At 64.6% G+C, this 57671-nt stretch carries 47 protein-coding genes; 25 read left to right on the top strand and 22 right to left on the bottom strand.

Going from position 1 to position 57671, the window contains the following annotated elements; translation table 11 throughout:
* Window positions 1–202 precede the first annotated feature (202 nt).
* Window positions 203–1114, bottom strand: coding sequence for a LysR family transcriptional regulator (locus ACT17R_RS16880; protein WP_186401628.1), 912 nt, complete (start codon window positions 1112–1114; stop codon window positions 203–205).
* A gap of 96 nt (window positions 1115–1210) precedes the next feature.
* Here ACT17R_RS16880 and ACT17R_RS16875 point away from each other — a divergent pair, with 96 nt between their 5' ends.
* The 3 genes from ACT17R_RS16875 to ACT17R_RS16865 all read left to right on the top strand — a co-directional run bounded on the left by ACT17R_RS16875 (window position 1211) and on the right by ACT17R_RS16865 (window position 3038).
* Window positions 1211–1540: a nuclear transport factor 2 family protein gene (locus tag ACT17R_RS16875; protein ID WP_186401076.1), complete on the top strand. Its 330-nt coding sequence runs from the start codon at window positions 1211–1213 to the stop codon at window positions 1538–1540.
* A complete protein-coding gene (locus ACT17R_RS16870; protein ID WP_444809886.1) occupies window positions 1537–2325 on the top strand; it encodes an SDR family oxidoreductase in 789 nt (262 codons plus the stop codon). Before ACT17R_RS16875 ends, ACT17R_RS16870 begins: the two co-directional genes overlap by 4 nt.
* A 131-nt stretch (window positions 2326–2456) precedes the next feature.
* A complete protein-coding gene (locus tag ACT17R_RS16865; RefSeq protein ID WP_186401078.1) occupies window positions 2457–3038 on the top strand; it encodes a DNA-3-methyladenine glycosylase I in 582 nt (193 codons plus the stop codon).
* Window positions 3039–3354: 316 nt separating this feature from the next.
* Here ACT17R_RS16865 and ACT17R_RS16860 read toward each other — a convergent pair whose 3' ends face one another.
* The 12 genes from ACT17R_RS16860 to ACT17R_RS16805 all read right to left on the bottom strand — a co-directional run bounded on the left by ACT17R_RS16860 (window position 3355) and on the right by ACT17R_RS16805 (window position 17193).
* Window positions 3355–3675, bottom strand: coding sequence for a hypothetical protein (locus ACT17R_RS16860; RefSeq protein ID WP_186401079.1), 321 nt, complete (start codon window positions 3673–3675; stop codon window positions 3355–3357).
* Window positions 3676–3775: 100 nt separating this feature from the next.
* Window positions 3776–4570, bottom strand: coding sequence for a sulfite exporter TauE/SafE family protein (locus tag ACT17R_RS16855; RefSeq protein WP_254535809.1), 795 nt, complete (start codon window positions 4568–4570; stop codon window positions 3776–3778).
* Window positions 4567–6144: a TIGR01244 family sulfur transferase gene (locus ACT17R_RS16850; protein WP_444809885.1), complete on the bottom strand. Its 1578-nt coding sequence runs from the start codon at window positions 6142–6144 to the stop codon at window positions 4567–4569. Before ACT17R_RS16850 ends, ACT17R_RS16855 begins: the two co-directional genes overlap by 4 nt.
* A gap of 40 nt (window positions 6145–6184) precedes the next feature.
* Entirely contained in the window at window positions 6185–7114 is a 930-nt protein-coding gene (locus ACT17R_RS16845) for an MBL fold metallo-hydrolase (RefSeq protein WP_444809884.1), read from the bottom strand.
* Entirely contained in the window at window positions 7114–8001 is an 888-nt protein-coding gene (locus tag ACT17R_RS16840) for a creatininase family protein (protein ID WP_444809883.1), read from the bottom strand. Before ACT17R_RS16840 ends, ACT17R_RS16845 begins: the two co-directional genes overlap by 1 nt.
* Window positions 7988–10771 (bottom strand): M14 family metallopeptidase, encoded by a 2784-nt coding sequence (locus ACT17R_RS16835; RefSeq protein ID WP_444809882.1) that lies wholly within the window; start codon window positions 10769–10771, stop codon window positions 7988–7990. The genes ACT17R_RS16840 and ACT17R_RS16835 overlap by 14 nt, the downstream gene beginning before the upstream one ends.
* Window positions 10772–10802: 31 nt before the next feature.
* The gene (locus ACT17R_RS16830) at window positions 10803–12110 is read right to left on the bottom strand and encodes an MFS transporter (RefSeq protein ID WP_444809881.1); all 1308 of its coding nucleotides are present in this window, start codon (window positions 12108–12110) and stop codon (window positions 10803–10805) included.
* Window positions 12111–12150: 40 nt separating this feature from the next.
* Window positions 12151–13560, bottom strand: coding sequence for an amidohydrolase family protein (locus ACT17R_RS16825; protein ID WP_444809880.1), 1410 nt, complete (start codon window positions 13558–13560; stop codon window positions 12151–12153).
* A 158-nt stretch (window positions 13561–13718) separates the two neighbouring features.
* Window positions 13719–14642, bottom strand: a complete 924-nt coding sequence (locus ACT17R_RS16820) for a polysaccharide deacetylase family protein (protein WP_444809879.1) — start codon at window positions 14640–14642, stop codon at window positions 13719–13721.
* 13 nt (window positions 14643–14655) lie between these two features.
* Window positions 14656–15417, bottom strand: coding sequence for an SDR family NAD(P)-dependent oxidoreductase (locus ACT17R_RS16815; RefSeq protein WP_444809878.1), 762 nt, complete (start codon window positions 15415–15417; stop codon window positions 14656–14658).
* The gene (locus tag ACT17R_RS16810; protein ID WP_444809877.1) at window positions 15398–16429 is read right to left on the bottom strand and encodes a ketopantoate reductase family protein; all 1032 of its coding nucleotides are present in this window, start codon (window positions 16427–16429) and stop codon (window positions 15398–15400) included. Before ACT17R_RS16810 ends, ACT17R_RS16815 begins: the two co-directional genes overlap by 20 nt.
* Entirely contained in the window at window positions 16426–17193 is a 768-nt protein-coding gene (locus ACT17R_RS16805; protein ID WP_444809876.1) for an IclR family transcriptional regulator, read from the bottom strand. Before ACT17R_RS16805 ends, ACT17R_RS16810 begins: the two co-directional genes overlap by 4 nt.
* Window positions 17194–17294: 101 nt before the next feature.
* Here ACT17R_RS16805 and ACT17R_RS16800 point away from each other — a divergent pair, with 101 nt between their 5' ends.
* The gene (locus ACT17R_RS16800; RefSeq protein WP_444809875.1) at window positions 17295–18413 is read left to right on the top strand and encodes a M20 family metallopeptidase; all 1119 of its coding nucleotides are present in this window, start codon (window positions 17295–17297) and stop codon (window positions 18411–18413) included.
* A gap of 124 nt (window positions 18414–18537) precedes the next feature.
* Here the strand turns inward: ACT17R_RS16800 and ACT17R_RS16795 are convergent, their stop codons facing one another.
* Window positions 18538–20337 carry an amidohydrolase family protein gene (locus tag ACT17R_RS16795; RefSeq protein WP_444809874.1) on the bottom strand — a complete coding sequence of 600 codons (1800 nt, stop codon included), beginning with the start codon at window positions 20335–20337 and terminating at the stop codon, window positions 18538–18540.
* 202 nt (window positions 20338–20539) lie between these two features.
* Here ACT17R_RS16795 and ACT17R_RS16790 point away from each other — a divergent pair, with 202 nt between their 5' ends.
* From ACT17R_RS16790 to ACT17R_RS16770, 5 genes are all read left to right on the top strand, one after another.
* Entirely contained in the window at window positions 20540–21826 is a 1287-nt protein-coding gene (locus ACT17R_RS16790; protein ID WP_444809873.1) for a dicarboxylate/amino acid:cation symporter, read from the top strand.
* A 2-nt stretch (window positions 21827–21828) separates the two neighbouring features.
* Window positions 21829–22293, top strand: coding sequence for a RidA family protein (locus ACT17R_RS16785; RefSeq protein WP_444809872.1), 465 nt, complete (start codon window positions 21829–21831; stop codon window positions 22291–22293).
* A 195-nt stretch (window positions 22294–22488) separates the two neighbouring features.
* Window positions 22489–25581, top strand: a complete 3093-nt coding sequence (locus ACT17R_RS16780) for a TonB-dependent receptor plug domain-containing protein (RefSeq protein ID WP_444809871.1) — start codon at window positions 22489–22491, stop codon at window positions 25579–25581.
* Between the two features lie 99 nt (window positions 25582–25680).
* Window positions 25681–27132, top strand: coding sequence for an amidohydrolase (locus ACT17R_RS16775; protein ID WP_444809870.1), 1452 nt, complete (start codon window positions 25681–25683; stop codon window positions 27130–27132).
* Between the two features lies 1 nt (window position 27133).
* Complete coding sequence (locus tag ACT17R_RS16770) at window positions 27134–28381, top strand: amidohydrolase family protein (RefSeq protein ID WP_444809869.1); 1248 nt, start codon at window positions 27134–27136, stop codon at window positions 28379–28381.
* 30 nt (window positions 28382–28411) lie between these two features.
* Here the strand turns inward: ACT17R_RS16770 and ACT17R_RS16765 are convergent, their stop codons facing one another.
* Both ACT17R_RS16765 and ACT17R_RS16760 read right to left on the bottom strand, forming a co-directional pair.
* Window positions 28412–28891: an Lrp/AsnC family transcriptional regulator gene (locus ACT17R_RS16765; protein ID WP_186401095.1), complete on the bottom strand. Its 480-nt coding sequence runs from the start codon at window positions 28889–28891 to the stop codon at window positions 28412–28414.
* Window positions 28888–30228 (bottom strand): dicarboxylate/amino acid:cation symporter, encoded by a 1341-nt coding sequence (locus ACT17R_RS16760; protein ID WP_444809868.1) that lies wholly within the window; start codon window positions 30226–30228, stop codon window positions 28888–28890. Before ACT17R_RS16760 ends, ACT17R_RS16765 begins: the two co-directional genes overlap by 4 nt.
* Before the next feature lie 312 nt (window positions 30229–30540).
* Between ACT17R_RS16760 and ACT17R_RS16755 the strand changes: the two genes are divergently transcribed.
* From ACT17R_RS16755 to ACT17R_RS16735, 5 genes are all read left to right on the top strand, one after another.
* On the top strand, window positions 30541–31215 hold the full coding sequence (locus ACT17R_RS16755; RefSeq protein WP_444809867.1) for an RNA polymerase sigma factor: 675 nt from the start codon (window positions 30541–30543) through the stop codon (window positions 31213–31215).
* Window positions 31216–31229: 14 nt separating this feature from the next.
* On the top strand, window positions 31230–32432 hold the full coding sequence (gene metC, locus ACT17R_RS16750; RefSeq protein ID WP_444809866.1) for a cystathionine beta-lyase: 1203 nt from the start codon (window positions 31230–31232) through the stop codon (window positions 32430–32432).
* A 120-nt stretch (window positions 32433–32552) separates the two neighbouring features.
* Window positions 32553–34967, top strand: a complete 2415-nt coding sequence (locus ACT17R_RS16745) for a TonB-dependent receptor plug domain-containing protein (RefSeq protein WP_444809865.1) — start codon at window positions 32553–32555, stop codon at window positions 34965–34967.
* 27 nt (window positions 34968–34994) lie between these two features.
* The gene (locus ACT17R_RS16740; RefSeq protein WP_444809864.1) at window positions 34995–36485 is read left to right on the top strand and encodes a CRTAC1 family protein; all 1491 of its coding nucleotides are present in this window, start codon (window positions 34995–34997) and stop codon (window positions 36483–36485) included.
* 932 nt (window positions 36486–37417) lie between these two features.
* On the top strand, window positions 37418–38041 hold the full coding sequence (locus tag ACT17R_RS16735; RefSeq protein WP_444809863.1) for a PilZ domain-containing protein: 624 nt from the start codon (window positions 37418–37420) through the stop codon (window positions 38039–38041).
* A gap of 582 nt (window positions 38042–38623) precedes the next feature.
* Here ACT17R_RS16735 and ACT17R_RS16730 read toward each other — a convergent pair.
* Window positions 38624–40135 (bottom strand): PepSY-associated TM helix domain-containing protein, encoded by a 1512-nt coding sequence (locus ACT17R_RS16730; protein WP_444809862.1) that lies wholly within the window; start codon window positions 40133–40135, stop codon window positions 38624–38626.
* Window positions 40132–40707: a hypothetical protein gene (locus ACT17R_RS16725; RefSeq protein WP_217373212.1), complete on the bottom strand. Its 576-nt coding sequence runs from the start codon at window positions 40705–40707 to the stop codon at window positions 40132–40134. The genes ACT17R_RS16730 and ACT17R_RS16725 overlap by 4 nt, the downstream gene beginning before the upstream one ends.
* A gap of 90 nt (window positions 40708–40797) precedes the next feature.
* On the opposite strand from ACT17R_RS16725, the gene ACT17R_RS16720 reads away from it, so the two are divergent.
* The 5 genes from ACT17R_RS16720 to ACT17R_RS16700 all read left to right on the top strand — a co-directional run bounded on the left by ACT17R_RS16720 (window position 40798) and on the right by ACT17R_RS16700 (window position 47788).
* On the top strand, window positions 40798–43137 hold the full coding sequence (locus ACT17R_RS16720) for a TonB-dependent receptor (protein ID WP_444809861.1): 2340 nt from the start codon (window positions 40798–40800) through the stop codon (window positions 43135–43137).
* Window positions 43138–43405: 268 nt separating this feature from the next.
* Window positions 43406–44314 carry a tyrosine-type recombinase/integrase gene (locus tag ACT17R_RS16715; RefSeq protein WP_186401981.1) on the top strand — a complete coding sequence of 303 codons (909 nt, stop codon included), beginning with the start codon at window positions 43406–43408 and terminating at the stop codon, window positions 44312–44314.
* Window positions 44315–44319: 5 nt separating this feature from the next.
* Window positions 44320–45510 carry an IS91 family transposase gene (locus ACT17R_RS16710; RefSeq protein WP_444809860.1) on the top strand — a complete coding sequence of 397 codons (1191 nt, stop codon included), beginning with the start codon at window positions 44320–44322 and terminating at the stop codon, window positions 45508–45510.
* A gap of 487 nt (window positions 45511–45997) precedes the next feature.
* Window positions 45998–46417 (top strand): DUF983 domain-containing protein, encoded by a 420-nt coding sequence (locus tag ACT17R_RS16705; protein WP_217373210.1) that lies wholly within the window; start codon window positions 45998–46000, stop codon window positions 46415–46417.
* Between the two features lie 6 nt (window positions 46418–46423).
* Window positions 46424–47788, top strand: a complete 1365-nt coding sequence (locus ACT17R_RS16700) for an aminotransferase-like domain-containing protein (RefSeq protein ID WP_444809859.1) — start codon at window positions 46424–46426, stop codon at window positions 47786–47788.
* Window positions 47789–47870: 82 nt separating this feature from the next.
* On the opposite strand, the gene ACT17R_RS16695 is transcribed toward ACT17R_RS16700, so the two are convergent.
* Window positions 47871–48566 (bottom strand): anti-sigma factor family protein, encoded by a 696-nt coding sequence (locus ACT17R_RS16695; RefSeq protein WP_062900933.1) that lies wholly within the window; start codon window positions 48564–48566, stop codon window positions 47871–47873.
* The gene (locus tag ACT17R_RS16690; protein ID WP_062900934.1) at window positions 48563–49051 is read right to left on the bottom strand and encodes an RNA polymerase sigma factor; all 489 of its coding nucleotides are present in this window, start codon (window positions 49049–49051) and stop codon (window positions 48563–48565) included. Before ACT17R_RS16690 ends, ACT17R_RS16695 begins: the two co-directional genes overlap by 4 nt.
* Window positions 49052–49151: 100 nt before the next feature.
* Between ACT17R_RS16690 and ACT17R_RS16685 the strand changes: the two genes are divergently transcribed.
* A complete protein-coding gene (locus ACT17R_RS16685) occupies window positions 49152–50423 on the top strand; it encodes a S8 family serine peptidase (protein WP_444809858.1) in 1272 nt (423 codons plus the stop codon).
* 92 nt (window positions 50424–50515) lie between these two features.
* Window positions 50516–51442, top strand: a complete 927-nt coding sequence (locus tag ACT17R_RS16680; protein ID WP_444809857.1) for a hypothetical protein — start codon at window positions 50516–50518, stop codon at window positions 51440–51442.
* Between the two features lie 224 nt (window positions 51443–51666).
* On the opposite strand, the gene ACT17R_RS16675 is transcribed toward ACT17R_RS16680, so the two are convergent.
* Window positions 51667–52302 carry a TetR/AcrR family transcriptional regulator gene (locus tag ACT17R_RS16675; RefSeq protein ID WP_444809856.1) on the bottom strand — a complete coding sequence of 212 codons (636 nt, stop codon included), beginning with the start codon at window positions 52300–52302 and terminating at the stop codon, window positions 51667–51669.
* 78 nt (window positions 52303–52380) lie between these two features.
* Here ACT17R_RS16675 and ACT17R_RS16670 point away from each other — a divergent pair, with 78 nt between their 5' ends.
* The 4 genes from ACT17R_RS16670 to mhpA are packed head-to-tail and all read left to right on the top strand — an operon-like array spanning window position 52381 to window position 56774.
* The gene (locus ACT17R_RS16670; RefSeq protein ID WP_444809855.1) at window positions 52381–53400 is read left to right on the top strand and encodes a VOC family protein; all 1020 of its coding nucleotides are present in this window, start codon (window positions 52381–52383) and stop codon (window positions 53398–53400) included.
* On the top strand, window positions 53397–54236 hold the full coding sequence (locus tag ACT17R_RS16665; RefSeq protein ID WP_444809854.1) for a fumarylacetoacetate hydrolase family protein: 840 nt from the start codon (window positions 53397–53399) through the stop codon (window positions 54234–54236). Before ACT17R_RS16670 ends, ACT17R_RS16665 begins: the two co-directional genes overlap by 4 nt.
* Window positions 54237–54243: 7 nt before the next feature.
* Window positions 54244–55275, top strand: coding sequence for an MBL fold metallo-hydrolase (locus ACT17R_RS16660; RefSeq protein ID WP_444809853.1), 1032 nt, complete (start codon window positions 54244–54246; stop codon window positions 55273–55275).
* Between the two features lie 35 nt (window positions 55276–55310).
* Entirely contained in the window at window positions 55311–56774 is a 1464-nt protein-coding gene (gene mhpA / locus ACT17R_RS16655) for a bifunctional 3-(3-hydroxy-phenyl)propionate/3-hydroxycinnamic acid hydroxylase MhpA (protein ID WP_444809891.1), read from the top strand.
* A gap of 506 nt (window positions 56775–57280) precedes the next feature.
* Here the strand turns inward: mhpA and ACT17R_RS16650 are convergent.
* Entirely contained in the window at window positions 57281–57574 is a 294-nt protein-coding gene (locus ACT17R_RS16650) for a hypothetical protein (RefSeq protein ID WP_444809852.1), read from the bottom strand.
* Between the last annotated feature and the right edge of the window lie 97 nt (window positions 57575–57671).

The raw sequence follows: 57671 nt of genomic DNA, 5'->3' as shown, positions 1-57671 counted from the left end.
CCGCCCGCTTTCAGAGGCAGAAATTCGGAAACGGTCAGACCTGGCTGGAATGGTCCCGCCCGACTTCGGACAGACTGCTTCTCGGTCGGAATGAAGAGGAGCAGACATTCCAATCCGGCCAAGGAGCAAGCGGGCGCATGACTGTTTTGAGGTCAACTGGGAAATCACCGCGTGAGACAGCTTGCCGAGCGCGCGACCATTCTTAAAGCTGTGCGAGCCGTCCGGCTGCAAAGTCGCGCGCGAGCGCGATAAAGGCCTGGAAGGCGGCAGAGGAATTGCGCCGATTGGAATAATAGAGGCACAGCGGCGCAAGTGGCGGCGTCCAGTCTTCGAGAATGCGGATGAGCCGGCCCGCGGCGATGTCTTCCCGCACATCGGCTTCCATGAAATAACCGATTCCCACGCCGTTTATTACTGCGATCCGGGCAAGCGATGCTTCGTCCAAGGTGATCGGCCCCTCGACATCGAGCTGTAATTCTTCGCCGCCCTTCTCGAACCTCCATCGGAACAACGCGCTATTGGGAAGCCGGATGCGAACGCAGGGATAAGCAAGCAGCTCCTGCGGCACATTGGGGATCGCCCTGCCTTCGAAAAATGCGGGGGACGCGGCAACCGCCATGCGTCGCATCTGGCCCAGTGGAATGGCGATCGCATCGCTGGGCACCAGATCTTTGCTGCGCACGCCCAGATCGAAACCCGCTGCTACGACGTCGACAAGCCGCCCCTCGGTGACGAGGTCGATATGAACGTGCGGATAGCGTTGCAGATAGGTCAATATCAGCGGCGCCATGATTTCGCGCGCTGCGGTCGCGAAGGCATTGATGCGCAGTGTGCCGGACGGCATTTCCTGCTGGGAGCGCGCCGTATCCATCGCTTTTTGTATGCCCTCGAACGCTGGCTTGATCTGTGCAACGAAGATCCGTCCTGCATAGGTAAGCGAGACGCTGCGCGTTGTGCGATTGAACAACCGCACCGCAAGCTCCCGTTCGAGTTTGGCTACCGCATTGCTGATGGCGGTGGTCGACATGCCAAGCTCGAGCGCCGCTGCCCGAAACGAGCCACATCGAGCGATCGCGAGAACAGCTTCGAGCTCGATGAGCGAATGGCGAGTCATTATCCCGATTTCCGTAACACGATATAGCGATTTGTCTCGATTATCAGGCGGTAAGTCCATCGCTAAATTACACTCGTAACAATCGAGGAGATGATCATGTCATTCGAACTACCCAAGCCGATCGCCGACTTTATCGAGGCAAATGCGCGCCTCGATCTTGACGGCATGATGAAGCACTTCCTGCCTGACGCCGTTTTCACGGACAACGGCAAGGATTTCGTCGGGGAAGCCGAAATTCGCAGGCTGCTCAAGGACGAAGCGATCGCGGTCAAGGCGATCTTTGAGCCCGACACTTATCGGGAGGAAGGCGGCGATATCGTGCTCGAAGGTCCCGCTCATGGCGAATTCCCCGGCAGCCCGCTTCGTTTCACCTATCGCTTTAAGATGGAAGGTGACGCCATCAAAACTTTGGAGACGACGGTATGAGCATCAAGGCAGATCCGGCCGAGTTCGCCGGCAAGCGCGTCCTTGTCAGCGGCGGCACCAAGGGGCTTGGCCGTGCCACGGTCGAGCGCTTCCTTGCCGGCGGAGCCCGTGTCGTCACGGCCGCCCGCACGATCAAGGATCCCATCGACGGCGTCGAATATGTCCAAGCCGACCTGACGACCGCGGAGGGCGGCGAAGCGTTGGCCAGGACGGCACTCAAGCGGCTGGGCGGCATCGACATCCTCGCCCATGTCGTCGGCGGCTCGGCTTCGCCGGCGGGCGGGTTCGCCGCGCTGACGGACGATCACTGGCTCGCCGAGTTGAACCTCAACCTGCTGGCGACGGTCCGGCTCGACCGGCTGCTGATCCCGCAGATGCTTGAGCGGGGCAAGGGCACCGTGGTGCATGTCACCTCGATTCAGTCGGTCCTTCCGCTGCCCGAGTCCACAACCGGCTATGCCGCCGCCAAGGCGGCGCTGAGGACCTACAGCAAATCAATCTCGAAGGAGCTCGGCCCCAAGGGCGTGCGTGTCAATGTCGTCTCGCCGGGCTGGATCATGACGGAGGCCGTCGGGGATTTTCTCGAAATGCTGAGGTCAGCCAATGGCGGCACGATCGAGGACGCGCGTCAGTCCGTGCTCGATGCCCTGGACGGGATTTCGATCGGACGGGGTGTCGAGCCTGAGGAAGTGGCGGACCTTATCGCCTATCTCGCGTCCGACCGCGCTGCCGCGATCCACGGCGCGGAGTTTGTCATCGATGGCGGCACGATCAGTACGGTATAAGGATGGCCTACCGGCGTTCGCAGGGTCGCGGATGCCGGGAGTTGGCGGACTCTCGCAGATCGAAAAGGTGTCGCCCATGACCGCCACGGACTGGCGGCGACGGCCGACGACGTTTGAAAGAAAGGCCCCCCATGCCTGATTCTTCCTCCTGCGAGCGCTGCAGTTGGGCACAAAGCGATCCGCTGATGCGGGACTATCATGATGCCGAATGGGGCGTCCCTCAGCGTGATCCGCGGATGCTCTGGGAAATGCTGATGCTGGAGGGATTCCAGGCAGGCCTCGCCTGGATCATCATCCTGCGCAAGCGTGAGGCATTTCGGGCCGCCTTTGAGAATTTCGATCCGGTCAAGGTCGCTGCATTCGGCGCGCCGGACATCATTCGGTTGATGGCGGACCCGGGTATCGTGCGGGCCCGGGCCAAAATAGAAGCCACGATAAGAGGCGCGCAAATCTACTGCGAAATGCAAGCTCGCGGCGAGAATTTCTCGGAATTCTGTTGGTCCTTTACGAATGGCGTTCCGATCCTTGGTGACGGTCGGAGCTGGGCCCCGAGCACAGCGTTGTCCGAAATGATATCCAAGGAGCTGAAGCGGCGCGGCTTCAAGTTTGTCGGGCCGACCATCACCTACGCGTGGATGCAGGCGGTTGGCATCGTCGACGATCACTCTGTTGGGTGCTTTCGCCGTCAGATTGAGCCCCTGGCAAGACGTTAGGGTGGCTGTGCTTCATCAGGCGCCACCAGTATGCCGACGGGGCCAATTAGCTGGTTCGGGGAGGACAACCTCGAAAGCCGAAACGCAGCTAGGCTAGTGAATAAGCCCAGCTGGGGAACAGGCAAACCTCCGAATGGCCGAAATCAGTCGTTAAGGTTGCTCGCGTTGCTCAACTGAATCTGCGCCTATCCGCCACAACCCTTCGCTAATCCGGGACAGGCTGCTCCTCGCTGGCGTCCACATCAAAGGCGTATCCGCTTTCCCGAGACTTATTACACCGTTGGTCTTCGCCCTCTCGTAGTCGCAGATAACGGCGCTAACCTCGTCCTCCGGGCAGCGAACGTTGCGAATATAATAATTTTGATGCGGCCGATAATAGGGCTTCGATGCCGCCGAGATAGCCCGTCTCCGCGGCGCGGCGTCGGGGACGATCCGGGCGCAGCTTGCGAGCATCTATGCAAAGGCCGGTGTCCATTCGCAGGTCGGCCTGATGTCCACGATGGTGGAGGATCTGGTCAAAGCCCCCAATTAGCGCCGACCATCCTCCCGCATGATTCTCGCCGTTTTCGATCTGAACTAAAAACCTATCTTCTACGACGAGCATTGCCAAGGGTACGCCCATACCGAACTTTGCCACTGCCACTGCAATTCCGAGCAAAATTGGAAGACAGCGCGAACATCCGGCGGCGGGATGGCCACGGTCGACTGCATATACATCGGCATACACGCCGGAGTAATCAGGCGGCCGCGTCCAGAAGCGCACTCGCCGACCTAAAGAGCATGAAGGTCGCGACGGCGAAGATCAGGATCGCAAATACCGTCGTCAGCCCGCCGCGCGAAGAAAGGCCGCGCGCCGCACGAGTCCCCAGGGTACCGCCAAATATTCCGCCAGCGACGAAGGCGGCGGCGAGCGCCCAGTCGACCAGTCCCGACGCCGCGTAGCTGAGCGCGGTCGTCAACCCGAAGGCGGTGACGGCAACCAGACTTGTCCCCACCGCATTAAGGATCGGCATCCTGGTCGATGCGATCAGTCCGGGAACGATGAGGAACCCTCCCCCAATTCCGAAAAATCCCGAGAAACCGCCCGTCCCAAAGCCATAGCCGAGCACCTGCGGGGCATTGTGGCGATTGCACGCCTCGCCCTCCACGCCGCGACTGTTCCGCCCGCGCAGCATCAATATGCCTACGACGATCATCAGCAGCGCGAAGAGAAGCAGCAATTTCTGTCCGTCGACTGTCTTGCCCAGCGTCGCTCCGGCGAGGGCGCCGATGACACCGCTGCTCGCGTAGAGGAAGCCGCAGCGCCATTTGACGGTGCCCGCGCGCGCATGCTGCGCAAGCCCCGATGCCGCATTGGCGGCGACGGCGAGCGCGCTCGTCCCGATCGCGACGTGCGGATTGGGCACGCCGACCAGATATATCATCAGCGGCACCGCGAGGATCGAACCTCCCCCGCCGACCAGGCCAAGCGTGAAGCCGACAAGCCCCCCGGAACATGCACCGCTAATATATTGGGCGGTCTCGAGGCTCACCGCTGTGGATCGATCGCTGCGGGCGCGGCCAGCCATTCGCGTCCCTGAAGCATGGCGTGCCAGTAAAGGGGCGGCAAAAGCCTCTCCTTCAGCAGCCAGGAAAGGCGCGAGGGTCGGGTGCCGTCGATCAGCCATTTGGGAAAGGTCGGCATGAGCTTGCCGCCATAGCCGAATTCGGCGAGCACGATCCGCCCGGCCTCGACGGTCAGCGGACAGCTGCCATAGCCGGTATAGGCGGCGACCGGGGCGGCACCATCCAGCGCCGCGAGCGCATTGAGCGCCACCACCGGTGCCTGCTTGCGGGCCGCTGCAGCCGTTTTCGCATTGGTCGTCGCAGCGACATCGCCCAGCGCGAATATATTGGCATAGTCTTCATGGCGAAGCGTCATTTCGTCAACCGCGACAAAACCCGAAGGCGCGGCGAGCGGACTTGAAGCGATGAAATCGGGGGCCACCTGCGGGGGAACGACATGGATCATGTCGAAGCGTTCCTCGACGCGGCAGACGATATCCCCGCGCCGTTGCTCGAAAAGCGCGGTCTTCGTGGTGCCGTCGATCGAGACCAGGCGCGATTCCAGATGCAGATCGATTCCGTAACGCGCGATATAGGACTCGAGGGCGGGCACATAATCGGCGACGCCGAACAGCGTCGGGGTCGCGGTATGAAATTGCACCTCGGCCCCGCCCAGAACCCCCTCACTTTCCCAGCGGTGGCACGCGAGATACATCGCCTTTTGCGGCGCGCCGGCGCATTTGATTGGCATCCCGGGCTGTGTGAAAAGGGCCCGGCCGCCCCTGAAGCGGCGCACCAGCCGGTCCGTGTAGGGCGCCAGATCGTAGCGGTAATTGGAGGTTACGCCGTTGGCGCCCAACGCCGCGGCCAGCCCCGGGATCGCGTCCCAGTCGAGCTTCAGCCCGGGGCTGACCACGAGCACCCCATATGCGAGCACCCGGCCGTCGGCGAGCGTGACCTGGTTCGCGCCGGGTTCGAAAGAGGCGGCCGCTCCCCGGATCCAGACCGCCTGGGCGGGCACCAACTCTTCGACGCTGCGACGCGTGGCCTCGGCGTTGAAAATTCCGCCGCCGACCATTGTGAAGCCGGGCTGATAATAATGTGTTTCGCTGGGCTCGACGATCGCCAGCGAAACGTCGGGACGGCGGCGCAGGATGCTCGCGGCCGCCGCGATGCCGGCGCTGCCGCCGCCGATGACGACAATCTCGTATCGGGTGATCGCCCCTTCGCCGAGCGTGGCCGCCAGCTGCGCGACCTCGGCGGAACGGGCGCCCGAGCGGCAATAGGCCAGTACCGGCGCGGGGAGCGCGGCGAGCGCGCGCGCCATCGCGGCGGCGTCTCCTGCTCCGACCTGACCGGATACGACCGGCACATGCGCAAAATCGAGGCCGTGCGCCTTCGCAGCGGCGGCGATCTCTGCCGCCGCCGGCTGCCCCGTCTCCTCGCCATTGGGGCGATTGCAGATGATCGAACGCAGACCGGAGGCTACAATTTCTGCCATGTCTGCGGGATGGACTTGGGGCGACACGCTAAGCGCAGGGGTCAGGGCCTTGATATTCATTGGATCTCCGTTCGCAAGATTTGCGGGCGGTCGCGGCCGCTCAAAGCCGGTCCACCGGTATCTTGAGATAGGCAACGCCATTGGGTTCGGGTGGGGGCAAGCGACCAGCGCGCATGTTGACCTGCACGGCGGGCAGCAGCAGCGTGGGCATCGAAAGCCCGGAATCGCGCGCTCGGCGACGGGCGACGAAATCTTCCTCCAGAATGCCGTCACGCGCATGGACATTGCCCGCGCGCTGCTCGGCGACCGTCGATTGCCAGCGATGATCCGAGCGATTGGCCGTCAGATAATCGTGACACATGAAAAGCGGGGTTTCGCCAGGGAGATCGAGGATACGGCGGAGCGAACGGAAGAGCTGCGCCGCATCGCCGCCCGGAAAATCGGCGCGCGCCGAACCATAGTCGGGCATGAACATCGTATCGCCGACAAACACGACGTCGCCCACGACATAAGCAACGCACGCGGGCGTGTGCCCGGGAACATGCAGAACGGTCACCGGCAACTCGCCGATGGCGAAACGATCGCCATCGGCAAAGAGTCGCCCGAAGTCGGATCCATCGCGGCGGAATTCGTGACCGCAATTGAAGATGTCGCCGAAAACCGCCTGAACGTCGCGAATATGCTCTCCGATGGCGATGGTACCGCCCAGAATCTTGGCGAGCCACGGCGCGGCCGAGAGATGGTCGGCATGGGCATGGGTTTCAAGGAGCCAGTCCACCGAAATGCCGGTATCGCGAACATACGCAACAATTGCCTTCGCCGAGGCGGTCGACGTTCGGCCAGAAGCCGGATCGAAGTCGAGGATGCTGTCGATCACCGCCCCGCGCATCGTCGCGCGGTCGTGAACGACATAGGATATGGTCGAGCTCGCCTGGTCGAAGAAAGCCCGCACGGTTGCCGTGCCCCGCGGCATCGCCGCAAGCTGCGCGCGCGCCGCCGCCAGCGCGCCATCGTCCGGCGCGTCGCTCATCAGGACTGCGGCCCGAGGTGCGGTCGGCTGGGATCGCAGCGCCTGAAATGTGCGATAAAGTCGGCGACTGCCGCGACGATCCATTCGGAGAAGCGCGCGCCGGCCTCGGCCGACGCACGCGCCGGATCGCCCGATCCCACGCCGTTTGGCGCGACCTCGGTCACGTCGAGTGGAAGCGCGACCTCGAAGTCCCCGAAGGCAACCCCGGCGAACTGGCTGGTGGTCGGCAGACCAAATGCCTTTGCACGCATTGCGGGGCCCGCCGCCTCCATGCGCATCAGCTCGGGCGTAAGATGGAGGCCTACCGATGTAACCGGATCGGCGCCGTGGCCGCGGGCGCTCGCACTGCCGCTACCATGGACATCCTCCCACAGGCTGTCGGGAATCATGCGCCACAGGTTGAGCGAGGCGATCATGATTCCTCGCTCGCGCCTGAGCTTTTGCGCGACCTGCGCGATCAGCGGTGCATTGGTCGAATGACCGTTGCAGATGATGATGTGACTGAGGCCATGATCGAGAAAGGCGACGACCATGTCCTCGAGCAGCATCGTAAAGGTCGCGGCGCGGAGCTGAACGCCGCCCGCCGCGCCGCGAAAAAAGTCGGCATGGCCAAAGGGCAGAACTGGAGCGCAAATCGCGCCTGCGCGCTCGGCGGCCGAAAGGGCAAGCTTCTCGGCCAGCACATAGTCGCCCATCGGAGCATGCGGACCCTGCTGTTCCTGGCTGCCGAGCGGGAGCAGGATCGGCGGATTATCGGCAAGTCGCGCCCGAAATTCGGGCCAGCTCAGATCCTGCAGCGCATATGGCCGCTTGCCCCGCGCCTCTGCGGGGGCGGTCCTGCCGGCGCCGTCCGGTCGGGTTTCGGTTGGCGACTCACCGTCCGCCATCGCGCCCACTCAGATAGATGGCATTGAACAGGAGCTTGAATGCACCGAGGGTTTGCGCGCGGAGTGCGACCTCGGGACCGATCAGCACAACGCGCCCCTTGCCGCGGTCGACCTCGACGATCGCCGCTGCGCCGTCGAGCCGCTCGAGCCCATGCGCCCAGCCGCTCTTCAATCGGGGCGCGGCACCAAAGCGAACGGGAGCCTCGACGGCCGTGGCACCTGGCTTGATCTTCCAAACCGGGCTGTCGTCGAAGAAGAGATCGACGGTCTCGGGCATGCCGTACGCAAAAGGCGACGTGCGATCGACCGAGGCCTCGACGAGGGCTCCCGGCACGTAGAACTTAGTACGCGGCGGCCGCGCCGTCTTGCCGTCGACGGTTTCCGCGACGGCATCTTCGACCGGAAGGTCCATCGCCTGTACCACCGCCTGCGCCGAACCGCCCATGGCGATCAGCGAGCCGCCTGCCTCGACAAAGGCCTTGAGTGCAGGAACGGTCTTCGTGCTCGTCACCGACCCGAGCCAGCTGCGATATTCGGCGGGTATGTCCTCGGGCTTGGGCTGCTTGCTGTCACTCCGCCCGCGAAACATGCCGTCATCGCTCGCGCGAGCGCTCCGAGGCTGGAAAGCGGCGTGCGGGAGAATGATCACGTCGAAATCCTTGCGCAGCTTCCCGGCGTCGAGTTGCTGCGGATTGACGATGGTGAAGGAAAACTCATGCTGGTCGAAAATCCAGCGCATCCAGCCGGTTGGCATCAGCCCGCCATATACGTCGACAAGCGCGATGCGCGGCGACTTCATTGCCATCCGCGGTCCAGCGGGCGCCGCCGCGGCGCGCTCGACATCGATTCCGAGTTCAGCCGCCGCGGCTTCGACGATGCGCGTCGCCGCCGGACTGGCGGGAACCCAGAGCGCGCCGGGTTCGGCAGCCTTCCCGGCGACCGCAACGGGATCGGGAATCCAGGAGACGGGAAGTCCGGCCTTCAGCAGGCGGTTCGAGAGAATGAAGCTGTTGTTAGCGCCGTGCCCGACAAGATATCCGGCCTTGCCCTCGCCCGCGATCCGCCCCGCGCTTGCGGGCAGCAGCGAGGACAAGCGCTTGGAGGGCACCTCGATAGGATCGAGAACGCGCTCGAAGCCGACACCCATCTGGAAGGCCAGCGTATAGCCGGTCGCATCGGCGGGCGGAATCGGCGGCCCGCCGGGATATTCGAAATTCTCGGGATAGTCCTGCGGCTCGAACATATCGAGGATGTGCGGGCGATAGGCCTGCGCGGTTCTGACAAAATAGGTGCCTGCGGGCCAGGATTTTCCATTGGCGGTAAAGGGGGCGCTCGCGCGGTCGACATCGACCCCGAGCTTGATGAGCGCGTTGAGGAAGCGGATCGCAGTCGGATAATCGCGCTGCCCCGGGTCGATGACATAGGCACGCGCATCGCGGTTCGCGGGATTTTTCATGATGGCATTGAAAAAGCGCGGGTCGATCGAACTGCTGCCGCGCGTTCGCGTCGCGACGGGCTTGGCGCCGGTCGCGGCGGCGGCCGCGTGCATCTCGGCGATGCGCGTCGGCGTCATCGTCCAGCTGTCTTCGCTACCGCGCGCGATGCTGTTCGCACCCATGCGGTAAATGTTGAAAAGCAATTTCTCGCGGTTCGCCGCTGCGTAGCTCAGCACTGCGCGATTGATCGACATGCTATATTCGAGCGATTGACCAATATGCCATTTTTGCGGCGCGATCGGCGCGGGCTGATTGTTGCCGGGCAATTGACGTTCGGGGACGAGTTCGATGTCGATCGGAACCGGCTTGCCGATCGTCTCGGTCAGAAGGCCGATGGCGTTGTGAAAATAGGAAATCGAGCGAAGGTTACCGTTGTACCAGGTGTCGTAATGCGCGCCCTCGCGCGACGTTCCGCCGCGCTTGCCTTCGACGAGAAGCCGCGATTGCATCGCCGCACCCACCTCCTCGAGGCTGGTCATGACGAGCGGATCGAAGTTGAAGTTGAACGGATTGCGGAACGGCGGAATGAAGACGACGGTTCCCGCCGGGCCTGTCTGATGCTGGTTGAGGACGATCTGCGGACGCCAGTCGCGAAACAGGACGCGGGTGATATTCTGCGTCTCGGGCATTTCGGCCATGTAGAAGTCGCGATTATTATCATGGCCGACATAGGCGTGATAAAGCTTGGGAAGACTCTCGAAATCCGCCTCGCGCTTCGCGGGATCCTTGAACCGCATATACCAGTTGGCCACCAGTTCCTGGCCATCGGGATTGTCTGCTGCGAAGAGAATTATGATATTATCGCGGATGCGCTTCGCCTCGACGTCGTCGCTGCTCACCAAGTCATAAACCTGCTGGATGATGGCCGAATGCGTCAGCGTTTCGCTCGCATGGATACCGCCATCGACCCAAATGACCGCCTTGCCTTCGGCGGCCAGCGCGCGCGCCTGTTCGTCGGTCAGGCCCTCGGCGCGGCCAAGACGCTCCGAAATCTCCTTATATTTGTCCAGCATGGCGAGATTTTCGGGCGAGGAAACGATCGCCATGAGCTGGCGGCGCTTTTCGACGGTTGGACCGATGTCGACGAGCTTGATGCGATCGCTGAGTGCAGCAAGCCGCTTCCAGTAAGTGACCGTCTCGGAGTAACTCGCAACATAGCGATCCTCGCCCATATCGTGACCGAGCACCTCCAGGGGCGTTGGAACCGGGCCCGCGAGCGCGGCGCTCGTCGTCATCAGCCACGCGAAGGTGGCAGCGGCGGCCAGTCGTTTCATAGGTCAGACCCCTTTTGGTTGGTCGGTGAGGCTAGCGATCGAGCGCGGTGGCCGGATCGGGCGCTTTGAGGCGAAGCAGAAAGACGAGTGTCAGTGCAGCCGCCGCCATGACGTAGAATGCGGGGGCCGCGAGCGCGCCCGTCTGCTGGATCAGGAGCGTCGCGATAAAGGGCGCGAAACCGCCAAACAGCATCACCGCGCCATTATAGCCGACCGACAGCGCCGAATATCGTACGCGCGTCGGCAGCAGCTCGCAGAGGAAGGTGGGAGCGCAGCCGCTATAGAGGCCGCTCAGAATGCCGGCCGTGATCGCCGTCAGATAAATGGTCCAGGGCGCCTGCTCGCTCGCCATCATGTGGAAGAGCGGGAAAACCAGCAGCAGGAAGCCTGCGGCGCTGGCAACCAGAAAAGGCTTGCGGCCGAAGCGATCCGAGAAATGGCCGGCGAGTGGGATCACCGTGAGATTGACGAGCGTTCCCACGGTTATGGCAAGCAGCACCGTGCCGCGCTCGATGTGAAGAAGCTCTGTCGCATAGCTGATCAGGAAGGCGCCAAACGTGTAGCCCGCCACGCACCAGATGACCGCAACGCCGAAGACGTTGGCGACAGCGCCGCGGTGGTGCCGCACCACTTCGCGGATTGGACTTGCCGACCGGTCACCGCTCACGGCGCGATAGCGCGGCGTCTCGCGAACGCTCCGGCGCAAATAGAAACCCACCGGTGCGACGAGAAAGCCGAGCAAGAAGGGGATGCGCCACCCCCAGTCGATCATCTGTTGCGCGGTGAGGAGCGCGTTGAGGAGCAGCGAGGTGCCGAGGGCCGAGAGGATCGCGACGCTCGTGCTCAGTTGCTGGAGCGCTCCGTAGAAACCGCGCCGCTGCGGCGGTGCATATTCGACAAGGAAGGTTGTCGCTCCGCCCCACTCGCCCCCGGCAGCAAAGCCCTGCAGCAGCCGGCACAGCACGAGGAGGATCGGCGCGGCGATCCCGATCGTCGCATAGGAGGGAATGAGACCGGTCGCGCCGGTCGCGCCGGCCATCAGCAGCATGGTGAAGACGAGTGCGGTCTTGCGGCCATGGAGATCGCCGAAATGACCGAGCACGACACCGCCGACCGGGCGCATGACGAAGCCGACGCCATAGGTCGCGAAGCTCGACAGGATGATCGTCACCGAGTCCGCCGCGGGGAACATCGCATGGCCGATCTGCGCCGCGAAATAGCCGTAAATGATGAAATCGAATAGCTCGAACCAGTTGCCGATCATCGCCGAACCGAGCGCACGCGCGGTTTCGCGGCGCGTTGGCTCCGCATGGGCGGCTGCGGTTCCGATGGCGACCATCCTTCTCGCCCTCAAGCCGCCGCAAGCGACGCGCGGCGCATCACTTCACATCCGCCGGGGGCGAGGGCTTGACGAGCGGCGTCGAGACATGGCGGGGGGTGACGAGTTCACCGTCTCGGATCAGCCACTGACCGTCCTTGATGACCTCTTCGACCTTTGCGAGATCGTCGAGATTTTCGTCGGGACGGCCGTCGACCACGATGATGTCGGCGAGTTTGCCCGCCTCGATACTGCCAAGCTCGTCGCCCATGTCGAGCAGGCGCGCATTGACGATCGTCGCCGCCTTCAGCGCATCGATGCGCGAATATCCGCCGCGTACGAACCATTTGAGTTCGGCGATGTAACTGTTGGGGACCATCAGGCTCGCATCGCCGATCGTGTCGGTTCCGACGCCCATGACAATACCCGCTGCCTTCATCTTCTTGAATTCGTCGAAATTGCCCTGGCTCGTCATCGTGAAGCGGCGCGAAGTCGAACCGTAGAAGCCGCCCGCCCGGTCGAGCAGATTCTGATAGACCTGAAGCGTGGGTACGGCGGCAATCTTCTTCTTGGCCATCGTCGCGATCGCGGCATCCGAGCGCGGCAGCGGATGTTCTATCATGTCTATGCCCGCGTCGACCGCCATCTCGGTGTAGATCGTCTCGCAATCACAGGTGACCTTGAGACCAAGCAGATGCGCTTCTTCGATTGCAGCGCGCACTTCGTCGGGCGCGAAATGGCTCGCAATCTTGATGACGCTCGCGCCGCCCTTGAACGCCTTGCGGACCATGCCGCGCCAGGCATCGGGCCCATCGACTTCCTTGGCATATTCGGGGCCGTGACTCGGGATCGACGGCCTTTCGGTTGCGTGCCCTCCCGTTCCCGTGATGATCCATCCTGCGGCGAATACGCGCGGTGCCGGGATCATCCCGGCGGCGCTCCACTGGCTGAGCAGGAAGGGAGCATTGCTGACCCCGTTGAGGTCGCGCACAGAAGTGAAACCCGATTCGAGGAAATAGCGCAGGTTGCGCTGACCGCGCAGCGTCCCCGCCCCTTCGCTACCCTGCTCGTCGAACGGCGAGCTGCGGTCGGGATAGGTGACGTGCGTATGCATATCGATGAGCCCCGGCATCACCGTCTTGCCGGCGGCGTCGATGATATGGGCATCGGGCGCCCAGCCGGTTGCATCGGGCGGCAGGACAGCTTTGATGCGATTGCCCTGCACGACGACCGTCGCGAGGCGCGTGTCGCCGCTGACCGCGTCGAAGAGGCGGCCGCCACGAATGACGAGTTCGGGACCGTCTTCGGCGACCGGCCGCATCGGAATGCGGACGGGATCCTCGCTCGTCCGCGCGCCGGGCGCGAGGAACGGTCGGCGATCGTTGAGCTTCGGCGGCGAACCGCTGGCGGGCGATTGCGCAAAGGACGGGCTCGAAAGCCCAATCAGAGCCGCTACGGCCGTGGCGCTCAAGCAGATCCTCGCAAGGGACATGGGGAAGGATGGTTTCGCGTTCATGCCGGACAGCGGCTCCTTTGAAGTGAGGACGGGCGCTCGTTTCGGCCTCAAAGACCCGCCCTCCCTGGTTAAGACGCAGCCTTGCGGGGTCACCCCACCAGGCAATTTCGGCTTCATGCTTTTTCTTCGCCTTCTTCGACGTGCCTGGCGCTGGCGCGGGCATGGGCGACGACATCGCGGTGAGTCGCGAACCACGCACCGCGCGCCGCGGCATGCGCGAGGATTTCGTCGAGGATCCAGATGCGCGAGCGCGCCGCGATGATGTGCGGGTGCAGCGTGAGCTGGAAAAGGCCGCCGGCCTCGCAGGCGGCATCGAGCTCGCGGCGAAAGATGTCGAAGACGTCGCGGGGCGCGAGATGCGGCCGCGCCGATCCGAACCGGTCCATCAGAAAATAGGGCGCATCGTCGCGGATCCATTCGACCGGCAATTCGGCAACGCCGCTCGGCTCGCCGTCGAGCAGGAGCTCATAGCAATCTTCGTCAGCCATGAGCGAGCTGTCATAGGCGAGCCCCATGTCGCGAATGGTCGCGAGCGTGCCCGGTCCAAAATCCCAAGACGGCGTCCGGATACCGGCCGCGCGCACGCCGCAGACCGCCTCGATGGCGTCGGCCGACCGCAGCATGAGTTCGCGTTCGGCCGCCGCGGGGAGCGCCGAGTTGCGCTCGTGGATCCAGCCGTGGAGACCGATCTCATGCCCCTCGGCGACGACGCGGCGCTGCTCCTCGGGATGCAGAAGTGCGGCCACCGCCGGCACGAAAAAGCTGGCAGTTACCGAGCGGCGCGCGAGCAGATCGAGGATCCGCGGAACGCCGACGCGGGCCCCATATTCACCCCAGCTCAGCCGCGAGATCGAGTGGCCACCATCGCGCAGTTCGTTGGTCTCGTGATCGCTGTCGAACGAGATGGCGACAGCAAAGCCCTTACCGTCCGGCCATTCCGCGGGCGCAAGCCGTCGCCCCGCCCGGACGCGGCCGACACGGCGGCGCCATTCGGCTTCCTCCCACTGCCAGGGTTCGCGCGTCGCGCTACCGGTCATACTGCGATTTCCTTCATCTGATGCCGCCATCGACGCTCAAGATCTGACCGGTGACGAACCCCGCCCACTCCGACGCCAGGAACAGCGTCGCGCGCGCAATGTCTTCGGCGCTGCCGAGGCGGCGCATCGCCACCCCGGCCAGAATCGCGTCCTGATGCTCGGGGCCATAAGCGTCCCACTGCCGCTGCGTGGCATCGCCGGTGAGCACAAGCCCCGGGGCGATGGCATTGACGCGAATCCCCTGCGGTCCGAGCTCGTGCGCGAGCTGACGGGTCAAACCGAGCAGGCCGTGCTTGGCGGCACAATAAGCCTGGATGCCGGTGAGCGAGGCGCGAAGCGCGGCGCCCGAACAGATATTCACGATCGCACCAGAGCCCGCAGCCGCCATGTGCCGCGTCGCGGCGCGTGAGAGTGCCATCGCCGCATGCAGATTGATGTCGATGAGGATATCCCAGTCGGCGTCGCCCAGACTTGCGAAAGGTTGGTGCTGCTGACCGGCGACGCCGCCTGCATTGTTGACGAGAATATCGAGGCCGCCGGCCTTCGCGGCAATCGCGTCGATCCAGTCGCGCGCTGCATCGCGGTCGCGAAGATCGACCCGCGCGCAGGCGATGCCGGCGGCTGCCGCCGCCGCCAGGCCCGATGCCTCGACATCGCAACCGAAGACACGCACCCCCTGCTCGCCGAAAGCACGGGCGATCGCGAGGCCGAAGGCCGAGCCGACGCCGCTAATGGCAATCGATCGTCCGGCGAGATCAGGCAGCAGAAAAGGCAAGGGCCAGCTCCGATAGATGCGCGTCATCCTGCACGGCCGCGCCGGCCTCGATCCTGTGGATCAGCGCGATCAGCCCGGTCAGCGCGGGAACGGCGATGCCATGCGCGACGGCGATATCGACGACCATGCCGAGTTGCGCATCGACCTCGGTCTTGCGGCGATGCACGGCAAGGTCGCGCCACACGCCCGAATGCGGCTTGGCGCCGCCACGATAGAAATCGGCAATCGCGCGTATGCTTGCTGCGCTTTCAAGCGCGCGTGCATGCGGACCGAAGGCGTTCGGCGCGAAGCCGTTGAAACCCGCCGGCTCCACCCCTTCGGCGCGCGCCGCAGCAACCACTTCTCCCACGAGTGCGCGAAAGAGCGGCAGCAACTCGGGTCGATCGAGCGTCGGCGCTATGCCCGACGTCGCGGTGGCCTCGGCGAACAGGAGCGCGGCATAGGCAAGCTTGCCCCAGATGAACGCCCAGATGTCGGGTGTCGCCACCGCTTCGGATTCGAAGTCGCCGAGCAGTCGCCAAAATTCGCCAAGCCGCGCGGTCGTTCCGCCATCCCATTCCCCCAGCGCAACCGCACCGCGATTGCCGAGGAGGATCCGGCCATCGCCGATGCGGTCCGCCCCGAAGTTGACGAAGCCGACAACAACATGTTCGCGCCCCAGTATCGATGCCGCAAGGCGTGCCGCGAGGCCGTTTTGCAGGGTGAGGATGCTACCGCCATCGGCGAGATGCGGCGCGATCATCGCAGCGGCGGCAGCGGTGTGGTGCGCCTTGACGCAGAGCATGACCTTGTCCCACCGCCCATCGAGCTCGTCGGGATGCCAGGCCCGCACCGGACCGGCACGCGACCGCACCGGGCCTTCGACGACGAGACCGCGGGCCGGGTCGCGAAGCGCGGCGACGTGCGCATTGTCCATATCGACGAAGTCGACGCTATGTCCGGCATCGACGAGCGCGGCACCGACGGCCCCGCCGACAGCACCCGTCCCCCAGATGAGAACGGGCCCGCTCATGCCGCGCCGCGGTTGTCGAGGCGCGCCGCGATCGTACGCGCCGCGGCGCGGAGCGCAGTCGCGATTTCTGCCTCCTTGCCGGCGTAACGCGGCGAGATGCAGCCCGCATTGACCGCGCCGACGACACGGCCGTCGGCGAGCCGGATCGGCACCGCCGCGCCGGTACCGCCGAGCGCATATTCCTCGGCGACCACCGAAATCCCGTCGCGCGCCGCGTCTTCGATGCGCGCTTCGATGGCGGCGCGGTCGGTCAGGCTGTGCGGCGTAACCGGCTGCGGTTCGATCCGATCGAGAATATGGCGCCGCGCTTCGGACGGCATCTGGGCCAGCAACACCCGGCCGATCGCCGTACAATAGGCAGGCAGATCTTGCCCCAGATCAATATCGTAACGGATATTCTCGTGCGTCACGGCCTTGGCGAGCAATCGCACCATGCCCTTGTCGGTGAGGGTGCCGAGTATCGCCGTCTCGCCGAGCGCATCGGCGAGCTCGCGAAGCACCGGACCCGAAACCGCAGCCAGCCGGGCTGCCTGCCCGCCCCAACCGAAACCGTCCTGGCGAAAGCTCTCGTTGAGACGATAGCGATCGTCGCCGCCGCGCACCGCATAACCGCGACCGGCCAGCGTGCGCAGCAGCATGAGCGTGCTGCTCTTGGGCGCCTTGAGCCGCTCGCTCGCCTCGGCGAGCGTCAGTCCATCGCCCGCTCCGGCGAGCAGTTCGAGCAGGTCCAGGACACGCGCCGCCGAGCGAACATTATCGTTCATATATATGAACCTCATTTGCCATGTTGAATGAAATGGCATCAAGCTCTATGGCGCGTCAAGCCCTTCGGCCGGGCATCGGTGCAGACAGAAGAAGGCCCATCATGACATCAGACGAACAGGCGGTCGCCACGCTCAGCAAATGGCTGGCGCTCGAGAGCCCCACCCACGACGCCGCGGCGGTGAACGCGATGCAGGACATGATCCTCGGCGAGATCGCGGATGAGCCGATCCGCGTTGACCGCATCGCCGGGCGCGACGGCCTTGGCGACTGCGCCATTTTGCACGCGGGGGCGGACAATGGCCGGCCTGCAATTCTCGTCGTGACCCACGTCGACACCGTCCACCCGGTCGGCACGCTTGCAGGCGCCCTCCCCGTGCGCCGCGACGGCGACCGGCTGTACGGCCCCGGCGCCTACGATATGAAGGGCGGAATCTATCTGGCGTTGATGGCTTTCCGCGACGCTGCGCAGCTAGGAGCCGCACTCGGTCGGCCGATCCGCTTGCTGCTCTCGCCTGACGAGGAGATCGGCAGCCCCACGACGCGCACGCTCGTCGAGGATCTCGGTCGCGGCTCCAGCCATGTCCTGGTGATGGAACCCGCTCGGCCTGGGGGTGCGGCGGTCACAGCGCGCAAGGGGGTCGGCTGGTTCGATATCGAGGTCGAGGGACGCCCCGCGCATGCGGGATCGCGCCACCAGGACGGGCGCAGCGCCATCCGCGAGGCCGCGCGTCAAATTCTCAAGCTTGAGGCAATGACCGACTATGACCGCGGGACCACCGCGACGGTCAGCAAGGTCGCCGGCGGCACCGCGATCAACGTCGTGCCGCACCAGTGCCGCTTCGCGGTCGATGTGCGCATCACCAATGCCGCCGAGGGCGAACGGATCGAGCGTGAAATCCTTGGCCTCGCCCCCATCGGCGCCGATGTCGCCCTCAAGGTCGGCGGCGGGATCAACCGTCCCGCTTACGAACGCAGCGACGGGGTGGCGCAATTATTCGCGGCGGCGCGCGCCGAGGCGGCAGCGCTCGGCTTCGACCTCACCGAAGTGCCGATGGTGGGGGGCGGCTCGGACGGCAATTTCACCGCCGCGCTCGGCATCCCCACGCTCGACGGTCTCGGGGTCGATGGCGATGGCGCGCACACGCTGGACGAATATTGCCTCATATCATCGATCGAGCCCCGGCGCCGGCTCGTGGAGCGGCTGCTGCAGACACTCTGAGAGGAAAAGACCCGCACCGGTCTGCGGCGAACCGCCTGCCGGTGCGGGACATCCGCGACGCACAGCTATTTGGCGGCACGCCGCGGGCGGGAGCGGCCTTCGAGTCCGAAACAGTGACAGCGGTTCAGTAAAAGCCCAGATTGTCGATCTCGCCCCACGCGCTGCTACCGGCTTCGCGCTCGACGATGACGCCGACCTGGATGAGATCGTCGCCGCGCCACGACGGCGCGCTGCCGCGGCCGGGCCGGGTCGGTACAAGCGCCGCAAACGGCACGCGCACCTCCGACCAGCCTTCTCTTGCCTCGATCGGGGCGGTAAATTCCCCGGCGAGCGTGTTGACGACCAGGCTATAGGCACCCGCGCCGCGCATCTCGAGCCGAACCCCTGCAAATTTGCGCGCATCGACGGGCCGGACCGAACCGCGGCTGAGCGGAATGAGGACGCCGCCTTCGGGCTTGTCCTTGAGCGACATACGCACGGCGAAGGCGAGCGCCGCGCCGTTGCCGGCGGCATGGGTGACGCGGTTGAGAACGACCGACGATCGCTCGACGCCGCCATCCATGTCGGTAAGCCGCAGCGTGTCGAGCGCGCTGCGCCCGTCGGCGCGCTCGAAGTCGTCGATCAGTGCGGCGGCGGGCAGCGCGGGGAGCGCGGTCGCCGAATTGCCCGCCGGCGGCTTGGCGCCCGCGCCATGGACCAGCGTGCCATCGACGAAGACGCTGTCGATCTTCTCGACGTCCGCAATCGTGTCCCATGGCTTGCCATCGATCAATATGAGATCGGCGCGCTTGCCCTTCTCGATCGTGCCGCGGTCGCCTGAAAGGCCGAGCGCGAGAGCGCTGTTCGACGTGCCCGCGAGCAGGGCAGCCTTCGGCGTCAGCCCCGCGCGCACGAGCAGTTCCATTTCCTGCAGCGTCGAGGTACCGTGTTTCGCGCTGCCGATACCGGCGTCGGTTCCGACCACGATCGGCACGCCCGCGGCGAAGAGATTGCGGACATTTTCCTCGGCGAAGCCATATTTGCGGATGCGCAGGCGCGTCGCTGCGTCATCCTTGCGCCCGGGACCCATTTCGTCGGGCTTGAGCTGGTAGATGGCGAGGGTGGGCGCATAGAAGGTGCCTGCTTTCTTGATGCGCGCGATCGCGTCGGCATCGAGAAGACCATCCTGAATACTGTGCGCGATCACATCCACCCCGGCGTCGGCGGCGATCTTGCCGCGTTCGACGGTGACCGTGTGAGTCAGGACGCGCTGCCCGTGCTTGTGCGCTTCATCGGCGAGCGCCGCGAGCGTCTCGACGTTCATCGAGCTTTCCTCGGGCAGCTGACCGTAGCGCCAGCCGTCGGCGAATGCCTTGATATAATCGGGGCGATAGGACTGCAGCGCCCGCACTTCGCGGCGTGCGCTTTCGGGGGTGGCGACCCATTTGGTGGTGTTGGTGTCGCCCCAGTCGGCGCCATGGCCGCCCGGTGTGCTCATGCGCGCGACAAAATTGACGTGCGGCGCGTAGATGTCAGCCAGCCACGCCCGGCGCGGCGCAAAGGCTTCGGGCTGCTGATGGAAGTCATTCACCGTCGTGACACCGCTCGCGAGATAGGCATTGGCGATTTGCGGCAAGGTGCCCGGCGAACCCGATGGCGACCAATGGGTGTGGACGTCGATGAATCCGGGAAGCAGGGCCTTGCCGTCGGCGCGCACGACCCTGGCGCCCGCCGGAACCCGGACGTCGGCGCCCACCGCATCGATCCGGCCGTCGCGGACGATCACCGTGCCGCGATAGGGATCCTTTCCGGTGGCGTCGAAAATCGTCGCACCGGTGATCGCGACCAGGTCGCCACCCGGGGTTGCGCGCGCCGCCTGACCGGCAAAGCCGACACAGACGGCGATCGCCGTTCCCGCAATCAGCGTCTTCCCAACTGTGGCCACGCGTACCTCCTTGTCGTTGATCATCATCTTGCCCTGCTGTGACGCAGCCGCGGCGGATTACCCCACTATCTTTGCAGGCCATCCGCGCCATGTCGCGACAAAATGCGCTTGTCGACCGCATGACTGCTGGGGCGGGACACGCCGGCTGCGTCTCAGCATCCTGTACGCCCCCGCCCACCGGGACGAAGCCGACGGGACAAATATGAACAGAGCTTTCGCCTTCCTCCTCATTTCCGCAATGATCGCCGGCATTGCGGCCGGCTGGTTCGTCAATGCACATTTCCCGGCCGCGAGGGCGGCCGAGGTCGCCGACAATCTCTCGATCCTCACCGATCTTTTCCTTCGCCTCATCAAGATGATCATCGCACCGCTCGTGTTCGCGACGCTCGTCGCGGGGATCGCGCATATGGAGGATGCGGCCGCGATCGGCCGCGTCGGCGCCAAGACGATGGGCTGGTTTATTGGAGCCTCGGTGGTGTCGCTCTCGATCGGGCTCGCCATGGTGCATCTCCTCCAGCCCGGGGCCGGCCTCGCGCTCGATCTGCCGACGACGAGCGCCGGCGGCGTTGTCGCGACCGCCGATTTCTCGCTCAGGCAGTTCGTGACCCACCTCATCCCGCAGTCGATCGTCCAGGCGATGGCACAGAATGAGATTTTGCAGATCGTCGTCTTCTCGGTGCTCGTCGGTTCGGCGGTCGCCGCGATCGACGACAAGGCGCCCGCGGTGCTCGCGCTGGTCGAGCAGGTCGCCGCGATCATGCTCAAGGTGACCGGCTATGTCATGAAGACCGCGCCGCTGGCGATCTTCGCGGCGCTCGCGTCGACCGTCGCGACGCAGGGTCCCGGCGTGCTCGTGACCTATGCCGGGTTCGTATCGGGCTTCTACCTCTCGCTCGGCGTGCTCTGGCTGGTGCTGTTCGTCGCCGCCCTCGCCATCATCGGCGCGAGAGCCTTCGGACTCTTCCGGGCCATCCGCACCCCCGTCCTTCTCGCCTTTTCCACCGCCAGCTCGGAAGCCGCCTATCCCAGGACAATGGAGGTACTCGAGAAGCAGGGCGTCAATCGCCGGATCGTGTCCTTCGTCCTTCCCCTCGGCTACAGCTTCAATCTCGACGGCTCGATGATGTATTGCACCTTTGCCGTTCTCTTCATCGCTCAGGCCTATGGCATCGAGATGAGCATGGGCCAGCAGATCACGATGCTGCTCCTGCTGATGGTGACCTCAAAGGGGATGGCCGGCGTCCCGCGCGCCTCGCTCGTCGTGATTTCGGCGACGCTCGCCTATTTCAAGCTCCCCGAGGCGGGGCTGCTCCTCATTCTGGCGGTGGATCATCTGCTCGATATGGGCCGCTCGGCAACGAATGTGGTCGGCAATTCGGTTGCCGCGGCGGTCATCGACCGCTGGGAAGGACGCCGCATGGCGCGCGAAGCCGCCGCAGGGCAATCCGGGCCCGCCAATCAGACGCCAACGCTTGCAACCAAGGAGTAATTATGCCGCGTATCGAAAGCCGCCTCGCCAGCCTCGGGATCGAGTTGCCGCAACTCTGCCCGCCGGTAGCCAACTATCTATCGGCGAAGCGTTCGGGGAACGTCGTCCAGATCTCCGGTCAGCTATCCTCGCGTGCGAGCGGCGGCGGGATCAAGGGAAGCGTCGGCGCCGACTGCAGCCTTGCCGACGGAATCACCGCCGCGCGCCTCTGCGCGATCAACCTTATCGCGCAGTTTAAGGCGGCGGCCGATGGCGATCTCGACCGCATCCGCGTTCTGCGCCTCGGGGGCTACGTCCAGGCGGGGCCGGAATTCTTCGAGATCCCGGCGGTAATGAACGGCTGCTCCGACCTGATCGTAGATGTCTTCGGCGACGCCGGCAAGCACGCGCGTTCGGCGATCGGGGTTTACCGCCTGCCGTTCAATTTCGCGGTAGAGGTCGACGCATCCATCGAAATTGTCGCTTGAAGACCAGGCAATAGGCACGATGCTGCCGCTCGCAATTTCCGCATAAACTTTCCTTCAATACGACCCGATTGAAATTTTCTGCCGCGACGCGGTGGGGAATCCGAAACGGGCTGCGTCAAAGCGAATTGAGATGGGGGGCACATTCCATCCCAATTCGCGCAAGGACGGCGCAGCGCAAAAATAAGGGGATCTGGCATGACATATATCGAACTGACCGGCCGCCGGAGGCTGATGGCCGCGGCATCGCTCATTATGTTGGCGACGGCGACCAGTGCGGCTGCGCAGCAGCAGGCCAACGACACCGCGATGGCGACCGAGCCCCAGAGCGCGCCGCGCGGCGAGGAAATCGTCGTGACAGGCAGCCGGATCGCCGGGACCAAAATTACCGAAGCGCTGCCGGTGACCGTTGTCGGCGAGGACGAAATCGCGGCGACCGCGGCCGTGTCGGGGGACGATCTGATCCGGTCGATTCCGCAGATGAGCGACCAGTCCTTCAACAGCAGCAATGGCCAGACGAGCAGCAACTTCGCCCGCGGCGATGTCGGCTCGATCGATCTGCGCGGACTTGGCGTCGGCAATACGCTCGTCCTGCTCAATGGCCGCCGGCTGGTGCAGCATCCGAGCAGCCAGGCGAGCACCTCGCTCGCGCCGGTCATAACCTATAATACCAATTCGATCCCCGTATTCGGGGTGAAGCGCCTCGAGGTGCTTCGCGATGGTGCGGCGGCGCTATACGGAACCGACGCCGTGGCCGGTGTCGTGAACACGATCCTGCGCGACAATATCAACGGCGGCGGGCTCTCGCTCCAATATGGCGGCGCCGAAGGCACGGGGCTGCGCGAATTTACCGGGTCGGGCTATTGGGGGACCGACTTTGCCGAGAACCGGGGTAATATCTCGCTCCTCTTTAACTACACGCACCGCTCGGCGCTCTCGTCGCGCGACCAGGATTATACGGCGACCGCCGACCACCGCTTCTTCGATGCGTTTCTCGGCACGCCTTTCGAGGGGTCGAACAGTCTCGACGACACCAGCACACTTTCGCATTGGGGCAACTTCACGACCGGCGTCCGCGTTCGCCAGGGCGCGACAAATATCACGACCGCCGGCGGCGTCTTTTCGATTCAGCCGACCGCAAACGGCGGCTGCTCGGTCGATCTGGGCAATGGCATCTGCATCGACGACGCGACGCGCGCGACCACCGGTGCCGATCGCAACACCCGGTGGGATTCGCAGAAATATTTCGATCAGTCGATCATGCCCAAGCTCGATCGCATCAATGTCTTTGCGAACGGCCATTATGATCTTTCCGATACGCTGACGATCTTCGGCGAGGCAGGCTATTATTACGCCAAGACGCGGAGCCTTCAGGACAGCGTCTTCTCGATCGGGTCGATCCAGATGACGGTCCCGGCCTCCAATTACTGGAATCCCTTCGGTCCGGTGACCTTCGCCGATGGCTCGACCAATCCGAACCGTCTGCCGGGGATCGACGCGCCGGCGGCCGGGCTGCCGGTGACCATCACCAGCTATCGCTTCACCGACTTCGGCCCGACCGTCGTCGACGTCACCAATCGTCAGTTCCGCGTGCTCGGCGGGCTTCGCGGGCAGGCGCTCGGCTTCGACTGGGAAAGCGCCCTCCTCTACTCCGAAGCGACGGTTCGCGATGTCCAGGACGGTATCAGCGCAACGCTTCTTCAGCAGAATCTCGCGCTTTCGACGGCCGCGGCCTACAACCCTTTCGCGGGCGGCGATCCGGCCGACCCCATGGGTCCGCCGATCACGGCGGGCAATGTGGCCGCCGGCGAGGATTTTCTCATCAAGTCGGTTCGGCGCGGCAAGTCGAAACTCGCCCAGTGGGACTTCCGCGCCTCGAAGCCCGATCTGCTGGCGCTTCCGGCCGGCGACGTCGGGCTCGCAATCGGCGCCGAACTGCGGCGCGATTCCTATCTCGATGACCGCGACGCGCGCGTCGACGGTACGATCACCTGGACCGACAGCGTTACCGGCACCGAGCAGCCCAGCGATCTGTTCGGGGTCAGCCCGACCCCCGACACCAGCGGGTCCCGAACCGTCTTTGCCGCCTATACCGAGCTTGCGGTTCCGCTGATCTCGCCGGAAATGAACATCCCGCTCGTGCGCAGCTTCGAGCTGCAGCTCGCCGGCCGCTACGAACATTATTCCGATTTCGGCAGCATTGCGAAACCCAAGGTGGCGGCGGCATGGGATCTGTTCGACGGCTGGCGCGTTCGCGGCTCGTGGGCCCAAGGCTTCCGAGCGCCGAACCTTGAACAGACCAATGCCACGATCATCACGCGCGGCAATACGCGCACCGACTGGGTGCGCTGCGAAGCCGATCTGCGCGCAGGCCGGATCGCGACGTTCGACGCTTGCGCGCAAAGCTATGTGACGACGGGCCGCCGCGCCGGCAACCCCGATCTCAAGCCCGAGACCTCGACAACCTGGACGATCGGCACGGTGCTCGAACCGCCCGCGTTCAACACCGGTCGCCTGCGGACGACCTTCACCATGGACTTCTGGCAGGTGAAGCAGAAGGGCATCGTCGGCATATATGGCGAAGGAAATGCGCTGATCAGCGACTATCTCGCCAGGCTCCAGGGATCGAGCGACCCCACCGTTGTGCGCCTGGCCCCGACGGCGGACGATATTGCGCTTTTTGCGGGCACGGGCATCGATCCGGTGGGCCGCGTCCAATATGTCGACGATCAGTATCGCAATCTCGAGCCGCAGACGGTGCGCGGTATCGATTTCGGCCTCAACATCGGGCTCCGCGATACCGGCATCGGCGACTTCAGCTTCGCTGCCAATGCCGCTTATCTGCTGAAATATTTCCGCGACGTCTCGCCGGATATCCAGGCCTTGCTCGATGCGCGCGCCGCCGGGCAAATCAATATCGACACGGTCATTCCCGAATCGTCGAATCTCGTCCGCAACGACGGTTTCCCGCGTTGGCGCGGTTCGGCATCGCTGACCTGGAAGCTCGGGCAGGTCACGGCGGGCGGTTTCGTCAACTATACCGGAAGCGTCATTGACGATGACATTTCGATCAACGGCGAGAATCTGCTGATCAAGGCCTACACAACGGCGAGCCTTTATGTGCAGTACGACTTCAAGGGCGGCTTTACCGACGGCACGCAGCTTCGCCTCGGGGTGCGCAACATCACCAACGCGAAGCCGCCGCTCGATTCGAGCGCCTATGGCTATATGGGCTCGCTGCATTCGCCGATCCCCCGCTATTGGTATGTGAACGTCCGCAAGACCTTCTGACCCCTGCGGCCGCCGTGCAGAGACGCATGGCGGCCGGTTCGCCGCCCTTCCTATCGTTTCGAACAAGGTGATCCAGGCGTGACACGACCTTCCTGCTCCATGCCCCCCCACCCCAGGCGCCTTGCCCGCCGCGGCGCGCGCGCCGTCCGCCTCACGCTTCTCGGATCGGCGCTTGCATTGCTTGCCGGTTGCGCGGCCGGCGCGGCGACGCCGCCTCGGCCCGCCGCGCCGCCGCTCGCGGAAGACGCTGCGCCACCCGCACCTTTCGCGAGCACCTATCAGCCGCGTCCCGCGCCCGACACCGCGATCGTCGGTGCCTCGATCTTCACCGGCACCGGGGCACGGATCGACGATGGCACGGTTCTGATGGCAGCCGGCAAGATCGTGGCGGTGGGGACCGACATCCCCATTCCGTCGAACGCGCGGGTCATCGACGGGCGCGGCAAATGGGTGACCCCGGGGATCATCGATGCCCATTCGCACCTCGGCGTCTTTCCAGCGCCCGGCGTCCAGGGCCATGCCGACGGCAATGAGAATATCGATCCCTACACCGCCCATGTCTGGGCCGAACATTCGATCTGGCCGCAGGATCCCGTATTCACCAAAGCGCGCGCCGGCGGCGTCACCAGCCTGCTTATCCTGCCCGGCTCGGCCAATCTGTTCGGCGGGCGCGGCGTCAGCGTCAAGAATGTGCCCGCCGTTACGGTCCAGCAGATGAAATTTCCTGGCGCGCCCTACACGCTCAAGATGGCGTGCGGCGAGAATCCCAAGGGCCGGTACGGCAGCCGCGGCCGCGCGCCCGCCACTCGCATGGGCGAGGTCGCGGGGTTCCGCCGTGCCTGGATCGACGCCGCCGAATATGCCCGCAAGGTCGAGGCCTATGAAAGGAAACGCGCGCGCGGCGAAGGCGGCGAGCCCCCCAAGCGCGACCTTGGCCTCGAGACGCTCGCAGGCGTGCTCAAGGGCGATATTCTCGTCCAGAACCATTGCTACCGCGCCGACGAGATGGCGGTGATGCTCGATGTCGGTCACGAATTCGGCTACAAGACCCGGGCATTCCATCACGCTGTCGAAGCCTATAAGATTGCCGACCTGCTCGTGGCCGACGATGTCTGCGTCGCGACCTGGGCGACGCGCTGGGGTTTCAAGATGGAAGCCTATGACGCGATCGAGGAGAATGCGGCGATCCTGAGCAAGGCGGGCGTGTGCGTCGCCATTCACTCCGACGAACAGCGGCTGATCCAGCGCCTCAATGTCGAGACCGCGGTCGCGATGGCCGCCGGACGCCGCGCGGGCATTGTCATCCCCCAGGAAGAGGCGATCAAATGGATCACCATCAATCCGGCCAGGATCATGGGTATCGCCGACCGTACCGGGTCGCTCGAAGCTGGAAAAATGGCCGACGTGGTGCTGTGGAGCAAAAATCCGTTCAGCGTCTACGCCATCGCCGAGAAGGTGTTCATCGATGGCGCGCTCATTCTCGATGCGAGCGATCCCGCCACGCGTTACCGCAGCGATTTTGAAATCGGCCAACCGGTCGGGGAGGAATGACATGCAAAGACGACTCCCGGTTTTCGCAGCACTCACCCTGACCCTCGCTGCGGTCGCTCCCCCGGCCGCAGCGCAGAATTTTGCGATAACCAACGCCCATCTCGTCACCCCCGGCCCCGTCGGCGAGGTCGCGAATGGCAGCGTCGTCGTGCGCGACGGGCGGATCGCGGCCGTGGGCGCGGACATTGCGATCCCGGCCGGCATGCGAACGATCGACGCCAGGGGTGCGATCGTTACGCCGGGACTGATCGCGGTGAATACGGCGCTCGGCCTCGTCGAGGTGAGTTCGGTCGGCGGCTCGATCGACAACCGGACCCATAATTCGGGAATCAGCGCCTCGTTCGACGTCCAATATGGGCTTAATCCCGACTCGACGCTGATCCCGATCGCGCGTCTCGGCGGCATCACCCATGCGGTGGTGATGCCCGACTATGACGACAGCGACAAGGAACGCGAGCTGCCGTTCGCGGGCAAGGCCGCACTGATTTCGCTCGGTGAAGGCGCGGCAACGCTGCACAAGGCCGGCATCGGCATGATGCTCGAGCTGGGCGAGGATGGCGCGGCGCGGATCGGCGGCTCGCGCGCCGCCGAATTCGTCCAGCTGCGCCAGATATTCGACCTCGCGCGCCAGCCCGTGCGCGAAGACTATCCCTTCGCGCTTTCGCAGGCCGACGTCGCGGCGTTGAAGCCGGTACTCGCGGGCACGATGCCGCTGATCGTCGTCGTCCACCGCGCCGCGGATATCCGGCAAGTCCTCAAACTTGCGCGCGATTACAAGCTCCGGATCATTCTTTCGGGCGCCGAGGAAGCCTGGCGCGTCGCCGACGAGATTGCGGCGGCGAACGTGCCGGTGCTGATCAATCCCACATCGAACATCCCGGCGAACTTCGACATGCTCGGCGCATCACTGCGCAACGCCGCGATCCTCGCGGCGGCAGGGGTCGAAATTGCGATCGGCGGAAATGATGCAGGCCACCGCGTTCGCGAGATGCGCTACAATGCGGGCCTCGCGGTGTCGCGCGGGCTTCCCTATGCCGTCGGGATCGAAGCGCTCACGCTTGCGCCGGCGCATATTTTCGGCGTCGCCGACGAGATGGGGTCGATCGCGCCCGGCAAGGCCGCCGACATGGTGATATGGGACGGTGATCCGCTCGAGCCCCTCACCCTGCCGACCGCGATCTTCGTCGGGGGCAAGGAACAGCCGCTGACCTCGCGGGCAACCGAGCTCGGCGAACGCTACGCCCGCTGAGCCCGTCGCGGCGCCGCGTCCGCGCCAGGGTCAGGACGGGCGCGCCGAGAGCGGCAGCGCGGTGGTGCACTTGATTTCTTCCATCGAGAAGGCCGAGCTCACATCGGTAAGACGGATCGAACGAATGATGCGCCGGTAGACCGCGTCATAGGCGGCCATATTCTCGACCCTGAGCTTGAGCAGATAGTCGACGTCGCCGGTCATGCGATAGAATTCGACGACTTCGGGGATATCGCGGATCGCCGAGTTGAGCATCTCAAGCCAGGCTTCGCTATGCTCCGACGCACGCAGGCTGACGAAGACGGTGAGGTCGAGGCCGAGCGCGCTCGCGTCGAGGATCGTGACCCGGCGCGCGATCACGCCGCTCTCCTCGAGCCGCTTGATACGCCGCCAGCAGGCGTTTTGCGACATATTGGCCTTGGCGGCGACCGCAGCGACCGAAAGCGTCGCGTCCTCTTGGAGGAAGCCCAATATCCGGACATCGGCATCGTCGAGTGAAACGCGGGTCATGACATGGCTCCTGCTTGGTCTGCCGTATCGGATCGCGAGGGTGCAAGGTGCGCGAGACCATCGCCCGCCCGAGGCGGGCTCAGATCGTCATGCGCTGCGCCCTCCTTCGCCTGCGGCCCGAGGCGCGCGATCGCGGTCGTCGCGGCGACATCCATCGTAACATTGCCCACCGTGCGGACGAGATCGGGAACCATTTCGACCGCGATAAGCAGCGCGAGCGGCTCGATCGGAACGCCCATCGCAACGCAAATCGGAGCAATCGAGGTCAGGTAGCTCACCTGTCCGGGCAAGCTCACCGAGCCGATGGTCGTGATCGCGGCAACCGCCGCCCCTGCCGCGATCGCGGCAGGGGCGAGTGGCAGGCCGAGCCAATGCGCTACATAAATGGCCACCGCCAGGTTCATCGCCGGACTGGTCACCCGGAATATCGCGACGGCGACCGGCAGCGACACGCGCGACACCGAGCGGTCGACGCCGAGATCGGCTGCCGCCTTCAGCATCGGCGGCAGCGAGGCGAGCGAAGACTGGGTGCTCAATGCGACCGCCTGGGCCGGCGCGACCGCCCTGGCGAAAGCCAACAAGCGCACGCGGCCGCCAAAGACGGCGAGCGGATAGGCAAGTGCCCAGGCGGCAAACCCCGCGCTTGATACGATGAGGACATAATGGGCGAGCGCCCCGATCGCCGAGGTTCCCGCCCGCGCGCCGACCCCGAAGGCGAGCGCGAGCACGCCCAACGGCGCCAGCACGAGCACCCAGCCGACGATAAGCAGTACCGCGCTCGCAATCGTATCGAAAAAGGCCGTCACAGGCTCGCGTTGCGCTGCGGGGAGACGCGCGAGCGCGACGGCGAACAGCGCGGTGAATAGAATGAGCGGCAGCAAGGCGTCATTTGCGGCGGCTGCAACAGGGTTGGTCGGCACGATCGAGCGCAGGAAAGCGCCGATCCCGACCGTCGGCGCGTCGATATGCGCCGTCGCCGACAGACTCGTCGCGAGCGAACGCGCCGCCTCGGCCGGCATTGGAAACATCTCCAGCAGCGCCGGCACGAGCAGTGCCGCCATCGCGGTGGAAATCCAAAGCAGCGCGATGAAAAGAATGACCGACCGCATCGCGACGCGGTCGCCGCGGGCGCTGTCGACCGTCTTCGCAATGCCGGTAATGAGGAGCGAGACGACGAGCGGAATGATCGTCATGCGCAGGCCGTCGAGCCAGATGCCGCCGACACTGTCGGCGATCGACACGGCGTCGGCGAGCCCGGCGAACCCGAGCCGCGTCCAGCCCACACCCGCGCCGAGCCCGACGATCAACGCCGACAAAATGAGCCAGGTTCTCGCCATGTCATCCCTCCTCCCGCCCCTCGACAGAAGGGCCCCTTGGCTTTGACGCGCTGCGACGCGAACACCCCATCGGCAAAAGCCGGTTTCGGCGAGGAAGTTTCGCGGCGAACTACCACCATCGCGCGCCTCTACCGCCCCTAAGGCGTTCGATTCGTTCGAACCGACGCGAATGATGCCGCGCTTCGATCATTTAATCGACATAATTCCAATCACCCGATCAAATATCCCAAGATTTGACGTTTCATCGCCAAAGTCGGTGAAGAATTTACCCCGAGCTACATGTCATAAAATGTCGCGACAAGGGGAAGCACCATGACGTTCAGCGCCTATGAGGCAGAGTATGAGACCGAAAACATCGCCTCCGAGGTCGATTGGATCGAGACGACCGGTTCGCGCGCCGAAGAAAAGCCTGTCCCCGAGGCATCCGACGGGGGCAAGGAACTGATCGAGGCCTTCTGGCCGCACCTTCCGCTCCTCAGGAAATTCCTGGGCCGCCGCGTTCCAGCCGCCGATCTCGATGATGTCCTTCAGGATGTTCTCCTCAGCATTGTCCGGCGAGCCGACGCCGCCGCGGTCATTCACCCCAAATGCTATCTCTTCCAGGCCGCTCACGCCGCACTGATAGACCGTCATCGCCGCCACACCTCCCGTCGCCGGGATTGCCATTGCCCCCTCGACGAACCCGATCATCCGGTGGACGAGCTTTCACCGCTGCGCATACTGCTCGCAAGGGACGAGATCCGGGCGGTAGAAACCACGCTGAGCAAGCTGCCCGAACGCACGCAGGAAATTCTCGTCGCGGTCCGCGTCGAGGGATCGAGCCTGAAGAGTCTCGCGAGCCGCTACAATATCTCGACGAGCGCGATCGAAAAACATGTCACCAAAGCCGCCAAGGCGCTTTCGGGCATCCGCCGCAGCGACCTGGTCGCGGCGCACCGGGGCAGGCTTTCGCCGCAGCGGCACAACCCCCTCTCCCACTCCATATGAGAAAGACAAGATAAATGACGCCTTGCAATACGGTCCACGAGCAGACCCGGCTCATCCACGGCGACACGCCGTGCGACGCGCTTCAGCGGACCCCCGGCCCGCCGATCCAGCGCGGCTCGACCGTGCTTTTGCCGACTTGCGAAGCGCTCTACGACGGCGGCAAGGTAACTTATGGACGCGTCGGCCTCTCGACCCAGCGCACGCTGCGCGACGCGCTGCGCGATCTCGAGAACGCCGACGAAGCCTTCCTCTATCCCTCGGGGCTGACCGCGATCACGGGCACCCTGCTCGCCCTGTTGTCGGCGGGCGACGAAGTGCTCGCCTGCGACACGGTCTATAATCCGACCCGGCGCTTCCTCGCCGGCACGCTCGCCCGCTACGGCGTCACCGCCAGCTATTTCGACCCCGCCGACGACGCCGAGGCGATCCGTGCGATGATCACGCCCAAAACCCGTGTGATCTTCCTCGAATCCCCCGGCTCGCTGAGCTTCGAGATGCAGGACGTTCCCGCCATCGCCGCGATGGCAAAGGAAGCCGGGGTGATAACGGTCATCGACAATACCTGGGCGGCGGGTGTGCTGTTCAAGCCGCTCGATCACGGGGTCGATGTCAGCATCCAGTCGCTCACCAAATATGTGTGCGGCCACTCGGACGTCTTCATGGGACTTGCCGCCGCCAAGGGCCAGGCCGCCGACCTCCTTGCGAGCTCGAGCTACGAGACTGGCTGGGCGGTGTCGCCCGACGACGCCTATATGGCGATCCGCGGCCTGCGCACGCTGCGCACCCGCCTCGCACAGCACGGCGCCGCCGCGCTCGAGGTGGCGCGCTGGCTCGAGACGCAGCCCGAGGTGCAGTCGGTCATGTGTCCCGCGCTTCCCTCCGATCCGGGCCACGCGATCTGGAAGCGCGATTTTACCGGTATCTGCGGCCTCATCGGAGCGATTCTCGAACCGGCCGCGGACGCCGCGGTCGCCCGGATGGTGGAAAGCCTCGAGCTTTTCGGACTGGGCTTCAGCTGGGGCGGCTACGAGAGTCTCGCGATTCCGGTCGATCAGCAGCTCAAGGCCCGGACGCACAAGATCAGCTATCCCGGCCCCTTGCTAAGATTGCACATCGGGCTTGAATCGGTGGATGACCTCATCGCCGATTTGCGGCAAGGGCTCGACACCCTTTCCCGGGACATTGTTTCGCGGCCGCGGCTCAGAGCCGCCGGATAGCGCCGGGACCAAAGACATAATGACAGGGTTCAACAGGGGAACGTTTCAAAACGTTTTAGGAGCAAGATGATGAAAAACTATACGAGACTGCTCATGGGGGCATCATGTGTGGCAGCAGCGATGGCGTCGCCAGCGCACGCGCAAGAAACGGCCGACGCCGCGGGCGATACGGACGCGGCGAGCGAAATCGTCGTCACCGGCACGCGCGGGCAGGCGCGCAGTGTCCTCTCGAGCCCGACCCCGATCGACGTCATCGGCGGGGAGGATATCGAAAAGCTCGGCGGCGGCATGCAGCTGCGCGACGTGCTGACGCAGCTCGTACCCTCGTTCCAGTCGACCACCGTCGGCAGCTCGTCGTTCAACAGCCTCACCCGCCCGGCGGGCCTGCGCGGCCTGTCGGGCGTCCATGTGCTCGTGCTCGTCAACGGTAAGCGCCGCCATAACAGCTCGATCATCGACTTCAACTCGGGCGCGACCTCGCAGGGCGGCAATCCGGTCGATCTCGACCTCATCCCGTCAAGCGCGATCGAACGCATCGAAGTTCTGCGCGACGGCGCCTCGGCGCAATATGGCTCGGACGCGATCGCCGGCGTCATCAACGTCATCCTCAAGACCAATGATGCGGGCGGCAAGGCGTCGCTCGAAGCGGGTCAGCGTTACGGACGCGACGGCAGCGGCAGCGACGGCGAGACCATCTCGGCCAGCGTCTCGCACGGCTTCGCGATCGGCGACGGGGGTTCCTTCACCCTCTCGATCGAGGGCAAGAAAGCGCAGCCGACGATCCGCAATTCGGCGATCCCCGACAATATCAACTTCTACGCGCTGCTGCCAGGCGGCGTCCGCGATCCGCGCGAAGCCACGGTCAATCGCCGCACCTATCTTGGCGGCCTTCCCGAGGTGAAGGACGTCAAGGTCGCGCAGACGCTGGTCGTGCCGCTCGGCAATGTCGAACTCTATTCCGACGGAACCTTCGGCTACCGCGAGGCGCGTGTCGGTCAGGCGGGACGGCGCCCCGCCACCAACCAGAATATCATCGAAATCTATCCCGATGGCTTCACGCCCTTCTACACGCTGAAGGAAACCGACTTCCAGCTGACCGGGGGCCTGCGGGGCGAAGCCGCAGGATGGAACATCGACCTCAGCAGCACCTATGGCCGCAACCACGCCGAGAACGGGGCCGACAACACGCTCAACGCGTCGCTTGGCCCGTCGAGTCCGACCGAGTTCAAGACCTTCAGCTCGGCGTTCGACCAGTGGACCAACAATCTCGACCTCACCCGGCGGGTCGAACTCGGGGGCGAGGCCGCACTTCAGGTCTCGCTCGGCGCCGAATATCGCTATGAGAGCTATGTCACCAAGCCGCTCGACGTCGACAGCTACCGCAACGGGGGCTATTTCTACCCGACCGGCAATCTCGCGGGAACGCCCGCGCAGGTCGGCGCGCAGGGCGCGATCGTCGTGACGCCGGAAGATGCGGCCGACCTCAATCGCAATATCTGGGCTGGCTATGTCGATCTTGCGCTCGACGTGAGCCCACGCTTCCTGATCACCGGCGCCGGCCGCTTCGAGCATTATGATGACAGTTCGGGCAGCGTGTTCAGCGGCAAGCTCTCGGCGCGCTACGAAGTGACCGACTGGCTCGCGCTGCGCGGGGCGTTCAGCAACGGCTTCCGCGCGCCGTCGCTGACCCAGCAGGGCTTTGCACAGACCTCGACCTCGATCAACCTGGTCGGGGGCGTCTACATTCCCGTGCTGACCAAGATCGTCAAGACGGGATCGCCGGTCGCCAATGCGCTCGGCGCCGAGCCGCTCAAGCCGGAGAAGTCGAAAAACTACAGCCTTGGCTTCACCCTCACCCCGGCGGCGGGGCTCAATATCTCGGTCGATGCCTATCAGATCGATCTCGAGGACCGGATCACGCTCACAGGCCTGCTCTCGGGCACCGGCGTGCGCAACATCCTCGTCACCAACGGCTTCTCGGGCGACCAGTCGGTGCGCTTCTTCACCAACGCGGTCGACACGCGCACGCGCGGTGTCGACGTGGTGGCGACCTATGCGTTCAACCTGGGAGAAAGCAGCCGTGTGCGTACGAGCCTCGGGTTCAACTATAATGACACCGACATCACCCACATCGCCGAGAATCCGCCCGAACTGGCGGGCCTCGGCCTGACTCTGTTCGATCGCCGTACCCAGGGTTGGTTCACATCGGCGGGCAAGACTAAGCTCATCCTCGGTCTCAACTGGGAGGCCGGACGATTCGGGATCAACGTCAAGGAAACACGCTACGACAAGTTCAAGAGCCTCGATAACAATCCGGCGAACGACCAGAGCTTCGGGGCCAAGTGGGTCACCGATCTCGAGGTGAGCTACCGTGCGACCGACGCGCTCAGGCTCGCGGCGGGCGCCTATAATCTCTTCGACGTCTACCCCGACAAGACCACCGTCGCCAATACGATCGGCCTCGCGCCTTATGGCGCCGGACCGTTCGGACAATATGGCGGCTATTATTACGGCCGGATCTCGCTCGATTTCTGACCTTGATCCTCCACGGGAGTCCGTATCATGCGCAAGAATCTGATACGGATCCTGTCCTGGACCGTCCTCGCGACCGGTATTGCCGGTGGCGGGGCGGCCGGGACGCCCGATCCGGCTTTCACCGCGGTACAGACTGCCGCGTTCAGCCTGCCCGGTTCGCTTTCGAACAGTTGGGCCGACTTCGACCGCGACGGCGATCTTGACCTTGCTGTCTCGCTCAAGAGCGGCGAGATTCGCCTCTATCGTAATGAGCGCGGCCGCTTCACGAGCATCGGCGCAGCACTGGGCCTTCCTGTCTCGGGCGCCGAGATGCGTGGCCTCGCCTGGGGCGATTATGACGCGGACGGATGGCCCGATCTCTATGCGGGTGCGACCGACGCAGGCGCCGCCAATCTTCTTTTTCACAATGCTGGCGGACGCAGGTTCGTGGCGCAAGGCGGCGAGCCTGTCGCGGCCGGGCGATCGGCGCGCCAGTCGAGCTGGGTCGACTTCGACAATGACGGCGACCTCGATCTCTTTGCCGCGAACCGCTCGGGTCCCAACGCTCTCTATCGCCAGCAATCCGGCGGATTCACACGCGTCGCCGCCGACCAGGCCGGGGATGACGCGCGGCCGACCGTCGGTGCCTGCTGGTTCGATTACGACCGCGATGGCGACCTCGATCTCTTCCTCGCCAACCAGGCCGGCGCAACCGATGCGCTGTGGCGCAACGACGGCGATCATTTCGCCGATGTCGCCGCGATGCTTGGCATGGATCGCCCTGGCCGAAGCCGCACCGAGGGCAGCGTCGGCTGCGCCATCGGTGATTATGACAATGACGGCGAACTCGACCTTTTCGTGGCCAGCTATGGGGTCAACATCCTCTATCGCAACAAGGGTGACGGCAGTTTCGAAAATGTGGCGCCGCAAATGGGCCTTGCCGAAGATGATCATGCGGTTGGCGCGGCATGGGGCGATTTCGACAATGACGGCTGGCTCGATCTCTTCGTCACCGCCTACACCGGTCCCTCGGGCGCGCAGCGGCCCGCGAACCGTCTTTACCGCAATTTGGGCGGCAAGGGGTTCGCCAATATCCTGCTCGCTGGCTCGGCGCTCAATGTCGCGGACCACGGCGTCCAGTGGATCGATTATGATGCCGATGGCGCGCTCGATCTCTCGGTGACGCGGGGCTATACTGCAACCGGCGGTCATTTCCTTTTTCACAATGATCTGGGGGCAGCGCGCGCGCGCCGCAGCCTCGCGGTGCGCGTCCTTGACCGGACCGGACACTTCACCCGTATGGGCGCCGAGGTCAGACTTTATGATCGAAGTGGCCAGATTCTTGCGACGCGCCAGATATCGACGGGCGATGGCTATAATTCGCAGGGCACCCAACCGCTCCATTTCGGGCTCGCGTCACTGGAACCCGTCACCCTAGAAGTCAGTTTCATGGGCAAGGCCGGCCGCAAGACGCAGCGCCTCGAGGGCATCCGCCCGGCCCGCTTTGCCGGCCGCGAGCTCGTCATCAAGGAGCGATAGCCCACCGGCTCAGAGCATCATGGCAGCCGCTTTATCGCAGACGCAAACGCCCGACCAAATTGCAAATGCTCGCTGAGAAGCTGACGTTCGATTCAGCGGTGCGATGAAGGGGTGCATGGTTCCGCCGCGCCATCGTCAGCGGATCGTCGGCAGCGCCAAGCGACTTTTTTGGCATTCAACGGTGCCTTGGCTTCGCATGCCCGCGCGCGTTATCCCCATTATTTCCGTAGAGAAAATGCCCGCTCATCAAAGCGCCTTTTAAGCATTTATTAACGCTAATCCCGCACCTTGTCCTCGGGGGGGCACCTCGCGGACGGAGATTTCGCAGTGCCCGACGTGACGAATTACAGCGCAGCAGCAAGTGGGCCGAAGGCGCCTTGCCCGCCAAGCACGCCGCCCAGACGTCAAAAATCGAACTGCCCCGGGGCCGGCGCGCACGACGCAGCGGGGGCCGCCTCGCTTCGGACCCGCGCCGCCGGTGCATTCGCACTCTGCGCTCCCACGCATCATTCGCGCCGCACTGACCGATCGCGCCTATTTGCGCGGCGAGCCTTGCTGGCCCTTTCCATCCGTCGATCGCGTTACCGCGGCCGAAAAGCTTATGGATGCCCTGCGTTCCCCACAACGCCTGGCATCCTAGGGGCGGTGCGACATGCTGGTCCCCCCTGCACCGCCCCGACATTTTCTCCCGCGCGCCGAGCGGCGAAGCGCCAAGACCCGCACAGGCAGCAACGGGCGAACCGATTGCGAAGCGCCGCGCGCTGCGCGCGCTGAATTTCAAAGGACCGCGATCTGCTCTTTCGGCGCGTGGGAGCGCCGCAAGGCGCCAAGCCGGACCCCCGCGTCCGGCGCGCGTGACGCGCTGATGGGCCTCACGCGCTCGAGAGAGGAGAGCGAAGGTGGAAAATCCCCATCGGTCCACATCATTTCCCGTGCAGACTGCGGATACGGGCGATCACTCGGAGGCCGGGCGAGCGACGGCGAAGCCCAATCGTCGTGCCTCGCAGCGCCACCTCGCGGTCTGCCGGACGGCCCGCGTCATGCGCGCCGGTGACGCGGGTCTCTGGCGCGTGCGCAACATATCCGACACCGGCATGATGCTCGCCGCCGATGTCCCGCTCCGCATCGGCGAGCGCCTCCAAATTGCGCTTTCGGAATCGACCACGCTGCGAGGCTCGATCAAATGGGCCGAGGGCGGTCGGTGCGGTGTCGCCTTCGACGAGACCATCGACGCGGCGGCGCTGCTCAGGCAGCTCGCCGACGAGCAGCGCTCGGCGGGCTATCGCGCCCTCCGTCTCCCGGTCGAAATCGAGGCGATCCTGCTCCTTCGCAGCGACGCGGTCGCAATCGACCTGGTCGACATATCGCAGCATGGTGCGGGCTATCGCTGCAGCGAAAGGCTCGAACCCGGCAGCGAGGTGGAAATTCTCCTTCCCGGCGAGACGCACCGGCGGCGGGCGCTGGTGCGATGGTCACGGCGCCAGCGCGGCGGGCTGTGGTTTGCCGAGCCACTCGACCGGACGAGTCTCGAAAGCGTCGCCCGCCTGCGGCGCTGACCGGCACAGGCCATTCGCAAGATGGCAAGGCGTCGCGCTCCCCAATCATCCATCTTTCTCATGATGCCCGGACGACATCTCCACAGATCCGTCACATGCTCGATTCCAATCACAAACCCGAAACTTTTGGGCATGTCGCGCGTAGTTGGCAGATGGACTCCGGACCAAATGTGACCTTGCACCTTAGGCGCGATCTTGGCCACCTTCGCGCAATCGGAATCCTGAAAATTCTGCATCGATACCATCAGTCAGGCGCCACGCAGATAGCGGCGACATTGCTCGCACATCAGGTGCGGAGGATCCATGGCCAAAATCATGTCGGTCCCTCGGCTCTGGTCTCGTGGCGCAACTCGCCCAGAGACCAACTGGAGGCGGCCCCAAGCCGGGGCAATCCGGACCATCTGACGATGGTTGATGACGCTAGTCCGCTTCAATAATACATTATTTCTGCCCCTTGCGAACGCTTGGCGGTGCCCCGTAGAATGACCGCTAGCGGCTCGTCGGCTTCCGGGAGCGGCGACCATCGAAGCTGCCGTTGGACCAATGTGCTTGGGACAAGGGCCTTCTATGCGGACGCGAGGATCAAATGCTGGTCATTGACGTCGGGCGCAGGAGCGTCCGGATCGTCGGCAGGTCCGGCAACAGCGCCGCGATGCCGGCGCTGACGAGCATCGCATTAACCAGCCAAGCCATCGGATCGCCGCCGCCCCGTGTCAGCATCTGGGTTACCGCGGTTGCAACCAAAGCACACGCAAGAAACCGGCGACCGACGAGCGTGATGGTCCTGGCTGGCACCCAAATTGCCGCCAGCCAGAAGAGAACCGACCCGACCATCCACGTACCAATGGCGAAGGTGGGGTCAGCAAGAGCAAGACTGGTAATTGCGGCGAGCGCGATCGCGACGGGTTGCCCCCAGACCGTCGCGCTCCACAGCCGCTCCCACGCCGGCGCCGGACGGCCCTTGTCGCGGCGCCGGGCGAGCCAGATGTTGGCCCCGCTCGCGGCGAGATAGGTAAGGCCAAGGCCGAGCGCGAAATAGACAATCTTGATCAGCCCGCCGCCTAACCAGCCGAAATGCAGCACGCCCATCGAGGCGAGGATGTCCTCGCCGAGGTTGTTCTCGGCCGCCGGCGATGCGTCGTACAGCGTCGCGTCGCGGCGGAAGGCATAGCCGTCGGTGCCCGCGAGCCGGTTAGGATGTCTAACGTTGAACAGCGCCGCGCCCCCCATTTCGGTCGGATGCTCGGTGAAGACATATTCGACGCGGCCGCCGGTCGCGGGCAGTTTGGCGAACATCGGTTTGAGGTCGAGCACGGGCGCGGGGCGCGGGTCGTCGATCGGCGGGACGGGGGTGAACAGTGCATAGACCTTGCTCACGTCACCGTTGAACATTGCCATGCCGAGCACCCCGACGATGATCGTCGTCAGGCCGAGGAAGGCGCCGCTCAGCGAGATGAGGATGTGAAAGGGCAGCGCCCACACGCCCAGCCGGTTGTGCAGATCGGCCTCCTGCAGCCGCTTGGATCCCCCGATCCGCAGGTGGAAGGCGTCGCGAAAGATGCGCGGGTGCGCGAGGATGCCCGAGATCAGCGACGACAGGAGCGCGACCCCGATCAGCCCGACGAGAAAGCCGCCCCAGGTGCGCGGCAAATGCAGGTTGATGTGGAGACGGGTGATGAATTCGGTCCACGCAAAGGCGCTGCCTTCGACGATCTGGCCGCCCGCGTCGGCGAGAAACTGTTGGTCTTCCGCAGCGTCAACGTACAGGAGCAGGCGCGGAAAATCGGCCGACGGCAGGGTGATATAAACATGCTCAACGCCAGAGCCGCTGCGGGCGATCGCGCTCTCGAAAGCGGTCTGCACCACGCTCGGCGTCACCGCGGTCACCTGGGGCGCATCCGCGCTTTCCCAGCGCTGGAACTCGTGCGCAAAGACCGCGAGGCTGCCCGACAGGCAGATGAGATAGATGAGCGCGGCAAAGGCGAGGCCGAGACTGCTGTGGCCGCGCAACACCGCGCGGACGAAGCCCGCGGGGATACGCGACATCAGGTCCTTCTTCGCCTTTTTTGGCGCGGGCTGCTGGGCGGGGGTCATGCGAAGCCCTTCAATATGGCGGCGGAGAAGCTGACGACGGCGACGCTGACGAGCACCGCGGTCGCGCGGAGGATGCGGTTGTCGGCGAGCGTCCACGCCATGCACGCGCCCCAGGCGACGGGCACGATCAGCCCGCCGACGACGAGGCGCGTCTGCTGTTCGCCGGGAGCGAGAGCGGCCCAGGCGATGCCGACGCCCATTGCTGCGACCATGCCGATCGGCCCCGCAAGCAGCCAGCGCAGCGTCTCGCGTCCCTTGGTCGTCGCGCGGTCGGACGGTTCGGGTGCAAGGCTTTCGCGCGCCGCGCGGACCTTCGCCTGACGAATGCTATAGCCCAAGCCGACCATCGCGAGTGCGACCGTCGAGACGAGCACCAGCGCAATAAAAAACCCGCGCGCCGCACCAAGCGCCCACGCGGGCCAGACAAGCGAAGCGGCGATCAGGAGCCAGCCGCCGAGGACTAGGCCGCGCGGCGGCGCCTTGCTTTGCCACGATCGGCGCAGCAGCCATACGCCTGCACTCGTTCCCGCAGCAGTCAGCAGTGCCGGCAAAAGTGCCGAGCTGTCTTCCATCCTATATCCCCTTTGCCATTCCTTCTATTGACTCTCATTCGCAATAGCAATAGAGGCGCTGCTCGATATCGACTTGGGGAGTCCCTGACAATGGCGAAGACGTTCCGGCCGGTTCTGGCGCTGATGCTGGCGAGCGCTGCGATGCCCGCCTATGCCGAGGATGCGGCGGTCGACGCCGTCGCCAACACAGCAGGTGCGGGCGAGAGCAACGAGATCGTCGTCACCGGCCTCAAATTCGACCGGACGCTTCAGGACACGCCGACGAGCGTCAAGGTGTTCACGTCGGAACAGATCGACCGGCAGAATCTGATCTCGGTCTACGATCTGATCGATCGGACCGCTAACGTCGCGTCGACGCTCGGCGAATCGGGTTTCAACATCCGTGGAATCGCTAGCACGAACGTCTCGGGTACGGGGCTCGGCGACCTTGCGACCGTCTATCTCGACGGATCGCCGTTGCCGCGCGAAGCGAGCGGCGGCGGACCGCTCGACTTGTGGGACCTCGAGCAAGTCGAAATCCTGCGCGGGCCCCAATCGACGCTGCAGGGGCGCAACGCGCTGGCGGGTTCGATCATACTCAGGACCGCGGACCCGAGCTTCAACTGGCGCGGCAAGGCGCGCGCGATGATCACCGATGCCGATGGCGAATATCGCCTCGCCGCCGCGATCGGCGGGCCGATCATCGACGATGTGCTGGCGTTTCGCGTCGCGGGCGAACTGGCGCGCGGCGACGGGCTGATCAAGAACAGCTTTGCCGGCGGGGACTATGCGAATTCGAAGAGCGAGGTCGTGCGCACCAAGCTGCTCTTCACGCCCGGCGGCGCCGGCGGGCTGCGCATTGTCGCCTCCTATCTCTATGACCGGCATTTCGGCAATGACGGGCGCGGCTATTCGCTGACCGACCTGCCGGACAGCTGGAAGCGGCGCACCGTCGAGGCGAACCGCGATACCTATACCAAGACGAGTACCGATCTGTTCACGCTCGACGCCTCGCTGCCGCTGGGCGATGTGTTCACACTGTCCTCAATCAGCACCTATAACCACCTCAAGACTTTTTCAGTGTACGACGGCGACCTGCGCCGCGAGGATGAAGCCTATGGCGATTATTCGACCGGCCAGAAGATTATCAGCCAGGAGGTCCGGCTAACCTTCGACACTGGGCCGCTGCAGGGGCTGGTCGGCGTCTATTATTCGCACCACAAGAATCCCGATTATCTGGCGAACAGCACCTTCAGTCTCGATCTCGACCTCGACCTTGGCCTGACCAATCGTGTCGCGGGTTTCCTTGCGCTGCCGCCCGCGCAGGGTGGTGCGGGGATGGATCCCGCGACCGCGCTCGCGACCGCGCAGGCGGTTCGCGCGGCATATCCGAAGCGCGTCTTCATCGCGTCGGAACAGCTTTATCCCTTCGACATCGAGACTCAGGCGCTGTTCGGCGACGCTGGCTGGGAGGTGGCGCCGGGGCTGAAGCTGCTCGCGGGTTTCCGTTATGACCGCGAAAAGCAGAAGGTACGGAACGAGAATGACGTGACGCTCATCACCGCGCTTCCCGACCCGGCGGCAGCACCCAACCCGCTCCTCGGCCTCGTATTCCGGACGGTCAACAACCTGCTCCTGTCGGACGTCGACAATGCGAGCAGTACCGGGCCGCAACGCAGCACGACCTATGAGGCCTTTCTGCCCAAGGGCGGCATTTCGTGGGAGCTCGCGCCCGACAAGACGGTGAGCGCGATCGTCCAGCGCGGCTACCGGTCGGGCGGCAGCGGGATCAATCCCGGCCGTGCGCGGGCTTTCACCTACGATCAGGAATATACGTGGAATTACGAGCTGTCCTTGCGGACGCAATGGCTCGACCGCCGGCTGACCTTCAACGCCAACGCCTTCTACATCGACTGGACCGATCAGCAGGTGCAGGTCCAGTTGTCGGAGAACCGCTTTGACTATGAAACCCGCAATGCCGGCAAATCGCGCGTCTGGGGCTTCGAGGTCGAAAGCGATTTCGATGTCACCGACGCACTGAACGTCTACGGCTCGATCGGATATGCGAACAGCAGGTTTTCCGACTTCGTCGTCGACAATGGCAATGTCGAGGATCTGGCGGGGCACCAGTTCGCGCAGGCGCCGCGCTGGACCGCTGCCGCCGGTTTCGACTGGCGCCACGCGAGCGGCGTGTCGGTCAACCTCAACGCCAATTACCGCGGCGCGCAGTATCAGAGTGTCGTTGCCCAGTCGGCGGGCCGCGACGTTCCGTCGCGCACACTCGTCAACGCGAAAATCGGGTACCACAACGACAATTTCGGCGCCTTTCTGGTCGCGACGAACCTCTTCGACGACAAATATTACGACTATCAATATCGCAATGCTGGCCGCCTGCAGGCGCTGCTCGGCGAACCGCGGATGATCGGGCTGACCTTCGAGGGGCGCTTCTAGGACCTCCCGATCGGTTTCAGTGCCCGACCGTCTCGCGGAGGAAAAAGACAGTCTTCCTGCCAACCGCTTCCCGCCCTCCTACGCGCGCTTGTCGACTGCGTGAAATGGCGAAGGTAGCTGCCGTCATCGCTTATTCCGCCCGATGCACGAACCACTTCGTGGATGGGTGCTAGCCTCGATGTAAAGAGCCCCAGCGAGCGCCGCGCCTGATTGAACGCTGGCGGCCAGAGGCAGACCCTTTCGACTCCTTTACCTGAGGAGTCGAACGATGAACGAGCTTGTCCAGATTGGCCCGATCAGCCCGCTGCGCCAGCGCCTGATCGACGATATGACCATGCGGCGCTTCTCGAAGGAGACGCAGCGTAACTATCTTCGCGACGTCGGGCGGTTCGCGACCTGGCTGGGGCGCTCGCCCCACACCGCGAGCGCCGAGGATATCCGGCAGTTCCAGATCGAGCAGCAACAGGCGGGCGTCCCCGCACCAACGATGAACAGCATCGTCGGCGCGCTGAGGTTCTTCTTCACGCACACGCTCGACCGCCCCGACCTCGCGCGCAAGCTCGTCCGCACGAGGCAGGTTCGCAAGATCCCGGTGGTACTGACCATGGCCGAGGTGAAGCGCCTGCTCGATGCAACGCGCTCGCTCAAGCACCAGGCCGCGCTGTCGGTCGCTTACGGCGCGGGCCTGCGCGTTGCCGAGGTGTCGGCGCTCAAGGTCAGCGATATCGACAGCAAGCGCATGCTGCTCAGGATCGAGCGCGGTAAAGGCGGCCGATATCGCAACGCGATGCTGCCCGAAGGCCTGCTCCTGCTCCTGCGCGACTGGTGGCGCGCGGGGCGGCAGCAGGGCATCTTGCTGCCCGATGGCTGGCTCTTCCCCGGACAGAGCGCCGCGGCGCCGATCAGCACGCGTCAGCTCTACCGCGTCGTCGTCGAAGCTGCCGAGGCCGCCGACATCGACAAGCGTGTTGGTCCGCACACCCTGCGCCACAGTTTCGCCACCCACCTGCTCGAGGATGGCGTCGATATCCGCGTCATCCAGGCATTGCTCGGCCATGCCAAGCTAAACACCACCGCCTTCTATACGCAGGTCGCGACCAAGACCGTGCGGTCGATCGTCAGCCCGCTCGACAGGCTCGCGCTGGCATCGCCGAGCGAGAAGGCGCCTGACGGTTAGGGTTCGTGCGCGCCTCGCTCGAGGTCGCCGACATCTTCCGTGCTGCTGGCCCTGCCTATCGCATGGCCCATACCGGGCATCTCAGCCTGCATCAGCTGAGGATCATGTCGGCGATCGAACATTGCCGCACCGCCGCTTTGGGTGGCCACGTCGAGGCTTGCACCGACTGCGGCCACTGGCGGATCGCGTACAACAGCTGCCGCAACCGGCACTGCCCCAGGTGCCAGGGCGCCGCCGCGCGCAGCTGGCTCGAAGCGCGCGAGGCCGATCTCCTCCCGGTCGGTTACTTCCATGTCGTGTTCACCCTGCCTGCCGAGGTCGCCGCGATCGCCTATTACAACAAGGCGCTGGTCTATGACCTCTTGTTCAAGGCCGCGGCCGATACGATGATGACCATCGCCGCCGATCCCAAGCACCTCGGCGCCCGGATCGGCATCACCGCCGTCCTCCATACCTGGGGCTCGGCGCTCACCCATCATCCGCACATCCACATGATCGTGCCCGGCGGCGGCATCTCGCGCGATGGGACACGCTGGATATCAGCACGCCCGGCCTTCCTGCTGCCGGTCCGCGTGCTCGGCGCCCTGTTCCGCCGCCTGTTCCTCACCCGGCTGAGCGCCCTCCATGATCGCGGGCAGCTCGCATTCTACGGCAGCATGTCGGATCTTGCCGAGCGGCGTGCATTCCTGCGGCACCTCTCACCCGTCAGGAAGAAGCGCTGGGTGGTCTATGCCAAGCCGCCATTCGCGGGCCCCGAGGCCGTGCTCGCTTACCTCGCGCGCTACACTCACCGCGTCGCCATATCGAACAGCCGCCTTCTCCGATTCGACGAGGCCGGGGTCACCTTCCGCTACAAGGATTACCGCAAGGCCGGCGCCGGACGGCAGCAGGTCATGACCCTCGCCGCCGACGAGTTCATCCGCCGCTTTCTCCTCCACGCCCTGCCGCGCGGGTTCCACCGCATCCGCCACTATGGCCTCCTCGCCAGCGCACGCCGCAAGGACCATCTCGAACGCGCCCGCCGCCTGCTCGATGTCGCACCCCCTCCGGTCGACGAACCGAACGACGAGCCCGAGCCCCGCCCGACCTGCCCGTGCTGCGGCGGCACGATGATCATCATTGAGGTCTTCGAGCGCCGCTATCCGCCTCGCGCGCCGCCACCGCTTGCGGTCTCATCCGGGATACCGGCGCCGTGACCCGGCACGGCCTGGCACCGACACGATCCAGCGTACACCCGCGCCTGGGAGCGGCCCCGCTCGCGCCGACGCTGCCCAATAGCAGACGCCGGAACCGCAAAATCGGACGGTCCGACTTTCGGCGTCCGCTTTTACGGCCCATATCCAGACGGTCCGATCTCAGATACGTCCGATTTTGGGCAGCAACGTCCAGCACCATGACCTGCGCAAAACAGCTTTCCCCATAGCTCGGCTCATGACCACCGCGGTTCGGGCACCGAAGACTTTCTGACGCCTCCCGGCGTCTGAAACTCTCAACGGTATCGGCCTGTCGGCTTTCAGGCGGCGGTTCTGAAGGAGCGGACGTACGAAACCGATGGGGCGGCGATGACAGCTCCCCACCGCTAACGGACCTGCACGCTGGTCCGGACGTCTCTACCCCCTGTGGACAAATCGCGCGCGGTATATTATGTATGGTCTATTGCATGGCTTTATGTGGGTTTTGTATATGGCTGAAGAATTCGAGGCCCGCGAGAAATGGGCGTGGATATATAAATCCGGTCTCCACGGTCTCTGCCCACGCTGCGGACAGGGCCGGATGTTCAAGCGTTGGCTTAAGGTCACGGATCAATGCCCGACTTGCGGCTTGAACTATGATTTTGCGACGCCCGATGACGGACCCGCTTTTTTCTCCTTATGCTTTATCGCTTTTCCCCTCCTCTTTCTGGTTGTGTGGTTCGAAGTCGCTTTCAGCCCACCCTGGTGGATGCACGCGCTCGTCTCGGTGCCGCTTATGATTATTCCTTGCGTCCTCGCGCTCCATCCGATCAAGGGATGGCTCGTCGCATCCCAATATGTGAACAAGGCGCAGGAAGCGGGGACAGACGCCCTTTGGGCCAAACTCAATGCGCGCGCCAAGGAGGAGTGACCAGGCGTGGTCAAGAAGGACTGGCTTCCCGATCTCGATAGCGCTGATGGCCCCAAATATCTTGCGATCGCCGATTCTATGGCCGCGGCGATCGAAGCGGGCGACCTGCGCGGCGGCGATCGCCTCCCCCCGCAGCGTGATCTCGCTGCCCGTCTCGGTGTCGATCTTACCACTGTCACCAAAGCTTATGACCAGGCCCGAAATCGCGGCTTGATTGTGGCGCGCGGACGCGCCGGAAGTTTCGTCCTGCCACAGGACGTAATGGCCGCGGGGCCGCCTCCGCGCGATACCGGCATGAACATGCCGCCCGAAGTGGAAGGCGGGTCGCTGCTTGCATTGTGGGAGCGAACGACCAGTGCGCTGCTGAGCGCGCCCGGCGCGGGAGGCCGCCTCCATTACGTCCCGGCCGGTGGAAGCGAAGCCGATCGGATCGCAGGCACGAAGATTTTCGAGCGCGTCAGCCTGGCGAGCCATCCGGACGAAGTAATCGTGACCTCGGGCTCGCAGAACGCCCTGCACGCGATTATCGGCGCGGCGCTGGCGCCCGGCGATACGGTCGCCTGCGGGCCCTATGTCTATCCAGGCTTCCTTGCGCTCGCCCGAAAAGCCGGGTTGAAGCTCGCGCCCATGACCCGCATTGAGGCAGCGAATCTGGAAGCCCTTTGCCGAACGAGAAAGATCGCCGCTCTTTACCTCGTGCCGACCAACGACAATCCGACGACGACGACCCTGAACGCGGACGAGCGGGCGGCCATCGCCGAGGTCGCTCTGCGGCACGCTATCCAGATCATCGAGGATGATGCCTATGGTCTGCTGGACGAGCGGCCGCTGGCACCTCTGGCCAGCCTGGTGCCGGAACTTGGATGGTACATTGCGACCAGTTCGAAGATCATCTCGCCGGCATTGCGCGTCGCGCATGTCCGGGCGCCGTCCCTCCGACAGGCGATGGCTCTGGCCGCCGTGGTGCACGACACTAATGTGATGGCGCCTCCGCTTAACGCCGCGCTCCTGACCTGCTGGGTCGAAGACGGCCGCTATGACCGGCTGATCGCCGAAACGCGCGCGGAGGCCAAAAGGCGCCAGGCGCTTGCAGCCGAGATTTTGCCACCCGCAAGCTATGCCGCCCATCCTTGCGGCTACCATCTTTGGGTGTCGCTTGGCGACGACGACAACGCGGCGCAGATCGGCAGCGCTCTTGCCGGCGCAGGGATGACCGCAATATCGGCGGACAGCTTCTCAGCCGACGATGTGCGCGCGCCAGCCGTGCGTGTATCCCTTGGCGGAGCAATTGACACGGCGGGCCTGCGGCGCGGGCTAACGATGCTCTCGTTGTATTTGACGTCTGCCGGGCCACTGCCGCCGGTTATTTGATGCCGTGCGAAGCTGGCCGATTGCTGACGGGCAGCTTTAAACCGACTTCGTGTGTAAAGCCGACGTTGCACAACAACCGGCTTTAGCGGTCCCAGCCAGCGTCACGGGCAGCGCGTTCGGCTGCGGCATCGAACGCATCACCTGCCATCATCGCTGCCGTAGCCGCCGCGAGGTCGCCCGACGACGCCTGCCGGTACGCGCGGGCCTTCTGACCGGCCGCGGTGCGTTCGAGCGCCCAGCGACCGTCTTCGCGGCAGCCGATGCCCGACAAGTCGCGACCCGCGAAGCTGCGGCAGATACGGCCCGCCCTGTCGCGAAAGCTCAGAGCGATGCGGATATCGGCGTCGGCCGGCTGATTCGATGCCAGCTGCGTGTCTAGCGCTTCGGCCAGACCTCCCGACGCGACCAGCATACCGTTGGCACTGGTCACGTCCGGCGCCGGCGCCCAAGGCCGGAGGCCGAGGGTCAGACCCAGCAGCAGCGATGCGGCGATAGCGCCCCAATTGGCGGGCGCGAACCGCGCGCGCCTTGCTTCGCGGCGCTCGGACAGGCTGGTGTCCACGCCCTCCCCGACCAACAAGGCGCGCAGGCGATCAGGCACCGGTTCATCGACCACAGGTGCGAAATGCGCGGAAATCTGGGCGCTCAGCACACGATAACGCGCAATCTCGGCAGCGAGGGCGGCGTCGCTTTCAGCGTCGCGTTCGATCCGGCGCGCGGTCAGATCGTCGAGTTCGCCGTCGACATAAGCAGCGATGGTAGCGGGGTCGAAGCTCATGCGGCCTCTCCAAGCAAATGCATCAGCGTTTCACGTCCACGCGCGAGCCGCGATGTCACGGTGCCGATCGGCACCTCCAATATGTCCGCCGCCTCGCGATAGGCATAGCCTTCCACCAGCACGAGCATCACAACCTCGCGCTGCTCATCAGGAAGCCGGGCCATCGCGCCGTCGACGTCGCCGCGCAGCGCGCCCGCCTCAACCTCGGCGATCCCGTCGCCGGCGATCTGCGTGACCGCGTCGTCGATCGGGGTATGGACGCCGCGCCGGCCAGCAACACGGCGGTGGTCGATCCAGAGGTTGCGGGTGATCCGGTACATCCAGCTGTCCAGTCTCGTTCCTTGTTGCCATTGTTCGCGCGATTTCAAGGCGCGCTCGATCGCCGCCTGACACAGGTCGTCGGCATCGCTGGCGCTCTGCGCCAGCCCGCGCGCAAAGCGACGCAGGCGCGGTAACAGCTCGACCAGTTCCTCTTCGAAGCGCATCGCTCTCTTTTCGGTTGTTTGAGGAAGAAACGATGACCTTCTATCGTTTCTTCCACATCCTGCTAAATTTTCCGGCAAGACGATGGGCGCGAGAGTAACGATGCGAATCTGGACGACAGGGCTGGTGGCAATCTGCCTCGCGATCGGCGGTGCTGGTCCGCGTGCAGCGGCGCAGGTCGCGCTGCCGTCGGCGCAGTTGCCCGAGGCCGGGCGGGTCCTGTCAACGCTGCCCGACACGGGTGTCCTTGAACGTCTGGTCGCGACGAGCGAGCGGCTGACGCAGCTTCGGCTCGACCGCATCGACGCGCTGGTGCGTAACCATCGCGACAGCATCGAGCTCGACGATCGCGGCGAGCCCGCGGTGCGCGGCGTGCTGATCGCCAGCGGCGTCGACGACGCCATGATCCGGCGTGCGGCAGAGGCAGGTTTCGCCCTGATCGAGCGCGAGCGTATCGAGGGACTCGATCTCGATCTTGCACGATTTTCTGTGCCCGAAGGGCGCCGCCTGGCCCGCGCGCGCAAACAGCTTGCGAAGCTGCTGCCCGCTGCCGCGGTCGATGCCGACAATCTCTATTTCGCGAGCGGCCCCGGCGGCGCACTGCCCAGGTCGGCGCTCGCGACGACTGCGGGCGGCGGCAAGGCCAGCCTTGGCCTGATCGACGGCGGGGTCGCGGCGCATCCGTCGCTGGCGGGGCGTGTCGAGCAGCGCGGCTTTGCAAGGGGCGCCCCGACGGCGAGCCGCCACGGCACAGCGGTTGCCTCGCTGCTCGTCGGCAGCGGCGCGATAACGGGCGCCGCCGCCGGACAGCGGCTACTGGCCGCCGATGTCTATGGCACCGATCCCGCCGGCGGGAACGCCAGCGCGATCGCCCGTGCGCTCGGCTGGCTTGCGCAAAGCCGCGTCGCGGTGACGACGATCAGTCTGGTCGGTCCCGACAACAAGCTGCTGTCAGCCGCGGTGCGGCGTGCGCAACAGCGCGGAATGTTGATCGTCGCCGCGGTCGGCAACGACGGGCCCGCAGCGCCGCCCGCCTATCCGGCCTCCTATCGCGGTGTTTTCGCGGTGACCGGCGTCGACGCGAAAGGGCGCGTTCTACCCGAGGCGGGCCGCGCGCTGCACGTCGATTTCGCCGCACCCGGCGATGCGGTGCTGGCGGCGACGGGCACCGCGGGCACCGACCGGCTGCGCGGAACCTCCTTTGCCGCACCGCTCGTTGCGGGGCGGCTGGCCCTTCGCTATCCCGCTCCATCGGTGGACCGCATCGGTCCGGCCGTCACCGGGCTGGTGATGGAAGCGCGCGACCTTGGCCATAAGGGGCGCGACAAAGTCTACGGCCACGGCCTGATTTGCGGCGCTTGCGGCGGCCGCTGACACTTTTCGATATTTTCCGGAATAAAGTCGAACACGCCATCGTTCTCTCCACAGGCCCCACCCCCTCGGGTCGCACATTCAGGAGTAGGACAATGGCACATCGTATTTTCATTCCGGCCATCGCGCTTGCCGCCACGGCCATGGCATTTTCGACGCCCGCTTCGGCGCAGCTGCTGGGCGGCAGCGGCGGACTGACCGGCGGCCTCGGCGGATCGCTGGGCGGTACGCTCGGCAATCCGGCCGGTCCCATCGGCGGCACGCTCGGCAGCGCGGGCGAACTTAGCGGCACCGGCCGCGGCGACACGAATATCGACCGCCGCTCGGGCCGTGTGCAGGGCAAGGGCAATGCAGGGGCAAACGGCAAGGGCACGGCGAACGGAAACGCCAATCTTCTCGGCAACCCGATCGGCGGGACGGTCGATGGCTCCGGCCGTGCTTCGGGCAACGGCAGCCTCGGCGCGCAGGCCGTCGGAACCGATTTCGTCGGCCAGACCGCGCGCGGCGCCGTCGGCACGGCGCAAGGAACCGCTTCGACCGTCACCGGAACGGCGCGCGGCGCAGTCGGCAACGTCCGCGATCGAACGGGTGGCGCAGCTTCGGGCCTTTCGGGTGCCGCGAACGGCGCGGGCTCAGGAGCGGGCGGCTTCCAGGGCAGCCTTGGCCAGTTGGCCGTCGCGGGCAGCGGCGCCGCATCGGGCGCGGGCGTGTTCGCGGTCGAACCCGGCATGGCGGTGACCGACGCGCGGGGCAAGGTAATCGGCTATGTTCAGGATATCCGTCAGACCGGCGGCGGTGTTGTACAAGCGGTGACAGTCGAGGTCGGCAACCGTGTCGCGACGATCCCCGCCGCAAGCTTTACCGGATCGGGCGATGTCCTCGTCACCGGCATGACCAAGGGCGAGCTAAAGAAAGCGGCCGAACGGCAGCAAGATGCCGGCGGCCAGCCGCAGAACGAGGCCGCTCCGCAGGCCGCACCCGCGGGCCAGCGCGCCGAGCGCGTCGACAACCGCAAAAATTGAGACCCACCGGCCCCAAAGGGGGAATGCGCCGGCCATCGTGCCGGCGCATTCTGACGCCTGGCGGCGTCTGAAACTCTCAACGATAGCGGTCGGTCCGCTTTAAGGCTTCTTATTGCAGCAACGGACATTCCTACGGACAGGCGTGATTGGCATGCTCTGCCGGATTCACCTCGGCGCTGAACGGCGGCATGTTGTCGACCGGGATACTCTTGGGCCACTTCCCCTTAGCTGCCCCGGTCCTCGTTCAGGAGTCTGGACGCTATCCGGACGACATGATCTTCGCTGGCTCCAAGGCCCGATAAGCCGAGTATCAGCATATCCGCCATACGCCGGTTTGCTTCCGCTGTACCAAACGGTCGCTCAATGAGATTGGTCATCAAGACCTGACAGAGGCCTAGCCAATAAAGAACGCCGCTGTCCTTCGCCTCGGGCCGCAGCAGACCGAGAGCACAGGCAGCCTCGAAATCGCCAAGCACCCCTTTATTCAGCGGGTGCGCTCGCACGGTCGAACTGCCGTGGCTGCGCAGAAGAACCGCAGTACGCTTGGGGTTGGACAGAGCGAATTCGGCGCCGACCCGCATGCCACCAGCGATGCGCTCAATCGGATCCGCGATACCATTGTTGGCGCGGGCAATCTGGTCCTCCAACTCCAGCCTGACCTCGGTCGCAATAGCTTCCGCAAAAGCCTGTTTGTCGGCGAAATGGTTGAAGAAACTGCCTTTTGCCACACCGGCTTTCGCGACGACCTCGTCGATCGGAATGGCGTCAATCGGCTTTTCGGCGAGCAGATCAAAACCTGCCGAGATCAGCGCGGCACGGGTTCGGGCAGCGCGGGGGGAAAGAACGGGTCGTGCGGCCATACCCCCCCCTACTTGACTATACGGTCAGATTCAACCTATTTGACCAAATAGTCATAAACGAGTCGCAAGGAAGAGATCATGCCCGTCATCAAGGTGGAAGACATTGCGCACGTGCGCTTTGCCGCGCCTGACTTTGCGGCAATGCGTGGCTTTCTCGAAGATTTCGGGATGACGGTGTTCGAGCACGGCGGGCGTCTCTACGGCAAAGGCAGCGACGGCCGCCCCTTCGTCCATGTCACCGAACCCGGCGAGGCGAAGTTTCTCTCTGTCGGATTACGCGCCGAAACGCTCGGCGACCTCGACCGGCTCGCGGCTTCCGAGGGGGTGATGGTCGAAAATCTCGATGAACCCGGCGGCGGCAAAATCGTGCGGTTGACCGACCCCGATGGTTATGGCGTCGAGGTGGTGGCCGGACAAGCGAAGAGCGAGGCAAGTTTTCCATTCTCCGACCAGCCACGCAACACCGCCGCCGCGAAGCCGCGCTTTCGCTCCACCGTGCGGCTCGATGCCGCGCCCGCGCATGTGCGTCGTATCGGCCATGCAGTGCTCAAGGTGCGCGATTTTCGCACGTCCGAAGCCTGGTACAAACAGCGTTTCGGCTTCCTGACCTCTGATGAGGTAGAAGCTGCTAAAGACGTCCCGCTCGGCGCCTTCATGCGCTGCGACCGCGGCGACAAGCCCGCCGATCACCACACGATCTTTCTGGCGCAGTTGCCGGGCGAACTCGGCCTGCTACACGCGGCGTTCGAGGTGGCCAATCTCGATGATCTGATGCTGGGTCATCAATATCTGAAGGCGAAGAAGCGGCAGCCTGCGTGGGGCGTAGGGCGCCACATCATGGGCAGCCAGATCTTCGATTATTGGAAGGATCCGTTCGGCAACGAGCTCGAACATTGGACCGACGGCGACCTGTTTATCGCCGACGACCCGCCGCAAAAGCAGCCGATGAGCGCATTGCTTGCGGTGCAGTGGGGAAGCCCGCACCCGATGCTCGCCGGCAAACGCCCACCCCCGCCCGGTCTCATCGCCTTCTTCACCGCCCTGCAAATCCGTCTCCGGCGGCTGCTGCGCCGCCAGTCCAAGGAATTATCCGCATGAAACTCGCCACCTATAGCGCCGACGGCCAGACCCGCACCGGCATTGTCGTCGGGGACAGTGTCATCGACACCGGGATCGACGGCACGATGATCGACCTGATCCGTGACTGGAACAGGCTCAAACCTGCGCTGGAAGCGAAGGCCGCCGCGGGAGGCGGTGTGCCGCTGTCGTCGGTCAAGCTCGAGGCGCCGGTCCAGCGCCCCGGCAAGATCTTTGCCATCGGGCTGAATTATGCCGACCATATCGCCGAATCGAAAATGGCGACGCCCGAACGGCAGGTCTGGTTCACCAAGGCCCAAACCAGCGTCAACGGCCCCTACGACCCGATTGAAATCGCCAAAGGCACGATGACCGTCGACTATGAGGTCGAGCTCGTGGCGATCGTCGGCCAGGGCGGGAAGCATATTGCCGCTTCCGACGCGCCCGCTGCAATCTTCGGCTACTGCGTCGGCAACGATGTCACCGAACGCATGTGGCAGCACGCGACCCCGCAATGGTCGCTCGGCAAAAGCTTCGACACGCATGCGCCGATGGGGCCGTGGATTGTCACCGCGGACGAAATCGGAGATCCGCACACACTGGGCCTGCGCTGCTTCGTCAATGGCGAGAAACGGCAGGATTCGAACACCGAGCACCTTGTGTTCAACGTCTGGGAACAGGTCGAACATCTGTCCGTAGGAATGACGCTGGAGCCTGGCGATATACTGTTTACCGGCACGCCGGGCGGCATCGGCGCCGCGATGGATCCACGTCAGTTCCTCCAGGCCGGCGATGTCGTGCGCTGTGAAATCGAAAGAATCGGCGCGATCGAAGCGACCATGGTTGCCGAAGGCTGAGGGACTCATGCTTCGCAAGATCCTTTATGCAGTACTGGCTCTCACCATCCTTCTGCTCGCTCTCGCCTATTTCAATCGCGACAGCCTGATGGACGCCTCAATCCGCGACAAGCTGCAGCAAAAGCCCAACCCGACCTTCCTTGCGAACGACGGGCATATCCGCGTCCTTCTCTGCGGCACCGGCTCGCCGGAGGCCAGCGCCGCGAGGGCGCAGGCCTGCACCCTAGTGTCGGCGGGCGGACGCATGTTCCTGTTTGACGTTGGCGACGGTGCAGTACGGTCGCTGGAGCAATCGCGGGCACCTGTGGGCAGGCTGGAACGCGTGTTCATCACCCATTTCCATTCGGACCATTTCAACGACCTCGGCACACTGATCAATGCCGGCTGGATCTGGGGGCGAAAGACGCCGCTGGAAATCGAGGGGCCCGTGGGCATGCGCGGCGTCCTCGCCGGCCTCGCGAAAAGCTATGCGCTCGATGAAAGCTATCGCAGCGCCAATATGCCGCACCTTGCCGAACGGCGCGAAGTCGCCTTCGGCAAGCCGCTGGAGGTGTCGTTCGCAGGAGGGCAACGGACGACCCGCGTCTATGACAAGGACGGCGTGACGATCGACGCCACGTTGGTGGCGCACGACCCGGTCAAGCCAGCGCTTGGCTATATTCTGGAATATCGCGGCAAAAAAGTCTTCATCAGCGGCGATACCGAGGTCAGCCCGCTAAATATGGACGCAATGCGGGGCGCCGACCTTGCCGTTCACGAATCCTATGCTGCGCATATGGTCCGGCGCGCGATCCCGCAGATGAAGAAGCTGGGGATGGACTTTGAGGCCGAGGTAGCGACGCGCACCATTCCCTATCACGCCGACAACATCGCGCTCGCGAAGCAAGCGCAGGCCGCCGGAGTCAAACATCTACTGCTCACCCACCTGATCCCCTACCCCGACAGTTTCATCGTGCGGCGCATGTATACCGAGGGAATGGCCGATCATTACAAGGAAAAGCTGACCGTCGGGCAGGACGGCATGCTGATCGTGCTGTGACCGATGTCGGCTCCACGCATTCAGAGACGCACGCGATGAGTTCCTTCGATTGCGACGTCCTGATAGCGGGCGGCGGTCCGACCGGCGTCACGCTGGCGATCCTCCTGGCAAAGCGCGGCGTGACGGTCATCGTCGCCGAAAAGGAAGCGGACATTTATCCACTGCCGCGCGCCGCGCATATCGATCATGAATGCATGCGCATCCTGCAGGAGGCGGGAGCCGCGGACGCGGTGTTCGCTACAAGCCGCCGCGTCGCCCGCTACGATTTCCTGAACGCCAAGGGCGCGGTGCTGCTGCGCTTCGACGGATCCGACAGGATTGGTGCCGGCGGCTGGCCCGCAGCGAACATGATCCACCAGCCCTCGGTGGAAACAGTGCTGCGCCGGTCACTGGCCGGATATGAAAATGCCAAGTTGCATGGTGGGTGGGAGCTTCAGTCCTTTGACGATGATGGCGAAGGCGTGTCGGCCTGCATCACCACGCCAGAGGGAGAGCGAACGATCCGCGCCCGTTATCTCGTCGGCGCCGATGGCGCGCGTTCGCCGGTCCGCGAGGCCGCCGGAATAGCCTTCGACGATCTTGCCTTCGAAGAACCCTGGCTTGTGGTCGATGTGCTGGTCAGTGATTACTCTCGGCTGCCGGATGCCAATCTGCAAATCTGCAATCCCGACCGACCCACGACTTGCGTCCTGATGGGCGAAGGGCGGCATCGATGGGAATTCATGATCAAACCCGGCGAAACCGCGGAGCAAGTCAGCGACGATGCCTTCGTCGAGAAGTTGCTGGCGCCCTGGAATGTAGCAGGGGCGGTGCGGATCGAACGCAAAGCCGTCTATACCTTTCGCGCGCGGATCGCCGAGCAATGGCGCAAAGGGAATATCCTGCTCGCAGGCGACGCCGCGCATCAGACACCGCCCTTCGCGGGACAGGGGATGTGTTCGGGATTGCGCGACGCCGCGAACCTTGCTTGGAAACTTGCCGCCATGATCAAGGATGGCGCGCCCGACGCATTACTCGATAGCTATCAGCCTGAGCGCGCACCGCATGTGCGTGCGACGATCCAGATGGCGATCATGATGGGGCGAATGGTTTGCACGACCAGTAAATGGTCGGCCTTCCGGCGTGATCTGATGTTCCGGCTGGGCCGCCTACTGCGGAAACTGCCGGACGGGCCTACGGCCTACCCTCCGATCGCGGCCGGCGTAATCCTGCCAGGCAACTCTGCCGCGGGCAGCTATTTCCCGCAAGCAATCGCAGACGACGGCACTCGGCTCGACGACGTTCTTGGCGCCGATTCCTGGCTGATTTCGCGCTGCGACCTGGACGACGCGCGGCTGAGACCTTTCGCAGAACCGCTCGGCGACTGGCTGGCAAATCATCAGGCAGAGTCCGTGCTGGTTCGCTCGGACCACTATGTTTTCGGGACGGGCTCCCCCGACGAGATGCTGACAGCATGGAAGCAGGCGGTGAGCCCAGCGGGTGCCCGAACAACGGAGTAGATCAAGGATTGGCCGATTGCGGTCAGGCTGCTTCTGGCTATCGAATCTGCGATTGCTGACCTTCAATTATAGTAGCTCGGCGTCCCTTGAGCGTGGCCTGAACGGTAAATTCAATCAATTGTCGGGGGCAATGAAGCCACACCGTCGGGATACGATTATTCGGATCTCATGCCAGATTGGCAGATTAAGTAGGCTGCATTGCACCGACACGTGCAGAAATCCATTTCCCGGCCTCCGCGATCGCGGCGTTGCCGGCGACAGGAATGCCATGTTGAAAGAGCGGCCAAGCGTGGACCATTTCGGGCCAGACGCGCAGCGTCACATCGCCCCCTGCCAATGCGAAGCGATGGGCCAAGTGGGTAGCGTCGGAGGGGTCGCCCCGCGAGTCGCTGAAAACGCCAACTCTGGCCGGTTTCGGCGTGGCGGCTTTCAGGCGGCGAGCCTGAAGAAGCGGACGTTCGAAACCGATGTGGCGACCATGACAGCTCGCGACCGATTGCGGACGTTCAGCCAAACAACCGGCTGCACAGATACAGCGACAGTTCGCGAGCACGCTGTCCCCAACGGAAGAAATGAAGCCGGAAGACGAAATGCGCGTCGTTGAGGCTGACATGCTCAGCAAACCATAAAACCTCGCGCATGTTTAACGTAAGGTCAGCCAAGTCATCGATTGCCTCAGCGACCATCAGCGCGTCGTCTAAAGATCCAGTGGCGCCCGCTACCGGATAAGCGCCATAAGTTGGAAAACGTGCCGCCACTTCGGCGTAGAGAGATGCGCCGTTTTGCCTCGGCGCGTCCACGCAACTGGCGCTTGAAGCCGCGGGCTGTTCGTCAGCCAGGGTCGTGCAAAAGCCCAGGCTGCTCAGCGATAATGGTCCGAGCTACATCGCCGAGGAG

The organism is Sphingopyxis sp. Q841 (assembly GCF_052384365.1).
GTDB classification, from domain to species: Bacteria; Pseudomonadota; Alphaproteobacteria; order Sphingomonadales; family Sphingomonadaceae; genus Sphingopyxis; species Sphingopyxis terrae_A.
The sequence above is the reverse complement of the archived record's forward strand: the minus strand, read 5'-3'. Positions and strand labels throughout refer to the sequence as shown.

Excerpts from the sequence above, each read along its gene's own strand:
- ACT17R_RS16715 (WP_186401981.1), top strand. The coding sequence starts at position 43,406 with ATGAACGAGCTTGTCCAGATTGGCCCGATCAGCCCGCTGCGCCAGCGC.
- ACT17R_RS16765 (WP_186401095.1), bottom strand. The coding sequence starts at position 28,891 with ATGACCCGCGTTTCACTCGACGATGCCGATGTCCGGATATTGGGCTTC.
- ACT17R_RS16845 (WP_444809884.1), bottom strand. The coding sequence starts at position 7,114 with ATGAGCGACGCGCCGGACGATGGCGCGCTGGCGGCGGCGCGCGCGCAG.
- ACT17R_RS16820 (WP_444809879.1), bottom strand. The coding sequence starts at position 14,642 with ATGACCGGTAGCGCGACGCGCGAACCCTGGCAGTGGGAGGAAGCCGAA.
- ACT17R_RS16720 (WP_444809861.1), top strand. The coding sequence starts at position 40,798 with ATGGCGAAGACGTTCCGGCCGGTTCTGGCGCTGATGCTGGCGAGCGCT.
- ACT17R_RS16865 (WP_186401078.1), top strand. The coding sequence starts at position 2,457 with ATGCCTGATTCTTCCTCCTGCGAGCGCTGCAGTTGGGCACAAAGCGAT.
- ACT17R_RS16690 (WP_062900934.1), bottom strand. The coding sequence starts at position 49,051 with ATGCGCTTCGAAGAGGAACTGGTCGAGCTGTTACCGCGCCTGCGTCGC.
- ACT17R_RS16660 (WP_444809853.1), top strand. The coding sequence starts at position 54,244 with ATGCTTCGCAAGATCCTTTATGCAGTACTGGCTCTCACCATCCTTCTG.
- ACT17R_RS16875 (WP_186401076.1), top strand. The coding sequence starts at position 1,211 with ATGTCATTCGAACTACCCAAGCCGATCGCCGACTTTATCGAGGCAAAT.
- ACT17R_RS16800 (WP_444809875.1), top strand. The coding sequence starts at position 17,295 with ATGACATCAGACGAACAGGCGGTCGCCACGCTCAGCAAATGGCTGGCG.
- ACT17R_RS16790 (WP_444809873.1), top strand. The coding sequence starts at position 20,540 with ATGAACAGAGCTTTCGCCTTCCTCCTCATTTCCGCAATGATCGCCGGC.
- ACT17R_RS16685 (WP_444809858.1), top strand. The coding sequence starts at position 49,152 with ATGCGAATCTGGACGACAGGGCTGGTGGCAATCTGCCTCGCGATCGGC.
- ACT17R_RS16675 (WP_444809856.1), bottom strand. The coding sequence starts at position 52,302 with ATGGCCGCACGACCCGTTCTTTCCCCCCGCGCTGCCCGAACCCGTGCC.
- ACT17R_RS16780 (WP_444809871.1), top strand. The coding sequence starts at position 22,489 with ATGACATATATCGAACTGACCGGCCGCCGGAGGCTGATGGCCGCGGCA.
- ACT17R_RS16830 (WP_444809881.1), bottom strand. The coding sequence starts at position 12,110 with ATGGTCGCCATCGGAACCGCAGCCGCCCATGCGGAGCCAACGCGCCGC.
- ACT17R_RS16670 (WP_444809855.1), top strand. The coding sequence starts at position 52,381 with ATGCCCGTCATCAAGGTGGAAGACATTGCGCACGTGCGCTTTGCCGCG.
- ACT17R_RS16725 (WP_217373212.1), bottom strand. The coding sequence starts at position 40,707 with ATGGAAGACAGCTCGGCACTTTTGCCGGCACTGCTGACTGCTGCGGGA.
- ACT17R_RS16840 (WP_444809883.1), bottom strand. The coding sequence starts at position 8,001 with ATGGCGGACGGTGAGTCGCCAACCGAAACCCGACCGGACGGCGCCGGC.
- ACT17R_RS16730 (WP_444809862.1), bottom strand. The coding sequence starts at position 40,135 with ATGACCCCCGCCCAGCAGCCCGCGCCAAAAAAGGCGAAGAAGGACCTG.
- ACT17R_RS16760 (WP_444809868.1), bottom strand. The coding sequence starts at position 30,228 with ATGGCGAGAACCTGGCTCATTTTGTCGGCGTTGATCGTCGGGCTCGGC.
- ACT17R_RS16745 (WP_444809865.1), top strand. The coding sequence starts at position 32,553 with ATGGCGTCGCCAGCGCACGCGCAAGAAACGGCCGACGCCGCGGGCGAT.
- ACT17R_RS16665 (WP_444809854.1), top strand. The coding sequence starts at position 53,397 with ATGAAACTCGCCACCTATAGCGCCGACGGCCAGACCCGCACCGGCATT.
- ACT17R_RS16835 (WP_444809882.1), bottom strand. The coding sequence starts at position 10,771 with ATGAAACGACTGGCCGCCGCTGCCACCTTCGCGTGGCTGATGACGACG.
- ACT17R_RS16680 (WP_444809857.1), top strand. The coding sequence starts at position 50,516 with ATGGCACATCGTATTTTCATTCCGGCCATCGCGCTTGCCGCCACGGCC.
- ACT17R_RS16775 (WP_444809870.1), top strand. The coding sequence starts at position 25,681 with ATGCCCCCCCACCCCAGGCGCCTTGCCCGCCGCGGCGCGCGCGCCGTC.
- ACT17R_RS16805 (WP_444809876.1), bottom strand. The coding sequence starts at position 17,193 with ATGAACGATAATGTTCGCTCGGCGGCGCGTGTCCTGGACCTGCTCGAA.
- ACT17R_RS16785 (WP_444809872.1), top strand. The coding sequence starts at position 21,829 with ATGCCGCGTATCGAAAGCCGCCTCGCCAGCCTCGGGATCGAGTTGCCG.
- ACT17R_RS16770 (WP_444809869.1), top strand. The coding sequence starts at position 27,134 with ATGCAAAGACGACTCCCGGTTTTCGCAGCACTCACCCTGACCCTCGCT.
- mhpA (WP_444809891.1), top strand. The coding sequence starts at position 55,311 with ATGAGTTCCTTCGATTGCGACGTCCTGATAGCGGGCGGCGGTCCGACC.
- ACT17R_RS16695 (WP_062900933.1), bottom strand. The coding sequence starts at position 48,566 with ATGAGCTTCGACCCCGCTACCATCGCTGCTTATGTCGACGGCGAACTC.
- ACT17R_RS16870 (WP_444809886.1), top strand. The coding sequence starts at position 1,537 with ATGAGCATCAAGGCAGATCCGGCCGAGTTCGCCGGCAAGCGCGTCCTT.
- ACT17R_RS16810 (WP_444809877.1), bottom strand. The coding sequence starts at position 16,429 with ATGAGCGGGCCCGTTCTCATCTGGGGGACGGGTGCTGTCGGCGGGGCC.
- ACT17R_RS16740 (WP_444809864.1), top strand. The coding sequence starts at position 34,995 with ATGCGCAAGAATCTGATACGGATCCTGTCCTGGACCGTCCTCGCGACC.
- ACT17R_RS16880 (WP_186401628.1), bottom strand. The coding sequence starts at position 1,114 with ATGACTCGCCATTCGCTCATCGAGCTCGAAGCTGTTCTCGCGATCGCT.
- ACT17R_RS16705 (WP_217373210.1), top strand. The coding sequence starts at position 45,998 with ATGGCTGAAGAATTCGAGGCCCGCGAGAAATGGGCGTGGATATATAAA.
- metC (WP_444809866.1), top strand. The coding sequence starts at position 31,230 with ATGACGCCTTGCAATACGGTCCACGAGCAGACCCGGCTCATCCACGGC.
- ACT17R_RS16755 (WP_444809867.1), top strand. The coding sequence starts at position 30,541 with ATGACGTTCAGCGCCTATGAGGCAGAGTATGAGACCGAAAACATCGCC.
- ACT17R_RS16850 (WP_444809885.1), bottom strand. The coding sequence starts at position 6,144 with ATGAATATCAAGGCCCTGACCCCTGCGCTTAGCGTGTCGCCCCAAGTC.